Below are 55,509 nucleotides of genomic sequence, written 5' to 3'. Positions count from 1 at the left end.
CATTCCACAACCAATTCTACTATCGGACGTGTATATTCATTCCTAACTGACTGGGCCGATTTAGGAGTGCTGATAGCAAAAATCCTAAAAATTGATGCTGATGATTTGGATGACTTAGTATCTCCGATCAAAGAACTGGTATCCAAAAGTGGTCTGATTTTAGATGAGTTGATTTTCATACGAGGCTTGACAGGGCGTATAAAATTGAATGCCAATATTCCCAAAGAGGGTATGGATGGCGGAGCCATTGTAAAGAAAATCGAATCAATAATAAGTTCATTGCGCTCTATGAATGCGCGAAAGGTAGATCAGTATTATTTGATTTTTCATTTTAATCAGAAAAAAGGTGATATAGGTAAGGCACATCGTAAAACCTCCGTTTTTAGTGCAGTTCAAACTAGGTTCCAAGAGCTCCATGGAATCACGCTAGGGGAGGATAATTTTGATGATTGCATCAAATTTGTTGAGGAGGATTTACGTAATGACCCGCGGCTGATTTTCCTACCAGCCGCTGATAACATGGAAGAAGAAGTACTTTTGGTGGGCGATAGGCTGACTTATATACTTAATAAAAATAAAGAAAGTGTAAGGGATATTGAAGGTAGTTGGTCAGCGGCATTTTGTCACTCGGCGTATTTAGAGCCGCCCAAAAGAATTAATAGTTCAAATCGTTCGTGTAAGTTAAGTGGCAACAAAATTCACTGTATGTCGTCGCCGCAGTTTAAGCAGACTCGCGATAAAATGGAAATGGCGACATGGGAAAATATAATACTAAATCTTAAGGAGGAGGAAGATGGAGACCTCGCAAACCAAAATATAATTGATGGTTTCTCTGCTTATCACCTCACGGAAATTGCGTATGCAAAATCCGAAATTTATCCCATGGAATTGATAGCGTATCAAAAAGATGAGATAGATCTTTCACTTAGTACGGTGACTTTGACAAGTCGCTCAGACTCTGAATCTCAAGAAATATCAAGAGCACTCGGGCTTAAGCCAGCTGCCACTCGGTTGAATGAATTGCTTGCAAATGAATTGAACGATTCTGGTAGTTGGATTCTTGTCGGTAATACAAACTTCTCAGATGAAGAACAGGAAACTGTGCTTGATTTTCAGAAGCTAGAGAAGCAACCAGATGGCGTGATCCATTATCAGTTTACAACTACGTCGTTAGACCCGGATTATGATAACTATTTCATTATCTCCAGTTCTGTACAAGGAACCATTAGTCAGTTAAGTCGGCGTGCCGGGGCGATAGACGCCCTTAGTAATCATATCGAGTTGGTAAATATGTTGGCCAATCCCTATGCCTCGATAACCAATTCACAAGATAAACATTCGGAGCATGCCGCATTCAATGCTCTGGATGCTTCAAAGCAAGAAGTGTTTAAACGTATTACCAGTACTTTACCGCTTTATCTAGTACAAGGCCCGCCAGGCGTCGGGAAAACGTATTTGGTTACAGCTTTGGTGCAGCAGATTTTTACTCATGAACCAGATAGCCGGCTTCTTCTGACAGCGCAAAGCCACTCCACTGTTCAGCATCTATATAAAGAGGTTGTCGATTCATTAAAGCTAAGTATGGACTGTCAAGATGAACCATTGATAGTAAGTTGTATTAAGGCTAACTCTCAAAGTAACGATACTGATTCTTTAAGCGAGCTGGACTCTTTAGCCAAAGAATATCTGATCTCATTGACCAAAAGCATGTTATTTGAGGAGTCGGGCACAGTATCTGCAAAAGAAAAAATAATAGCGATGTGTAACGATAACGCTCGGTCAGGCCGTTACTCCCTGATCAGTCAGTTGTTGAAGGCAGCCAATATGGTTTTTGCTACTACGAACTCGCGTCAGGTAGAAGAACTAATTAAAGCTCGCTCTCAATTTGACTGGTCAATAATGGAGGAGACTGGAAAGGTCACAGGTATTGAGTTGCTCAGTCCATTACTATTGTCATACAGGAGGCTTATGATTGGCGATCATAAGCAGCTCCCTCCTTATGCATCGGAAAAAATGAGACAAATACTGCAGAATAAAGAGAGCCTTCACAGTGCTTTAAAAATAGCAGTGGATGTTTACAATAGCTCAATCAAAGGAGAAGTAATTAAGGCTCGTTTTACTGATGAGTATGTCCAGGATCTGTCGGAAGCAAACCTGAAGAGCCTTGCTCGTGAATCTTTGCGATTACATTTGCTTTTTGAAAGTTTAATACTGGAAGAGGAGGAGGCAAAGAGGAGCTCTATCGAATTTTATGGCTCTGATGTAAAACATCGACCGATAGCGAGCATGTTATCCATTCAGCATCGGATGCATCCTGATATTGCGAAGCTTGTTTCTGAAGTTTTTTATGACGACGCATTGAAGACTGCGCCCAATAGAGAAGCGTATTACCGAGCCATACCTACTACACGACCCTTTGACTTCTGCAATTTGGCTGTACTACAAGACACTCCAGCCATTTTGTGGATTGACATTCCTGATATTCAGGCGAATAGAAATTTTCATGCGGGTGAGGAGCTACCTCGCTGGCATAACTCTCTTGAGCGAGAGGTAATTATAGAGTTACTTGGTAAGCTCAGAGTAGCTTCCCCCGAAAGTAAGGATAAGCCGAAGCTTGCAATACTTTCGCCCTATGCTCAGCAAGTTAAAAAGCTGGCTAAAGATATCGAGCGGAAAATATCTAGCTCGAATTACTTAAGAGATCTCGATCTGTTTGCTAAGCCTGATGATCATATTTCATACTGTAGTACTGTTGATGGATTTCAGGGCGCTGAAGCTGATGCTGTGATAGTTTCAATGGTCAGAAATAATAGCTTTTCATATTCTTTGAGTGCGCTTGGGTTTCTACTGGATAGTCGGCGTATGAACGTTCTGCTTAGTCGTGCAAAGCACCAGCTCATTATTGTTGGTTCTCTAGAGTTTCTTAAGAATTGGTCCGATAAGATCAGAAGAGAAGAGCTTGGTAAAGGATTAGAAAATAACCACTTTGTTGTTAAATTAGTGGAAGTTTTAGAAAGATATCAGGCCGAAGGCGTGATGAAGCGGATTGGCCACCAAGAAATATTACGAGGTGTGGTTAAGCCAGGGAAAAAGAAGCGCAAAAATTATACGAAAGCCTAAAAATTATAAGGAAATAGGACTTACAGCATGAGCGCTCCTAGTATCTATGTGAAGATTCCTTTTGGTTCTGGTACTCACCGTTTCAAAATAGTTAAGGCTAAACGATGGGGTGCTATTGACCAGTTAGTGTTGCAGTCGTTAGCCCAGAGGCCTGCGACATCTCAACAATTGGCGGACATGTCAGGTTTGCCAAGGCAGTTAGTCGTTGAGATTCTAATTTCTCTAATGCAAGTAGGTTGGGTTGAAATAAGTAATAGTCTTGAAGGTTTCATTTTTCAGGCTACGATCAGAGGTATTGCTATATCGACCTTTGAAGATTTGCCGGTCGATAGTGAGCCGTTATTACGGGTTCGTAGCTTTCTAATAGACCCGATAACGGAGCAATGCTATCGCTTCGAACGGAAAAAGAAAAAGCAAACTTATCAGGTCTATAACTATAGGCGTGCTCAAAGCTTACTCGGTGAATACAAGGGGCATACTACAGAAATACAGACGTCTTCTACATTCTCGCCTGAGTTAGTGGATATTTTTAACTGCGTCGCGAATGACGATGAGGATGTCAACGGGTTTGAAGAAGAAGTTGTAAGGCGGAGCTATTCTGACTCATTGAAGTATGCGATCGCTTCGGTTAGTGCTGAGGATGATATCTCAGGAGTTCCCGAAATATCAGAAGAACTAAAGGAAGCCATTCTCGCCGCAGCGAATTTACAACGAGAAAAAATACGCCTCCTCGGAGATCAGTTGGGTAAAACTGAAATAGGACAGGGTTACTACGAGGCGCGTGTATCGCCCCGATCTTTACCTGTACATCATGTCGAACCCAAAAGTGTTACTCTTATTCTAGGGGCAGAGAAGCACGCGCAGCATATTTACCAGTTAATTGAAAGCGCGTATTCACGGATAGTGCTTCACTCTACCTTCATCAATGCGGACTGCGTTGATGAGATGTTACCTTCACTTCTGGATGCTGTTCGTCGCTCGGTACAGGTAGACGTTATGTGGGGGCAGACTGAACCAGATGATCCGCGAAAAGTTCAAGCCTTTAAGTTTGTCGTAGATAAGCTTGAGCAACTTCAAAAAACTATTGACGGAGAAGGGCTTGGTACTCAATTTAGATTTCACCGAACTCCTACTCAGTCCCACGCTAAGTTTGTTATCGTTGATACACCTTCTGGCGAATGGGCTGTTACTATAGGTTCATGCAACTGGCTTTCATCAAGATTTAACCGTTTTGAGGCATCGGTGCAGATTTGTGACCCGCTTGTGGTCGCCGATGCTCTAAGTATCGCTTCACATTTGGCAATGGGCAAACAGGGGCTTTCCAACGAGTTGAGCCGAGAGTTGGCAGTTCAGTCGACAATTCTATCTAAGCGAAAAGTTGTTGATAAACTTAAAGGCGAGGCGGATCTCATGAAGGTTCAATTGATTTCTGCGGCAGAGCATCATTCCTTTTGTAAGAAAGCCAGTGATGAAGCGGTTGACGATATTTTTATATGCAGTCACCGTATTAGTTATGCAGGCGATCGCCCGGTACTGACGCCGTTTAAAGCTGCTTTACGGGATGATCCGAGTCTCTCTATTCGGGTTGCTTATGGAAGATCAAGCGGCAGTATGCGTACTTCAGAGGCTAACGTTTTGAATAAAGAGCTTTCTTCGCTGAGCTTTAAGGTTATAAAGGCAGATGATCCTCAGATACACGCGAAAGTTATGACGTGGGATGAGGATAACGTTGTGATCACCAGCATGAATTGGTTGTCGGCATCTTCAGTGGGTGATATTTATGGAGAGCTTGGGGTGTTTATGAAAGGTGCAGAGTTATCTAGTAAGATTCGAGCGGCATTCGAAAGTAGCTATTGCTAAACTATAGTGAAATGTTGATCGTGCCGATTCAATTTAGTCGGCATGATTAAGATTGCTTCGTTTTTTTGTTGAAGCTTTGATTTCTTGTTGTTTCTTGATTTTCACCATGGATTGACCGATTTTTTTTGTGTTTGGTTTTAAGCGAATATTGATTAGTTTTACAGTTAAAGTGTAATGGTAATAAGTGGAATTCGATTTGTTTTCTTTCTTTTTCTTTAAAAACCAAGCGAGATGTTTTCGCTGCCAAGTCCATGGATTGTCTCGATCCCAGCACTCAGCAATTTCGGCTTGAATTGCCTTGGCCTGGCGTATATGACGTTCGCGAGTGGCATGCGCTCCAGTCAGCACTCCAGATAGGAAAAGCTCCATATCGAATGGCTTGTTCATGCTCGACCACCGATGTAGGCGGATACCACGTCGATTCGACCGTGCCCCAGTTCATAACTGATTTGTAAGTGTGCCTCTCGATCAAGACGCAGATTGAGCTGGCTGCATCTGCCGTCGTTGATGGGGGCTAGGTAATGGGTGATCTGCTCATAGCGTTCGCACGCATAGGCCGCTCGCAGTTCGTGGAAGCCTTTGAGGTTGTGCGTATGAAAGATGTCTCGGGCGGGGCGGACGATTCGCTGTTGAAAATCGAGGAAGGTTTCGTCCGGAGCCAGCAGGTTGCGGCTACCGGCGGGGGAGACCGGCTTGGCTTGGCTGAGCGCTTCGCGGATATGATCATTAACCCAAATCCAGCGAGATGCTGATGCGCCCGAGCGTCCACCTTTGGTGCCATCCTGAATGTTGATCTTGCCATATTGCTCGGCTTCTCGTTGCAGGCGTGGAAGATCGGCCAAGATGGCCTCGCGCAAACGCATACCGGTGGCTCGTGCTAGGTACACAATTGCCGCAGCGCACGGTAGTTGATGTTCGCGGAGTGCATTGATTATCCGCATCACTTGGTCACGATTCTGTCCTTGCGGAGCCGCGGTGCGAACATTGGTGCGCCACATTCCTAACGCCTTGCCCGGACTCGCCACCCTTACGTGCTGACCACCACGAAGCGCGGCCATGGTTCGGTTGACGCTTGAGAGTCGGTTTTGCGCGGTGGCTATGATCAGCTCACCTTGTTCAACTTGGCTTCGAAGATGTCTGGCGTAATCCATTGAGGTCTGCCGATCTATCTGCCGCGCGTCGTTGAGCCCTGGCCCATCGTCTGATCGACACTACCGTGCGAACGCTTGCCACCGATCACTGTGCGCTTTGACCGTGCCGTACTGGCCACCGCCAAAAAGATCTTTGAGCGCTTGCGGCCCGGCATAGCTCAACTGCCGACCATAGTCAAAATTGCGTCCATCTCGCCTGCCCACCAATGCCATGATCAAACTCCTCTCGAAGCCAAACCTTTAAAGCCAATCCCCACGTCATCCCGCAAAGTATGTTGAGTGTTATCAGGGATCAAGGCCCCTGCGACCTGTGAGGGTTGGCTACGGCGTCGACTTTCCGTTCGAGAATTACGAGCGGATGGCCGACTTCATGCGACGGTGCAAAGGCAAGGTGATGGTGAGTATCAATGACCTCCGGACATTCGGCGGGTGTTTGAGGGATTTCATTTTGAGGTGCTGGACATCAGGTACACCACGGGCAACCAGCGGCAGGGGCAGGCTAATGTGAGTGGAGAGCTGGTGAACATGAGTTGGGAGTCTTCCGCATTTGAGGGCTGGCTTTTCTAGGAATCTTTACTGTGTCACGAACAAAAATGCCGGAGCATATGCTCCGGCATCCTTACCACGGGATTACGACAATACGATCTGAAGCAATCGCACAACCTCAATCGCAAAGACCCACGCTAATTCTAAAGGCGTCATTCGCTTTTCTCCTATTCAGAGGAGACGCTTGGGCATTTTTGAAATGCCTCTGGTCACCTGCTATCCCTAGCTTTGTGGCTCCCCTCCCGCCATTTATGCTACTTTTCGATCTGCAAGAATCTGTAGTCAGCAAATTTTCTGGGATGGTAACGCCTCATCGCCAAGCCATTACGGTTGTTTTCTGGTTACAGCTAGCTGAAGGGCTCCACCCCTTCAGCTTTTTTTTGCCATTTTTTTGTCTCTTGTAGCCTCCCACTTTCTTTAGGTCGACGAGATCCGCATTCGAATTCTCTAGGAAAAGTCGACGGTTTACGGCGTGTTGCTTCGTTGGGCCTAAGATTATGGTGTCATTGAATAGTCGTCAATCCTCCCTTGCGATTTTAGTTGGGGCAATCCTATGCGACGACTACCGCCTTAAAGTTGGGGTTTTTAGTATCTGTTAGCCTCTGGAGGCCCCGGTTTTAAAGGGTTTTGTCGATTTTTAAATGTGTGAGTGCTTGTTTGTTAGTTTGTAGCGTAAGTTGGTCTTGATGGCGTGGGGAACTCTGAGTGATCAAGTTGTACCCCTTAGTTGTCCTTTGATTTTTTTTGGTTGTTGAAAATGAGATTTTCAAAAGTTTCTGATAGTTGTTGTTTTTGTATGAAGTGCACTTTCAAATAAGAAGCGGCTGTTAGAGTGTTTGATTTTGCAAGGATGAAAATACCTATTTTTATAATGTAAGAATTCCTGTAGCCCTTGCCCAGCAAGGCGTGCAGGAGTGTTTGTCGTTTTTTTGCGCAAATGCTTAGTAGATAATCATGTCTCTCAGGCATCTTGAAGGGTTGCCAGAGTTCAGAGGTGATGGCACTATGGCGCAGAAGCGTGGACCATCCCAAATCCACCTCCACTCAAGACCTACAGGTTAGGGCTCCCTAGGGAAGCTACGCCCAAAGTAGGTAATGAAAAATCGAATTCCTAGATTCATTCACTTAGCGGCCAACTGGCAGCTAAAAATTCTCAAAAAAATCCTCTCGAAACCCTTTCTGCACGTTCGTGACCATTTTTCGGGTCGACGATGATCAGTTTTTGATCGTTTTTTTCTTGAAGCATGTTGTGTCATAGCCTGGGCGCCGCTCCACTTGGGGGTGTCGTCACCGGAATTTTCAAATTCGCCCCTTGGCTGTTAACGTTTTCAACCCGTTTGTCTACTGCAAACCACTCAAAGTCATCGACGGGACTGCAGCACTCGTTTCCCATCTCCTCAGCCCGCATTGCCGACAATCCAGGCTCAATCCACTCCCGAGCATGCTCCGTCGTCAGCACCAACGGCCAGCGATCATGAATGTCGACCATCCCTGAATCACTCGCAGCCGTGATGATCACAAATCTATCTTCGTCATGCGGTTCCAGCCCATGCCGGTGGCTCGCGCCAATTGAGCGATGGCCGCGGCGCGCGGCATTTGGTGTTCGCAGAGCGCGTCGACGATCCGCTTCACATGTTCGCGGTCTTGGCCTTGCGGTATCGAGCGACGAACACTGGTGCGCTGCATCCCCAGCGCCTTGCTCGGACTCGGCACTTTCACATACTGATCACCACGAAGCGCGGCCATGGTTCTGTTCACACTGGACAACCGATTTTGCGCGGTGGCGATGCCGATAGCGCCTTGTTCAACCTGCTGACGTAGACGTCCTGCGTAATCCAGTAAGGTCTGCCGATCAATCTGCCGCGAATCGTTAAAGCCCGGCCTATCCTCCGAACAACACTAGCGCACGAAAGCCTGCCAGCGATCACTGTGCGCCTTGACCGTGCCGTAGTGTCCGCCGCCGAACATGTCTTTCAATGCCTGCGGCCCGGCATAGCTCAGTTGCCGACCCCATCCAGAATTGCGCCCATTCTGTCTACCGACCAATGTCATGACCAAACTCCTCTCGAAGCCAAACCCTTGAAATTTTCCCCACTTCATCCCGCCAAGAATGCTGAGTGTTATCAGGGATCAAGGCCCCTGCGACCTGTGAGGGTTGTCCACTAACGCGGGACTGGCGGCTCTTTACTACCGGGAGCTTGGGCATCTCATGATCTGGCCTCCTGAGCACCTCCGAGGAAGTGGGCGGGTGGAGGCTGCGCTGGCTGACGAGACCGACGCCGCGAGATCTTGAGGCAGGTGAAGGCAGTGATGCGATGACCGGGGCATGCCTGACTGTCAGTCAGGTGCAATCCATTCCGTGGCCTGCGGCACCATCATCGGCATCGCTGTTGCTGGTGACTTCGGTGTTTGTCACGTCGATTGTCACGAGGGGGAATGCCGCAAAGCCTTGTACGAGTTGGCCTGCAGCAGCCGTAGGAGCGCCCGTCTCTTTCCGGGAGAAAGAGACGGGCGCAGGTTGGCGCAATGAAATGGCCAAGCGGATAGGTTGCTGCAGGGCAGCTATAACGGGGGATGAGTTGCCGCAGTGGCACTCTGGTAGAAGTAGGCATCCATCACATCGCTGTGACCGTGCGAGCCGCCGGACGCTAATCGCACTCTGGGAGAGCCACCACGGTGTGGCATAGCCTTAAAAGGTTCTGGCTACCAAGGGGTGCTCACAACAACAGCGCTTTACTCGATCTTCTCGGCGACTGTGGATGAAATTATCTACCGGTGGGAATCTTTGGTTTTCCACAGCCGGATCGGCACGCCACAAACAAAAAAGGCCCACCTTTCGGTGAGCCTCTTTCGGTGTTGCGTATGGTGCCGGCACCAGGAGTCGAGCCCGGGACCTACTGATTACAAGTAAGATGCTTTTAACATTAAAATCAATAAGTTACAGGTTTTCTATTACGTGGCGTGTTCGTGAAAGCCTCATTCTGCGTTAGGTCTACGGGCGCTATTACGTGGCCTTTGGAGAATTGCGGATCATCCTGATGCCCCATGTCCCACGACAATCGAGTGAAGGGGAATCTCTCCCTGCATCTTCACCCATAGCTCGGCTGAAGCCTTAGTCGCCCCTACCGCACGGATTACCCGCCGAACGTCATAACTGAAAAATGCTTGACTGTCGCAGCCAATAATACATAGTATTATTTCGCTGGTAATACATAGTATTATTCGGCTCAACCCTCATAGCGAACGAGAATTATATGTTTTCAATCCGGCTAAACGAAAATTTACGAGACCAACTGGATTTTCTTGCCCTGCGTACGGGCGAAGCACGAAATTCCATCATTGCTAAAGCACTGAGCGAGTATCTTGGTAGTCGCACCTTGGGCGGCATCCCTTTGGAAGAGGCCGTCCAGGAGAATTCATACGAGATCCATGAACACTACCATGCGCAGTCTGGGGAGATGGTTGATAAGTTTAAAGAGCTTAAACGCTGGATTGAGGGCTCAGTAATCTGGACAAAGAACGGCGCGCACCCTGAAACGAGGACGGGCAAGCCAACCCCGGGCATTTTGGGGCGCAACGTTGTCACGGGCTACTACGTCGAAAGGCGCGAGATTTCTGTGATCAGCAAGCATGTGACCTGGCCTCCAGCAACTGGCCTGGACAGTTTTCACCTCTATGTGACGCCATACGAGGATTGGGTGGAGTACATGCGCGAAGTTCCCCGGAAGGTTTAAGAGTCGACGTGCCCAATGTGCTTTTCCAGCGGTCTGTCCGCTAGGCTTAACAATTTACGACTGCGGTGGCTTTTAGTGCGTGTAGCGGGACATTCGTTAAAACGCCCCCCACAGAAAAGCCCACGTTGGTGGGCTTTCCTGCACCTGCTGTAAACCAGCCTCCCCAAGGCTGGTCTACTATTTCAGATCGATGTCTGCCCCGTTTAAACTTGAGAGGCGTTCACCACAGGCACGCTCAGATCGTAAACGTCCATCATCGCTCCATCACGATGGCTGCTGGCTTCCTGCTTGTCGGCCCGGTTACCTGCCGTATCGGTAATGCCCTGGCGTTTTAAGTCGTGCAGGCCAAACCGTTGTTCTGCCGTGATGGTCCCGTCCTCAATTGCCGACTTGATGAAGCGCTGCCAGGCCGTATCTAAACTCGATTTGCGCAAGGCACCACCATGGCTGGCGACGATGATGTAGCGCCGATCTGGGCGTACGGTTACCGGAGAGGCAATTCCTGGAAGCCCCGGTCTGCCTGGCTGAAAAATTGGAAAACCGGCGAAAGCGGCAGTTTTCAAAATCCTCACCGCTCTCATAGATGCGCACCAAGTCGCTCCTTGCCATCTCCGGGCAAAGTGCTGGAAGCAAAGCGGGGCAAGGCCTGCAGCTCGATCTTCAAAGTTCTGCGCTTTGCACAGCGCCGCAAGTCTTGGACGTCGTTGTTACGGGGGGGCTGGCATCCAGAGCACGATTTTCAGTGACTGGCAGGGTGCCATTTTCAGTTGAGGGCTGGGAAAAAGCTAGTTTTGGTAATCGACAAACGAAGCGGGGCAGGAGGCTTGTGGGGGGGATAGGACCTGGCGCGTGAACAGACGCCGATACGCTCGCTGGTTACGTACAGCGGACAAACAAAAGGCCTGCATCGCTGCAAGCCTTTGTTTTGTATGGTGCCGGCACCAGGAGTCGAACCCGGGACCTACTGATTACAAGTCATATAAATTAAACTTTTATATCAAAGAGTTAGCGCGACTGTTGTTACGTGCGACTACCTCATGACCCGTGTAGATCTGCATCTATTATTGGCTTGTTACGCCCCTAAGCCGGAAGGTAATCCCCCTTCCTCATCATAAGTCATTGCGTAACCGAACTCGGGTGAGCGTCCAGATAATGTGGGTCGCCTAACCCTTTCTGCCGCGAGAAAAAAAAGCATCCAGGATGCAGCTTCCAGAAACTGGCTGCGCAACGATGGGTGCCCTTTTTTTTCTACCCACTTGGGGCTTCTTTCAAAGATCCCGTGTGATTTGCTTAGAGTTTCGATTCTGTTTTTGGGGGAGGGATCTTCGAAACTGAAGCTTTGAGGCTGGTGAGCGACATCATTTCTGATCCGCCGAACAATGTGGAGGTCGCGACATAGTTTGTCGCTGATAATCCCCAAGCGATAAGCCACGTCGATCTTGGAACTGAGAGATCCAAATGGGGAGTTTGGACCGTCAAACAACGTGTCCGTAGAGGATGGATTGGGTACGAGGGTTGCTAGAAGAACCTCGCGGAGTTGCTCCTCAATCATGGCCGTCGCAACGAGCACGACCCCCCGGGCTGACTCGTTTTTAAGCTCATTATTAAGTCTTATAACGGCATCAAAATCTGGTCCAGGCTCCATATACACCCCTTTATTTAACGAAAAGTTGGCTTTGCTGACTTTGTAGTTTTACTCACTCCGCCGACGGCGATACTACATGAGCGCGGGTTACCCCTCCGTTACGCATAACGGGACATTCGTTAAATGCCTCCCCACAGAAAGGCCCACTCCGGTGGGATTTTTTGCGTCCGCTGGAAACCAGACCCCTGCTCTCTGGTATACCATTGCCAATATCTATGGTTAGAACACCACGGATCTCCAGGAGGTCAGCGTGTCGTTACCCATCACCGCCCGGCAACTCAACGCCTTGCGGGCACTGCAACAGACTGATCCAGATCTGGGCGAGCTGGCCACGGCCATTGCGCTGGCGTTTGACCCCACGACCATTGAGAACCCGCAGTTGGCCAGACTGATTCTCGAGAAAACCTGCCGACGCATCGTCGCTGGTCAGCCTGGCAGTCGCGAAGCCATGATCCTGCACCTGGAGACCTTCGGAAACTTGAACTGTCTGTCGCCCGAGCAGGTCAGTGAGTTTACCGACCGGATCAAGAAGTTGGCTTAATCATGCCCCAAGGTATCCAGGAAGAAGCCCTGCGTGTAATGCTCGAGGGCGGTGCTGTACGTGACGTGTTGGTCAGTCGTCATAACGACAAGTGGACGTTGGCCATACGCCTGGGCGGGGCGGGCAGCCGCTGGCTACCGGTGCATTCGCGCCGCGAAGCGCTGCGCACCTGGGCCAGCCTGACGGCTGTGGGGAGGTTTGCCGAATCGGCGGGGATCCGCGCCTTTCAGGTCGAAGTCTGAGGCGGGGGGCTAGGTCTGCGAGGCATTCACCAGCGGAACGCTAAGGTCATAGATGTCCATCATCGCTTCGTCCCGGTGACCGCTGGCCTCTTGCTTGTCCGCCCGGTTACCCACCGTGTCAGTAATACCCCGGCGTTTGAGGTCATGCAGTCCAAAGCGCTGCTCTGCCGTGATAGTGCCATCGGCGATAGCCGATGTGATGAACCGCTGCCAGGCCGTGTCCAGGCTGGATTTTCGCAGTGGCCCGCCGTGGCTGGCCACGATCAGGTAACGCCGCTCCGGCCGCAGCGGAATGACCGTCGACTTGCTGGCCCACACCTTGGTCCGATACGCCTTCGCCCCTTCCCAGGCCGCGCGCAAACGCGGCGTCCAGCGCACGATGTTGTCCCTGCTGCCCTTGCGTCGGTTGGTCAGAATTCCTTCTGCCAATTCGTGGGCATCGGTCAGGGTAATGGTCTCAATGCCGCGTAGACGGCACAGGTAGCCAATCTCCATCACGTAGCTCAGGTACTGCGGACAGCCCCCTTTCTCGTTCCTGGCCAGACGGCCGAACGCCAAGGCGCGGTCCACCAGGTCGTCCATGACCCGGTGCCCCGGCAATCGTCTGCGTTTGCGCTCCACCGGCGCTTCGATACCCAGCGCCGGGTTGACGTCCAGGAACCCCCGGTTGCGGCCCCACTGCAGCACACGGCGCAGGTAGCGCAAGACGTGCGCCGCTTTGGAGGGCGTACCCTCGTCCGCCAGCCGATCGACGATGCGCTGGATCAGGGCTGCGGTGAATTTCTTCACCAGGAGATCGCCCAATGGCTTGCCCAGTTTGGTTGGGATGGCCAACAGCACGTCACGCGAATAACAGTAGTCGTCATGGGTGTTGGGGCTGAGTTTTTTGTAGCGATCGCTCTGGTGATATTGCGCACACACGTAACGCAACGTGCCCCGGTCAACGCCCGAGGTCTGCTCCATGATCTGGTGCAGGTCGGCCAGGGTGACGTCGGCGGGTGCCACGTTGCGCCTGCGCTGTTTACCGTTCTCGTCGTAATGCAGCGTGTACCACACGCCGGCGTTGCGGTGATCAAAGTAGATGGCCGCTGGGAGCGCGGCCTGATCGATGTGAGTGGGAATGTGCGGATTGTGCTTCCGCTTGCGCGCTCGCCTCATAGGATATTGATGTCGTAGTGCTCAGTGGCCACGGACTCGATGCCCGCCGCCTGGTGAATGAGGTCCAGCGTGGTCCAGGGGCCGGTGCGCCCTCTGAACATGCGGATGCCCTGAGTGTTCAGTGAGCGTTCGACGTCGGAGCGGCGCTGATAGCCGGTTATGCGCTGCAGGTCCTCAAACGTGAGGACGGAGCTTGTGGGGGAATTCATGATTGCTCTCTACGGGAAGCAGCAACCAGGGCAGTGTAGCGTTTCGCCCTGGTGCTCAAAGCCAGAAGCTATAGGCTCAATTACTGACATGTGGGCGGGCGAGCACCTGGGCTATGACCAGAACGTCGACAGCGGTCAGGTCGCCCTGGCTGTGGGCGAGGGTGGCGAGATTTTGCAGCCGGTCGCGGGCGTCCGGCGTCTTGTGCACCAGGTAGCCGATTAAGGCAGCACCGATGATGGCGGTGGCCACGGTTCGACGGCTGGGAGTGAAGCGCGCACGGGTACGCGGATCGTGACGTGTGGTAGCCTCGTGGCTATCGCTGATGAGTTGTTGTACTAGCAAGGTGCTGCTCCTTTCAGTGGTCGGTGTCGGGGAGGTACGAACTCCTCGACGCCTTTTTTTCGGCGTTAAACGGCGCTTGGGTCCAGCGGATCCGATCGCACCAGGTGAAGCACCAGGTTCTCCAGATTGGTGACTTCCTCGGTTTCTGATTGCCATTCCAAAACCGCCTGAATCTGGTCACGGCTGCATCCCATCACCAGAATCTCGCGCTCACCTCGAGCGGCTCGGATTTCCAAAATCCCCAGCAGACCTTCAACCGCATATGCATGCGCGTGGACGACCGGAAAGCCATCGCGGGTTTCGGTCAGGCCGGCGTACACGAAGCTAGTCATGTAAGCCTCTTCAACAGGGGTTCCCCTGATCACTTGAATTTGCATGTGCTCGCTCCGGTCAGGCTTTGAAAACCCAGCACTTCACCGTAGGGCAACGGTTCGTCATGGGATTACGGATGGCCTGGGCGCTGCGCACGGCGCTGTCCACGGCCTTGTAGTCAACAAATTTGCGGCTGCGGGAATCCTTGAGCAGATCCTTCAAGCTCGAGACGTCGGCCAGCTTCTGGCGATGCTCGGCAGCACGCTCCGCAAATTCGTTGATGTTGATGGCGATCAGGTCCGGGTTTTTGCTGTGGTTAACCAGGGGATCTTCATAAAGCGACTCGAGGTATTCGTAGACCTGCCAGAATTCGGCCACGGCCGCATGGTCGGCACTGGTGGTGCTCTGACGTTCAAGCGCCATTTCGAGGATCTGGCGACGGGTCTCCTCAACCTGGTTGTCAGTGAGGGTGATCACCAGTCGGATGGCATCCAGCAGACTGAGCAGCTGGGCGTGGTTCTTAATGATTCGCTCGATGCGGATCTGGCCACGGATGTTGTTGCCGCACTTACGGCAGGCGCTGTCTGCAGTGAATTCAGTGCTGCAGAAGAAGCAATTGGTATGCAGCCGGCGCAGCTTGCCTTCGTATTCCGGCATACGGTGGCCGAGTACTTCCATAACTGCCGACTCTTTGCTCACGGATAGCAGCAGGAAGTGGCTGAGCGTTGTACCGTCCAACCCGTTGAGCTGGTCTGCTGCAGCGCGGCTCTCGGCGGTCACAGTTGGGCGAACGAAGTGCAGCTTCCCGATCCGCGTCATGATCGCTTCGTGCGCTACCACCGCGGCGTTCTGTGAGATCGCCACAGCCCCACGGAACGGCGGTTCGTATGTTTCGTTACCAGCGGTTTTAACGCCCTTGGTCGCCAAGGTGCCGCCGCCGTAGAAATCCTTCAGCTCGTCCCACTCGAACGACTTGGCGTGGGCTTTGTTGTCGTCGCTGTGGCGATCGGCTTCCAGGAACACAACTGGCATGCCCGACACCTGGCCCATAAGCCGCGAGCGGCCAGCCTTGGTCGATTTCATCGGGTCGAAGCCTTCGTAGCCTTCGCGGCCCATCAGCTTCCACAACAGATTGAGCAGTGTGGTTTTGCCCGCGCCGGCTTCGCCTGTCATTTCGAGGAACAGATAGGACTGATAACGGGCGCGGATCTGCTCACAGAACAGGGAGCCGAAAAAGAACACCAGGGCGATCAAGCCTTGGGAGCCAAAGCAGATCAACATGAGCCTCAGCCACTCTTCGTTGTAGTCCTTACGCTCGCGCTGCAGCACGATCGGGACGCCTTTCTGTAGCGTCTTGAGGCGCATCCGGCCCAGCTCGTAATAGTCTTCGCTGTTGATCGGGTAGACCACACCGTCCTTGATGGCCACGTCTCCGTACAGATATGCGCCGTGCTCTTTGCTGTAACCGACGAAGTCGATGGTGGACACTGTTTTGAGCCCGTAGAGCTGGTCTTTCATGATCTTGTCCAGTTGTTGGCCACTGCCGGTGTACATGGCACCAGCTGCCATCCCGAGTAGGCGTTTTTTAAATTCGCTGGCGGCAGTGAGCTGGCCACTGGTGAAGGTGTTCTTCACGCTGTCGCCGTCGTGGGGGAAGTCGACGCGCACGTAGTACCAGGACTCGTCCGTCACCTCGTTGCGCTGGTAATAGAGGGCTTGCGGGTAACAGTTGGCGATTTCGATCACGCTGCCGGATTGCTGCAGAGCCTTTTCCCGCATGGCCGATTGGTTCAGCAGTTGCTCGTCCTGGTCCTCGCTGTCTTCCAGGTCCTGCATGGCACGGTTGAATTTCTCCATGTCCAACTTGAACCAGTACAACCGGCTGGCGAAGCCCAGGTGAAATTCACCGCGCTTGTTCCAGTCGTACATGAGCAATGCTTTCTCGGCGGCGTTTTCGGCAATCAGCAGCGCACCCTGGTGGCGAGCCTGCTTGATATCGCTGGCCACCTGGTCCAGTCGCTTGGATTCTTCATCCATGAAGGCCCAGCGCTGGTGCAGGTCGTTCCAGTCGACCTTACGTCCGTCGCGTTGGGGAATCTGCGCGGCTTCACACACGAAGCCCAGCTCCCTGGCCATGCGAACCCAGCGGCGGGTGTAACCATGTGCACCTGGTTCGTTATCGAGCGCCCATACAAGTTTGGGCAACTTAGCTTCGCGCTCGGTGCAGTCGCGTAGCAGGGCCTTCAGCGACTCTTCGGGGAAGGCGTTAGAGGACATAGCAGACACGGCCGAAATGCCGTTGTGCAGAAGCGCTATGGCGTCAAAGATGCCCTCTACGATCCAGACTTCCTTGACCTCGAGCAGGTCAACGGATGGAGGACACCACCACACGCCACGGTAGGTTTCACCTGGCTTGAAGCGGGCCTTCATCTTGCCAAATCGTGACGGGCGATCGATCAGGCGTTCCCAGTAGCCGCCCTTTGTCAGCGGAAAGCGGACAGTCGCGCTGCCGGCGTTCAGTTCCCGGTTGAAGTACGTTTCCTGGGTAAACCATCCACCGATCAGGTCCATGCTGAAACCACGCGCAAACTCTAGGTAGGCGCGGGCAGTCGCTGCAGGGGCGTTCTCGGTTGCCGGTGCGCGCTTGCTCCAGTCCTCGAACAGATCCTCGTAGATTTCTTTTACGTGCATCGTGTGCGCGCACTTCTCAGGGCGACCGCAAATCACCAGCCACGGGGCCGAGTGGCGCGTGAATAAGGTCTTTTGGCGGCACTTGGGGCATGTGCCGCCTCGCATGTAATCGGTGCCCGTTCGATGTTTCAGGCCGTAGTCGTGATCGAGGCGCCGCAGGACGTCTTCACGTAGATCGTCTTTCATGATTGCTTCACTGCTTTAAGACTCTGGGAAAGGGCTGCCATAAGGCGTTTTTGCGCTGCCATTACCGGGACGTGGGCGATGATTGCGCCGTGGCGCAGACCGTCCGCCACCAGGCGGAATTGGTCGGCATACCAGTATTCGTTGAGGCTCGAGCGGTACTGTTTACGCATGGCTGCCAGCAAGGCTTGAGCCTCTGCCGGTGGCAGTTGGGCGGTGACAATTACGGCGTTTCCCATCGTAAAACCTCGAATTCGGGCGCAGCTCACCCAAACCCACAGGGTGTGGGGCAGGCAATTTGTAGGGTTGGTGTTACGAGTTGGCTAAGCGGTAACGCCCGTTGTCCGGTGCGTTGATGATGCGTTCATAGATCAGGCTGACCGGGATTGCCCAGGCATTGCCGGTAGTAGGGTCAACAATCACCGAGTGGGTGGCGGTGCTGTTGCGGATGTCGAGGCGCTGGCGATCGCGGATTGCGTTCATGTCGCTGTAGGCCAGGTGCACCATCTTTTCAGCCATTTGCGTCAGCACGTCGTAATCGGCCACCAGGTGGCGAACGGTCCGAGCGATTAACTGCTGGTCGTTGCCCAAGTGTTCACAATGGTGACGCTCGAGAAAGGCAAGGGCGGCGGCTTTGAGCACGTCCTGATATTCCTGTACTGCAGGCGCATTGTTCATTGGGCTGGCCCTGATTTGGCGCGGTAGAGGTCAATGGCTGCAAGCACTTCGGCGTGGCGTGCCGCCATGTGCAGGTTGTGAGCGTTGAGGATGTGTTCAGCCTCGGCTTCGGTGATGCAGCCATCGGCTAAAGCCTTGGCAATCTCTTGGTCGACACAGCCACGCTTTGCAGCGACCTGGACTGACAGTGAGTACATTTCCACCGTGTCATTCGTTTCGGGATCCGGCACCGGAACGAACAAGCCGCCATACATCGACGCCACGTAGTTGGGGAAATGCTGTGTGCCTGCTTCCTGCTCGAGCTGATACAACTGGGCGTCTGTCAGTGGCCGGCTGTTGTTGTTTTCGTAGGCGTGGTTATCGAATTTCTTCAATGCCAAACCGATGCGTGCTGCAGCGCATTCGCGACCGCCTGGATAGCTGCAGATAATTGCGCTGACGACTTCGCGGCGTGTCTTTAGAACTGGGCTTTTCATGTTCTGCTTTTCCCTGCCAATGCTTGCCATTACTGTGCAATCACGCCGTCTTTAATACCCAGAAGGACAGCGGCTCGATGTGCCTCCCCACATCTGCATCGGCTCTGACCACTCAGCACCGCGTACACGGTGCTGGGATTCAAATTGTGCTGCAGCGCAAACCCTTTGGCCGTCTGGCCGTGACGCTCAAGAGTCTCACGCGCAGCTTTGCGGGCTTGCTCGGTGATGGTGCTGTTCGGCATAGTGCAATTCCATGCATTTTCATGTGGTGTGGAATGCAGGATGATGCACATAAGTGCATTTGTAAAGCCATTGGATGAATAATTTTGCACTCTTCTGAAGAGATTGGATCGCGATTGCGCGAAGAGAGAATGCGATGCGGCCTTACTCAAGACCAAGCAGCTCAAGCTGCAGGCGTCGCAAAGCGCACCCAAGCGAACTACGAAGCGGGGTCGAGTGACGCGCCCGCTTTGTACTTGAGTACGGTATTGAGTGAGTTAGGCTTTGACATTATGTACATACTCAGCGGTGTTCGAACTACCCTCGGATCTGGCGACCTGAGCGAAGTTGAGGATGAGATGATTCACCAGTACCGAATAATCCCGGAATACGACCAGCACGCGATTCGCAGGTTTTTGAAAGCTATGGCCGACGACGTCAAAGCCCCAACCGGATAAACAAAGCATAATTCGCTCTGTCCTTGGCTGAGCGCCTTTGGCAAAAGCCGATACAGCCTTTCCCTTATGCATTTCAAGGAGTTAAAGGCATGTCGGAGATGGCAGTGATGACACGTGATACATGCGAATTTAATGATGCTCAGCAGTCCGTGCTTAGCAATGTCGAAAGACAGGTTATTCAAGGTTTTCGCCTGATACCGGATGATGAAAAGCGCAGAGTTCTGCGCCTTATCGATCTGCTGATTGATCACCCTGACACAACCGTGGACTAACTCACCGATCGCCGGCCCGGCTGGTCGGCGGTTCCTAGTTCACGCCACCGACTGGCGTCCAAGTTGATCGAACAATTCCTTCTGCTTTTCCGGTGCCAAATCTCGCAGCCGATCAAACAACAGCACGTCCAGCTGCTGTGCTGATGGCCTAAGCGTGTGAGAAAAAGTCAGGTTGGCCACCCATGTGTGACCGCACTTTGCATCAAGGCACTGGCAGTACAGTTTCACGTAAGCCCTAGTTACCTCCTCCCTTGAGCTGATCCGTCCTTTGTGAGCGCATGTTGTGCAGTAAATTCGCATGTTCCCTCCCCAGGGCCATCCCATGGCTATTATTTTGCCACACCTGTAGTGGCATTATCTGTGTCTTCAGTCGGATCCGGCCGTTACAGATGTATCTGTCACTGGCTTCCAAGCAAACCGCCTGTCCTCGCGCAGCGTCTGATTAGCCTCGTCAAACAGCTGGCAGATCGGACGAATCTCGTTACTTGTGTACACGCGATCGATCTTTTCGATGTCGCCAAAACCGCCGCTGTTCTCAGGGATGATCCCGGCCAGCGCCGGGTTCATGCGCCAAGCCGCGATGACGTCATTGCGGGTAATGTTCTTGACCTTCTCCAGCTCGTCCTTGGCCTGAAAGTCACCGACCGGAATGATCTGGATAGCCTTTTCGGCACCGCCCGGAATGTTGACGAACATCGAGCGGAAGTTACCTACGCCTTTGCTGGCCGTGATCTGGGCGCGCAGCTCGTCTTCGTCTTCTTCGGTCAGGTTCGGGTCGTTGGTGTAGAAAATGTAGCCGGCGTGCGCACCGTTGCTGTAGTAGCGGCGGCGGAACAGCGTGGCGGCTTCGTTGAGCAGTAGCGCCTGCAGGCCGCCCAGGTACTCGGGCACACCATAGATGTTCTGCTCGACATCGTAGTTGAGGACGTGCTCAATCTCGTGCGCTTCGAACTCGGTTTCTCGCCCGTTCTGCTCCAACTGGATGAATCCACCGTCGACCTTCACGCGCATGTTGATGGCGGGCAGGTGCTGCAGCTCCAGGATCTGGCCGAGCAGATTGGGCACACGGTAAAAATACGCCTCACCAAATACCATGAAGTCCAGTGCAGCCCGGCTCATATCGGCCACAGAAAGGCCCGCTGAAGGGATGAACTCACGCAGCAGCAAGTTGCGTTTGAACCCTGGAATCGCGCCGTGGTGTGCGTTGGCCTTGAGCAACTTGGCCAGGCCCCTGCGCGACACTGGCGGCGTGTAGATTCGACCGTCGTCGCTGGGGAACACGCCCAGGTACTGCGCGATGTTGTCGGTCAGCACTGATTCCGGCGCGCCGAACGTGAACGCCCGCATGGGACGTTGCGCGGGTTTTTGCTGCTGCAGGATTTTGCGGTTGCGTTTTGCCATGGAGAGTTGATCCAGTGAGTGCGTAGCGGCTGCGCCGCTTTTTGTCCGTGTTGAGGGGTTCGTACTGCAGAGCGTGCATGACCGCCCAGGCCACATCCGCGTGACCGGTCGCGTCGGTGCGGGACGCGCTGTAGGTGACCTGGCCGCTGGCGGTCGTGCCGCGCTTGATCGTGAGGAAGGCCTGCGCGATATCGTTCCAGCCGGCGTCCCACTCGATACGGCTGCCCTGAATGGTGTCCTGCGCCTTGAGCACCAACAGGTTCTTGGTCTCCAGGCTGTAGTGGATCGAGGTGGCACGCGGGTAGAAGTCGCGCACCAGGTCGAACACGCCGTAACCGATGCCGGTCGTGTCGATGCCGATGTGCTGGACGTTGAAACGCTCGGTCAGCTTCTTGACCTGCTCGGCCTGGTATTTGAACGACTGGCCGCGCCAGCTGTGTTTCTCCAGGATTCGGAACTTGCCACCGGTCTCAAGCGGCGGCGCGATGACCACGCAGGTGGCGTCGTCTCGGGTCCGGCTCGGGTCGTAACCGATCCACACCGGGCTGTTGCCATACGGGCGCGGGTCGTCCGGGTCGAAGTCTGCCCACAACGACAGGTCCGAGTAGCAACGCTCCAGATCGGCCAGGGAGAAGGCGCTTTGGGTGCTGTCGATGAACTTGCACATGAAGAGCTGCTGAAACTTGTCCTCGTCGTACTCAAGCTGCAGCTGCTCCAGGTCGAATAGATCGCAGCCGCCGGCGATCGCGTCCAGGATGGTGATTACCTTGCGCCACTGGCCGTCCGGGCAAAGTGCGCCGGCAGAGATTTGTTTGTCGCTCGGCCAGGGATCTTTGGCCGCCTTGCGTTTGCTGTTGCGGAATTTCTCGCCCTGCCAAAACGGGTAGGCCTGGTGCGACACGGCGCTGGGCGTGGAGAAATAGGTTTTGCGCCACTTCTTATGGGTCGCCATGGCGCTGGCCACGGTGTTCAGTTTTTCGAAGTCGCGGATCCAGAAGTATTCGTCGACGTACACATGGCCATGGTGACCCTGCGCGGTGCTGCTGTTGGTGCTTAGAAAGCGCAGCTCGGCCCACGGCTTGCCGTCTTTGCTGAGCACGATCGGGTTGCCGGTCAGCTCCAGTCCGAACCAGGACTGGGCGAAGGCAATGATGTAGCTGCGGAAAATCTCGGACTGAGCGCGGCTGGCCGACAGGAACACCTGGTTGTCGCCGGTCAGCACCGCATCCATAAAAGCTTCGCCAGCGAAGTAGTAGGTCAGGCCAACCTGGCGGCTTTTGAGGATGTTGCGGATGCGGGCGGTCAACGGGTTCTGTTTGGCCGCGAACAGCTCTTTCTGGTAGCCGTACATTTTGCTGATGAACTTGTCCAGAAAGTCGACTTCGGTCAGTTCACTGACGTCATTCTTGACCTTCTTTTCCCGCTTCTTTCCGTCGCGCTTTCCACGCTCCCGACGTTCACCGCGTGGCTCGTCACGACGATGGCTATCGTCAGGCTGGTCTTCATGTATAAGCATCGGCGCTGGTTTTGCGCACTGCTTGGCCAGGCGCTCGCGCAGGGTCGTCAGCCGGTCGAGTTCGTCCAGCTCGCCTTTGGTCAGCGTGTCGGTTTTCTCAAGCAACAGGGTGATGCGCCGGCTGCAGGCAGTCAGCGGTTCTTCATCCGTCAGCATGTCTTCCCAGCCACCGACACGGATCCAGTGGTACACGATCCGAATGTTGGGCAGGTTGAGCTGCGCCTGAATTTCCTTGGCCTTGTGGCGGCGCAGGAACAGGCGTTTGGCGGCTTCTTTGACTTCGGTTGAGTAGTACATGGGCCGCAGTCTATGCGGCGAAAAGGCGGAAAACGTGTGGTTAAATTCCGCCTATCTCCTAGAAATCGAATATAGGAGAAGCGCGAAAGTAAACCGTTTGTTGGTGACGTTCCGGCTCCCTATCTTGGGGCCTCAACTCTCCGATGAGCGCAGTTCTTCCCATGCCCCGTTCCCTTGTCAGCTTCTGGAAACGCGTCGCCACCAGCGGTCCTACCGTCGATGGTCGCGTCATCACGCCGCAGGAACTGCGCGACATCGCCGAGACGTACAGCACTGCCACCTACACGGCCACCATCTGGTCCGAGCATGAGCGCTGGCCTGGTGCCTACGGCACCGTCTTCGCCGTGCGCCTGCTCGAGGACGTCGATGGCCTGGCACCCGGCCAAGTCGCGCTGGAAGCCCAGCTGAAGCCCAACGACAAACTGCTGTGGCTCAACGACCAGGGCGAAAAACTCTTCACCAGCATCGAGATCACGCCGGACTTCGCCACCACTGGCAAGGCCTACCTGACCGGACTGGCGGTCACCGATTCGCCAGCGAGCCTGGGCACCCAGGAACTCTATTTCTCCCGCAAGACCGGCAAGCCCGTGCATTACGCGGCGGCCGTCCCGTTCGGGGCCATCAACGAGGAACAGCCCCAAGGCGAGGTGGGCAAGCTGCTCAACCTGTTCTCCGGCCTGTTCAAGCGCTTCGGCATTGAAGAGGTGCCCGCCGAAACCACCCCGCAACCCACTACTGAGAGCAAACCACCAATGGATGAAGCTACAGCCAAAGCGCTGCAGGCCTTGATCGAACAACAACTGATCGTCACCGCCGGCATTCAGGCGCTGATCGACAGTTTCGCAGAAGCTGCGCCCGCGCCTGATCAGGCCCCTATCGACGACGTGCAAGCGGCCGTCGATGGCATCGTGGCCACCGCCGAAGAAGACAAGCAGCTGAGCCGCAAAGGCTCCACCAATGCGGCCGTCCTCGCTGGCATGACCAAGCTGCAGGCGCAGTTCAGCGCGCTGCTGGACAAGCCGGAAGGCCGCCACCTGTCACGCACCACCGGTGCGAATGACCAAAAACCGAAGCGGGTGCTCTGACATGGCGCAGTCTCTGAGCGCCTACGGCGCGAAAATGTTCGCAGCTCTGCAGCTTTCCCTGGCCGAATCCTATGGTGTCGAGCTGGCCAGCAAGATGTTCAGCGTCGAGCCGACGATTGCCCAGGAACTCAACGACGCGATCACGCACAAGTCGGATTTCCTGCAGCGTATCAACGTCATCGGCGTGAGCGAGATCAAAGGTCAGAAAGTGTTTTTGGGCGTTTCTGGTCCAGTGACCGGCCGTACCAATACCAAGACCACCGATCGCGAAGCCAAGGACGCCTCGGCGCTGGATGACAGCACCTACGAGCTGTTTTCCACCGAATCCGACGTCAGCCTGCCTTACGCCAAGATCGATGCCTGGGCCAAGTTCCCGGACTTCCAGCAGCGTTACTCCGCTGCAGTGCAACGGCAGATTGCGCTCGACCGTTTGATGATCGGCTTCCACGGTATCAAAGCGGCACCGCAGACCAACCTCGCCGAATTCCCGATGCTGGAGGACGTGAACAAGGGCTGGCTGCAGATCGCCCGCGAACAGATCCCGCAGCAGGTGCTTAGCCAAGGCCTGGACGCCGGCAAGATCACGCTGGGCGAAGGTGGCGACTATGCCAACCTCGACGCCCTGGTGCATGACACCAAGCAGATGGTCGACGAGCGCGTGCGTGACGGCGGCGACCTGGTTGCAATCATCGGCAGCGATCTGTTGGCAGCCGACAAGGCCAAGCTGTACGCCAAGCAAGGCGACGTGCCAACCGAGAAAGAGCGTATCGAAGAAGCCCAGGTCATCGCGACCTATGGTGGTCTGCCGAGCTTCAGCGCGCCGTTCTTCCCGGTGAACGCAGTGGTCGTCACCAGCTTCGATAACCTGTCGATCTACTTCCAGGACTCCAGCTGGCGCAAGCAGACCGTTGATAACCCGAAACGCTCCCGCGTCGAGGATTACAACAGCCGCAACGAAGGCTATGTGATCGAGCAGCTGGAAAAGTTCGCCATGGCTGAAAACGTCGAAGTGCTGAAAGCCGTCGACCTGGTGAAAGCATGAGCCTGGCACTGGCGCACAAGCGCCGCGTGATCGCCGAAGGTCCAGCGGCCCTGAGCGCTGGTGCTCCGCTGGCTTATTCGGCTGACACCGCGCTTTCCAGCCCCGCCAATGCCCGCAAGCATTTGAAGCTGATGGAAGACGCCTTGGCGGGCGATCTGGAGCGCATCGGCGCAATCAACAGCCGTGAACAACGGCAGATGCTCAAGCGTGACGAGCTGCTGCCCAAGTACCTGGAATACGTGCAGCGCTACCGCGATTCGGGATTGAATTTTCCGAACCCGGTGCTGGTGTATGTACTGATCTGGCTGTTCGACACCGAGCAGTTCACCCAAGGCCTGGAGCTTGCCGACTTTGCAATGTCGCAAGGCCAGGCGCTGCCCGAACGATTCAATCGCGACATTCAAACGTTCGTGGCAGACGAGGTTATCGACTGGGCCGAGGCTGAATTCAAGGCCAGGCGCAGCCCCGAACCCTACGTTTCCAACCTGCTGCCCCGCGTGGATGGTGAATGGCAGCTGTTTGAACGTATCCCGGCTCGCTACCACAAGTTGCTGGGGATCCTTGCGATCCACAACAAGGAATGGCCTACCGCGATCACCCACTTCGAACGTGCTGAAACGCTCTTCGAAGGGATTGGCGTATCCACACGCCTGGCGGACTGCCGCAAGGCGCTGGCGAAAGCCCAAGCCACTGATAACGCCGGCAACGGCACCGACTAATCGACTACCCCCCCCCGGCGAGAAACTGTGGATGTGAGCCAACCATTTGATGGATCTGACCCACTGAAACAGTTTTCCCGCCCCTAATTCAAAAAGCCCCGCATAGAGCGAGGCTTTAAGAGGCAATGATGCTTAAACAGTCACTGCGAGAACTTATCGATAGTTACTTTTCCCTCAGGAAAGGTTGCGGTGGTCTGCAGATTATTGCCTCCAACCATCCCGATACAACTTTTCAGGGTGGCGATGTATCTGTCAGTAATTTTCAACGCTTCCGCAACTTTTTCAGGATGAATATCCTGCGACTCCAGGCACATAAGTGCCAACGCATGGGCCTGATTAAGCCTTCTCTCGTTGAGCATTTTTCTACGTTTTCCCGCGGCTTCACGGTCTCTGAGCAGTGCCCTGAGGCACAGTATTTTTCCATTCACATCGTCCGTCATGTTCAGCACTCCTCCGTTGTGTGCAGGGGGAGTGTATGAGCTTCTCGGGAAAACCCACGGTATTGATGGACGAACGGGTGCAGAACGACGGATTTTGGCCCGATTTGTCCGTATCCGAGTTCCAGAAAGGCTATCGCCTGCCTGCCGAGTACCTGGTTGAGCTGCTGACGGCGGAACTGACCATGGCCATGGTCGAGGTGAACACCGACCTGGCCAAGAAAAAAGCGCAATGGCAGGACGCTGGAGTGTCACGCGTTGAGTCTGCAGACACCACCGTCCTGCCGGAGCGCACCTATCAAGCTGCGCTGTACAAGCGCGCCGTCTATACCCGCGCCAAAGCCACGCTGCTGACCCAGTTCGCCACGGTGAACCGCCGTGAAAGCGCTGAGAACGTCGGCAAGGAACTGCCCGAGCGGTCCGAAACGTTCCTGGCATTCAGCCAGGCCGCTGTCCGCGCTCTGCAGGGCCGTGGCCGCATAACGGCGGCGCTGCTGTGATCAAGCTCAAGGCGCTGACCGCCTACCTGCTTGAACGCCAACTGGTTGCGGCCGAACAGCTCGACAGCTGGACCGACCAGGTGCAAGTCGAGCTGTTCTGGAAGCCCGACGTGAAAGGCATGCATATGGGCGACATGAACTACGGCGCGACGATCACCATCGAGCGCTTTGCCGACCATCCGGCGCGCTTGTTCGCCCTGGTGGGCAGTTGGCTGGAAAACAACGACGAAGACCGCGACGGGCTACCTAACGTCATTTTTGACGTCGTCATGCTCGACAACGACCTGGCCGACGTCGACATCAAGCTGCAGTTCACCGAGCCCCAGTTTCTGGCCGAGGATCCGGCCGGCGAGATCGAGGCCTACGGCAAGACCTGGTCGTTCATTCCGTTCGAACTGTGGGTAGCCGAAAAAGGCGAGGTGGTCAGCCATGACGCCTAACCCGCTTGCACTCGACGTGCGCGGCATGCTCGATGCCGAAAGCCTGCTCGCCCTGATGGATCTGCCGGTGCCAAAGCGCAAGCGTCTGTTGAGCAACGTCAGCAAGCGCGTGCGCAGCCTGAGCCGTCAGCGGATCCGCAACCAGCAGAACCTGGACGGCACTCCGTTTGAGGCTCGCAAGGACACCAGCAAGGGCAAGAAAAAGATGGAAGCCGGGTTGGGCAAGTTGCTCGATATCACCCGGCTGAGCGGCACCGAGGCGGAACTCGGCTGGCGCAATACCCTGACCCGTTGGGTTGCTTCGCAGCAGCACAACGGAGTGTCCGAACGGCGCACCGCCGCGCAGATGCGCCAGTGGAACGAGGTTCCCCCGGGCACTGCCGCGACCGTCAAGCAGGCCAAGCGCCTGCGTCAGCTGGGATTCAAAACCCGTCAGGCCGGCAAGAAGACCGCGACACGCCCGCCAGTGGCGTGGATCCAGCAACACCTGAACTACGCCCGGGCCGGATTGCTGATCCGCATCCTGGACACCGAACAAGCCTCGTCCACCGGTGCGCAGAGCTGGGATATCAAGCTGCCTGCGCGTCAGTTCTTGGGGGCAAGCCATGGGGAAACCAGCCAACTGGTGAACCTGGTGCTGCAACAAATCCTTAATTCACCCCGTTAACGAGGCACTGCTTTTATGGCACTCGGTACAGTCAAAGTTCGCAACCTCAATCTCGGCCAGGGTGCCGTGAGCGGGGTCGAACGTTACTTTCTCTTCATAGGTCCAGCGGCCAAGAGCGCCGGCGGGCTGCTCCCGCTCAACACCGACAGTGACCTGGACGTCGAGCTGGGCGCAGCAGTCAGCGACCTGAAAACCCAGATCCTGGCGGCGCGCACCAATGGCGGCGACAGCTGGGCATGCCTGGCCGCGCCACTGGCGTCCGACAGCACCTGGCAACTGGCACTGACCCAGGCCCTGCAGGCGGGCTATGAATTCGAAGCGGTCGTCGTCACCACACCGGTGACGGCTGCCGCCGAGCTGTCGGCCATGAACGACGCCGCCGTTCAGATCCTGAACACCTACGCCAGTCGTACGTTCTTCATCGCGGCCAGCGTTGGCATCAACAAGGCCACTCAGACCTGGGCGAAGTACGCCCTGGACCAGAAAGCACTGGTGAAAGATTTGTCTGCACCCCGCGTCCTGGTCGTGCCGCAGTTGCACGGCAATGACATGGGCGTTCTGGCCGGCCGACTGGCGGACGCGTCCGTCAGCGTGGCCGACAGCCCAATGCGTGTGGCCACCGGCGCGGTGCTTGGGCTGGGCGCGGTGCCTACCGACTCCGAGGGCGTGCTGCTGCAGTCGTCGACGCGCGCAACGCTGGACGCCTCGCGTTTCACCGTGACCCAGACCTACACCGGCTACCCCGGCGTGTTCTTCGGTGACGGCAACATGCTCGACAGCCCCGACAGCGACTTCAAGGTCATCGAGTACCTGCGCATCACCGACAAGGCTGCCCGCGCCGTGCGCCCGCTGCTGATCCGTCGCGTGGCCGATCGCCGCCTGAACAACTCGGCCAACAGCATGGCGGTGAACATCAGCGCCCTGATGGAGCCCCTGCGCCGGATGGCCAAGTCCACGACGTTCGCCGGCCAGGTGTTTCCAGGCGAGATCGAGCAGCCCAAGGACGGCGACATCGTGCTGACCTGGACGAGCAAAACCGCCGTGGAGGCCTTCATCAAGCTCAAGCCCCTCAACTGCCCGAAAGACCTCACCGCGAACATCGCGCTGGACCTTTCGACGACTGAAACGGAGTAACCCCGCATGGCTGCAAAGATTGGCGGCAAGAACTTCGACGTGAACCTGGGCGACCTGCTGGTTCATGTCGAGGCCGCAACCCTGGACATCACCGATAACACCACCGTGGCCCAGACCAAGGGCGTGCCCAACGGCCACGTCGACGGCGATGTGGCGGCTGCAGGCGAACTGGAGCTGGACACCACCAACTTCAATCTGCTGATCGAGCAGGCCAAGACCGCCGGCAGCTTTCGGGAGCTGGAGCCGTTCGACATCGTGTTCTTTGCCAAGGCTGGCGAAGAGGAACTGCGCATCGAGGCGTTCGGCTGCAAGGTCCGCGTTTCCAGCCTGTTGAGCCTGGACCCCAAGGGCGGCGCGAAGAACACCCACAAAGTGCCGTTTGACGTCACAAGTCCTGACTTCATCAAGGTCAACGGCGTGCCGTACCTGGCTGCAGCTGAAATTGAGGGCCTGACCTGATGGTGTGCCCGTTCGATCGCGCCCAGGCACTGGAGCAGCGTCAACGCGACCAGGCCATTGCGGCCCAGCTCGCCCGGACGCGCCCGACCGGGCCAAGCCTCACCCATTGCGAGGACTGCAACAAGGAGATCCCACCGGCGCGCCAGGCGCTGGGCGGCATGACCCGTTGCGTGCCTTGCCAAACCCTGACCGAAAAAGGACTGCGCTGATGAGCACAAATCAGGCTGCTCAAGACACCGCCATCGCCCTGGTAAAGGCCTCGCCTGCGATCGGCGTGGCCGCGACAGGTGCCACCGGCGCAGTCGACTGGTCATCCGTGGCCTACATGCTGACCGCTGTGTACATGGTGCTGCAGATCCTGCTGCTGATCCCCAAGTACCGGCAGATGCTGCGCGACTGGAAGGCCAAGTTATGAGCCTGCGCACGAAGATTGTCGCCGGTGCGCTGCTGCTCTGCAGCGGCACGTTGACTGCGTTCCTGGGCACGTGGGAAGGCGAAGGCCAGAACGTCGTGTACGCCGACCAGTTGGCCCGGGGCCTGCCCACGGTCTGCAAGGGCATCACAAAACACACCAGCGCCGATCCGGTGATTGTCGGTGACTACTGGTCCGATGCGCGCTGCGCCGAGGTCGAGCACCTGGTGATCGCCAAGGGTCAGTTGAGCCTGGCCGACTGCCTGACCAACCAGGCGATTGGACAAAACACGTTCGACGCCCTGAGCAGCCACGGCCACAACTTCGGCGTGCCGACCACGTGCGCCAGTCGTGCAGTGGCCCTGATCAACGCCGGCAAGATTGCCGAAGGCTGCAGGGCGCTGGCCTTCGGCTTGGATGGTCGGCCGGTCTGGGCGTCGGTGACCCGCGCTGATGGCCGCAAGACCTTTGTGCCTGGCCTTCACAAACGCCGGATGGCCGAAATGAGGCTGTGCCTGAAATGACCATCAGCCCGCTGCGCCTCGCCCTGTTTCTGTTGTTGACCGGTCTGCTGGCCTGGGTGGCTTACGACCGCCAGCGCGACCAACTGGTGACCGCACGCCGCGACCTCTCAGATACACAGAGTCAACTGGAACGCGAGCTGGAGAAGGCCCGACTGACCGGCCAGCAGCTTGCTAACCGCAACCAGATCGACACCGAACGCACTAAGGCCCTGAACCATGTACGTGCTGAAAACCTGCGTCTGCAGCGTGCTGTTGCTGATCGCACTAAGCGGCTGCTCATCCGTGCCAGCTGCAGCGCCGCTGTGCCCGGTACCGCCGGATCCACCGGCCTGGATGATGCAAACACCGCCGAACTCGCTGCAGACGCTCGATCGGATTATTTCACCCTCCGAGACGAACTCGCCCTTGCCCGGGAAATGATTCTCGGCCTGCAGGACTACATCCGCCGCGTCGTGCAAGGCACGCCGGCACAACCCTGAACCACACCCACTGGAAAACACCATGAGCGACGTAAACCGCAACATCACCCTGGAATTCAAAGACCAGGAATTCACTTTTTCCCTGACGCCGCAGGACATCACCAAGTACTTCAACGCCACCACCCAGGCGAACAAGGTGGCCCCGGCTCACAACCTGCTGATGAGCACCGTTGCCCAGGACCAGAAAGCCTCGTTCAAGCCGTTCCTGGAAAACCCGGTGCACACCATGAGCCTGGCCGGCGCGCTGCTTGAGGAATACGCGCCTGACCTGGGCGTGTTGGTAAAAAAGTCCTCGGGTTCGCTGAAGGCCTGAGCGACGACGGGCTGGGCTACCTCACGGCCCTGACCCGTCGCTGGCTACCTGACGCAGAGCCCACGATTGAAAACCTGGGCACTGCCAAGTTTCTGGAAGACGAACACTGGCGACGGATGGAAATTGCCGTCGCCAATGGCATTGCCCAAGCACTGAACGGATAACCCTTAATGGCTGATCAATCCGCCCGACTGGCTTTCATCCTGAGCCTGACCGACAAGGTCAGCGCGCCCCTGGGCAAGGTGAAAACCAGTTTCTCCGACCTGGCCACCCAAGGGGAAGCGAACATCAAACAGATGGCCGCCGGATGGATTGGTCTGAACGAATCACTGGAAAGCATCACAGCTTCTCTGGAACCAGCGCTGGAAGTGAACCGGGCGCTGGGCGACGTGCGCGCCCTGGGCGTGGCCGAGGATGCGCTGTCGTCTCTCAACAGCAAGGCGCTGGAGTTTTCCGTGAACTACGGGGCCAGCGCTGCCGAATTCGTGGCTTCGTCGCGGGCGATCGAGGGGGCAATCAAGGGCCTGGTCGGGGATCAACTGGCCTTGATCACCAACGCCAGCGGTCTGCTGGCCAAGGTGACCAAGGCAGACGGCGAAACGACCGGCAACTACCTGGGCACCATGTACAACCTGTTCAAGACCCAAGCCGACAAGATGGGCAAGGTCCAGTGGATTAACCAACTGACCGGCCAGACGGCCGAAGCCGTGAAACTGTTCCGCACAGACGGTGCCCAGCTCAAGGACGCGTTCAAGGAAGTCGGTGCGATCGCGACCACGGCGGGCATCAGCGTGGCCGAACAGATGGCGGTCATCGGTTCGCTGTCCAGCACCATGGAAGGCGGCGATGCCGGCGGGCGTTACAAGGCGTTCTTTGAAAACCTGGGCGCTGCTGCCGAGAAAACCGGCCTCAAGTTCACCGACGCCACCGGCAACGCACTGCCCATGGTGCAGATCCTGGACAAGCTGCAGGCCAAGTACGGCGACCTGACCAGTGCCGCTGCCGGCACCAAACTGACCGAAGCGTTTGGCGGTGAAGGTGCGCAGGTGATCGGCGCGCTGGCCAAGGACACCGACCGGCTACGTCACGGCATCAGCGAGCTGGGTAAGGTCCGGGGTCTTGAGAACGCCGAGAGGATGGCCAAGGCCATGGTAGACCCATGGCAGCAGTTCGGCGCAGCCGTCCAGGCCCTGCGCATTGCGTTCGGTCAGTCGCTGATCCCGATGCTTACCCCGCTGATGGACAGGCTGGTGGGCATCGCATCGACGCTGACGCGCTGGACCCAGCTGTTTCCGAACATTACCCGCGTTATCGGCATCACGTCGCTGGTGATCCTGGGGATCATCGCCGCCATGTCGTTGCTCACTCTGGTGGTGGGCATGAGCAAAATGGTCTGGCTGGGCATGCTGACCGTATGGAAGCTGCTCACCTGGCAGGGTTACAAGTCAATCGCCATGTTTGTGTACCACACCGTGATGGTCGCGGGCTTTGTGGCGGGCCTGGTCATCATGTACACCTGGATGGGCCTGGTCCGCACCGGGATGTTGCTGTGGCAGGGGGCGGTGTGGCTGCTCAACGCCGCCATGCTGGCCAACCCGGTGCTGCTGATCGTTGCCGGCATCGTCGCCTTGGGCGTGGTTGTGGCGGCTGCGATCGTCTACTGGGACCTGTGGACCGGTGCGCTGATGAACACGGCCGCGTTCCAATGGATCGCCGGCCAGCTGCACGCGCTCTCGGATTGGTTCGGCACGATCGGCGGCTGGACCGGCATGGCGAGCGCGGCGTGGGACGGCATCGTGCGGATCTTCAAGGACGCGATCAGCAGCCTGGTCGAGATGCTGAACAAGATCCCGGGCGTGCAGATCGATGCGGTGTTTGGCGACATGCCCAAGGCACCGGAGATTCCAGGCCTTGAAGTGCCGGTGCCGAGTACGCCTGCCGTCGACCGCGCCCTGCAGGTGGCCAAGGCACCGCTGACCATGCCGGCGTCCGTGCCCCAGGCCGCGCCGCCGCTGGTCATGGCGCAGGTCGCCGCCATTGCCCCCAAGGTCATGACCGACTCCCTGAATGAACAGCCTGAGCAGGCCCGTCAGCGCATGAGCGCCGGCGTCGGCAGCCTGTCGCCCCAGCGTCCGGTGTCCGTGCCCCAGGGCGGGCTGCTGCGCACCATTCAGAACACCACCAACCAAACCCAGAACAAGGGCACCCACGTGGAGACGATCAACATCAACACGGCCAAGCCGATGACCCCGCTGGAAGTGGAAAACATGATGGCCATGGCGGTGAGCGGATGAGCTACATCGACCTGCTGATCACCGACAACGACCTGGCTCTGGACCTGTCCCGTCAGCCGGTGCCGGTAGAGGACCGCGCCTGTATCGCCCAGGACATCGGCCACATGATCCGTGAAAGCGGTCTGCTGGTGACGCTGGTTGCCGAGCGCAACCGCCTCAAACAGCGCGACTGTATCCAGCAGCTGGAGCTGCTGGTGGAAGACGACGTGCGCCTGGTGCCAGGTTCGGCCTCGATCCGCATGCTGGAGCCGGGCCAGTACCTGGTCACCGCCAAAACGCTGCAGTTTGGCGATGTCGAGGTGACCCTGTGAGCGACGTCGACTTCAAGCAGGCGCTCGTCGACGCGGGTATTCCGACCACCGAGGCAGCGCTTAAAGCCGCCTGGGAAAAGGAAGTCACCGCCCAGGGCAGCAAGCTGGCCAACTCCAGCGCCTATTCGCCGTTCTGGCGTGTGGTCACCGCGCTGGTCACCAAACCGGTGCTGTGGCTGCTGACCTTCGTCAGTGACACCGTGCTGCCTAACTTCTTCGTCAAGACCGCGACCGGTGCCTGGCTGGACACACTGGCCTGGGCGGTCAACGTCGAGCGCAAGGCCCCGACCAAGGCGGTCGGTACTTTGCTGTTCAGCCGCGCCACGACCGTGGGCAGCTTCGAAGTGCCCATCGGCACCCGCGTGCAGTCGGCCTCAATCAACGGCAACGTGTACGAGCTGGTGACCACGGCTGCGGCAAGCTTTGCCGAAGGCGAGTCACAACTACAAATTCCGGCTACGGCGATCGAGGCCGGAGTGGGTTACAACCTGGCCCCGGGTTACTACGCGATTCTGCCCGTGCCGGTTCCGGGCGTCGTGCAGGTGGTGAACCTGGACAGCTGGCTGGCCAGCCCGGGTTCGGACTCCGAGCCTGACGATGAACTGCGTCTGCGCGTGCGTAACCAGTTCAGTGCAGTCAACCAGTGGCACACCGACGCGGTCTATCGCGCGCTGATCGCATCCTTTCCGGGTGTGGCGTCCAATGGCGTGTTCTTCGAACACGGCGCGCCCCGGGGGCCAGGCAGTGCCAACGCCTATGTGCTGTTCGAAGCGGGTGTGCCGGCCGACACCTACCTGCAGCAGATCAACGCCCGAATCATGGACGAGGGCAACCACGGCCACGGCGATTCAATGCTGGTCATGGCCATGCCGGAGACCCAACACAGCGTTGGCCTGCAGGTGTGGCCGAAAGCGAACCAGACCCCGGCCGGACTGGACACGCTCAAAGCCAACATCACGCTGTTCATCCGCGCGGCGTTCCGCGAAAGCACCGGCGGCGACTACAACCCGACACTGACCTGGCCGCAGTCGCGCTTTTCATTCAGCCGGCTGACCGAGGAACTGCATGAGCAATTCCCCGGTATCGAGTCGATGAAGTTCCTGAACGACGACATCCTGTCGAACCTGGACATTCCCCGGCTGCAGACGCTTGAAGTGGTGTACGCATGATCAAGCTTGAACTGCCGTTCTGGCTGGACGGCGACCAGATCACGCGGCTGAAGGCGAGCGCCCAGGCCTGGTGGGAATCTGCAGAAAGCTGGCTGCGCTGGCCGCTGCTGCAGCTGGACGCCGAGACCTGCCACGTCGCCGTGCTTGATCTGCTGGCCTGGCAGCGCGACATCACCCGTTACGACGGTGAGACGGAAAGCCTGTTCCGCTTGCGGGTCAAGTACGCGTTTATCAACGCGGTCGACGCGGGATCGGTCGCAGGTTTTCGCCGCATCCTGCAGCGCCTGGGCGTGGGAGACGTGCGGATCCTTGAGCGTCAGCCGGACAGGGACTGGGACATCGTCCAGCTGTACCTGAGCGACGCCCAACTGTCGGAAAACCCCACGCTGCTCAACATCATCGTTCACCAGTACGGGCGCACCTGTCGCCGTTACGAGCTGGTGGCCACCACTGAACTGAGCTTGGCGGTGACCGCCTTTGAAGTCAGTAACGACCAGGTCACGTTGGTCGCCCGCTTCGACGATTTCCACTCCATTGGCCTGGCCCTGACCAGCTTCGAGTTTAACCACGACCACATGACGCTGGTCACACGCTAAAGGAATTCCCCATGGGGGCAAGCATCACCCTGGCAGGCGAGAGCCTGATTGCACTGAAACAAAGCAAACGCGAGGCCTTGAAGGTGTCGCGCTTCGTGCTAGCCAACATTCCCGGGCTGGACACTTCGCTGCCGATCGACCGTAGCGCAGGCCTGCCGCCGGTCGACCAGATCATGCACAGCGTCCAGGTCACCCGCGAAGGCTACCTGTCGCCTAACCGCGTGGTGTACAGCCTGATGCTGGACAGCTCCACCGGTGACTTCGATTTCAACTGGATCGGTCTGGAAACCGCCGAGCAGGTGCTACTCATCGCAGCCTACGTGCCGCTGCAGCAGAAACGCCGGGAGATCCCGCCCAAGCAGTTCGGCAACAACCTGACCCGCAATATCATCCTGGACTACAACGGCGCGCAGAGCCTGACCGGTATCCAGGTGCCGGCCAGCACCTGGCAGTTCGACTTTTCCGAGAAATTCACCCAGATCGCCGATCAGTTGGCCCAGTTGCGCCTGGACGTCGACAAGAAGGTGAACACCGCCGACCTCAAGTCGCCTGTATCGATTTGCGTTGACGGTCCGGTCCTGATTTACCCGGGATCGACCAACACCTACAAGATCACGGACTTTCACCGGTTCAGCGTCTACAAGGCCGCCACCAACGTGGGCACCGTGACGGTGTCTGCAGACACGGTCACCCTGGTTATTCCATCCGGCGCGGCGGCGGGCCTTGTCACGCTCGATGTTCAGCGCGACGACGCCAAGCTCTCGATCAAGGTCCCGCTGGGATCTGCCACCATCCAGCAACCCACCATCGTATCGCCGGCACCGGGTGCCAGCGGTGTCACGTTCGAACCGACCCTGACGATTTCTGCGTTCACCGTGTTTCCTGCAGGGTTTGATACCCACGTCCAAACCCGCTGGCAGCTCTCGCGTAATGCGGCGTTCACCGACCTGGTGTTCGACATCACCAGCACCACGCAGCTGACGTCGTTCAGCATCAGCGAAGCCGGTTATCGTCTGGACCCGTCCAGGCAGTATTTCTCCCGCGCCATGCAGATGGGGTCCTCGCTCTCGTCCGCGTGGGGCTCGGCCTCGTTCAACACGGCAGCGGTCTACATCCGACGTCCGCTGATCGTGTCGCCCAGCGATGGCCAGCAGAAGGTTATGCCGCGCCTGACCGTCACCACCGATGCATTCAGCGTCAGCGGCGGCACGGACGACCACACGCAAAGCCGTTGGCAGTTCTCGATGCTGGCTGACTTCTCGTCCGGCATCATCGACAGCGGCTGGACCACCACACAGCTCAACGCTTTCACCCCGACCACGGCGCTGGCCAACGGCGCGCAGTATTACGTGCGGATGAAAAAGAAAGGCCGCACGCTGGGGGAAACCGAGTGGTCGCCGGCCGTGCGTTTCACCACCAGTGAACAGCTCAAAGGCATTTATACCCAGCTCAATGGCGGCGCAACGCTGCGTTTTGAGCACAGCGCCGTGCCGATCAACAACAAAATGTATGTCTACGGCGGCTACCACACACAAGGAGCTTCCGCGTACTACCTGACCGATCTGTGGGTTTACGACGTGGCCGGCAACGCCTGGGCACAGTTGACCAGTGGCTTTGGCGGTCGCTACGCCCACTGCGCCGCAGCCCTGGGCGGCAAGATGTACGTATTCGGCGGCCACGGCTGGGGCAATGGCACCGGTAGCAATTACTTGCTGGACCTATCCGTGTACGACCCTGCCACCGACACCTGGAAAGCGCTCGCCACCGGGCCAGCTCCGCGTCGATCCGCAACGATGGTCGCGATCGGCAGCAAGCTTTACGTCTACGGCGGCTACAACACTGCGTATCTAGCCGACTTGTGGGAGTACGACACGGCCACCAACAAGTGGAAACAACTCACCGCATCGCCCAACCTGCGCAGCGACCATACCGCCGTGGTGATCAACGACTGCATGTACGTGTTCGGCGGTACGCGCGGTGCGGGCTACTTCAACGACGTCAGCTTCTACAACCCGGCCACCAACACCTGGACGCAGCTGGGGATCGGCAGCACGCAGCGCACCGAACACGTGGCTGTGGCCATCGGCACCAAGATGTACGTCTTTGGCGGCATGCAAGCGTCGTCGTCCAACGACACCCGGTTCCTCAATGACCTGTGGGTCTATGACGTGCCGGCCAACACCTGGACCCAGCTTGAAGCGGGGGCCACGCGCCGGCAACACGCCACTGCCGTGGCAATGAGCGAGGAAATGTATCTGTTCAGCGGCACCGTCTCGCTGGGCGGTACCGAACTGAACGACCTGTGGCGTATTTCCTGAGGACTGCCGAATGTACATGATTGAAACGTTTGAAAACGGCAGTGCCCTGGTCGTCAACACCGACCCGAACACGCCTTACCGTGCAGTGCATAACGCTGCCGATGAAGCCGAGGCCGAGCGCCTGGTGATCAAGATGAATCAACCCGGCATGCTGAGGCGCCTGGCTGAATATCGCCTGAGCTTTGAGGTAGGAGGCCTGCAGCTGGCTGATGGTCTGCGCGTCCTGACTGATCGAGAAAGCCAAGGGCAGTTGAGCAGCACTTACACAGACCTGAAATACGGGTTGATTCCGAACACTGACTGGAAGGCTGCGAATGGCTGGCAGGTCGTAGACCTCGAAACCATGGAGCCAATCGCCCTAGCTGTGGCGGCGCATCGTCGGGCGTGTTTCCGGGGTGAACGCTTGGTGATGGAGGCCATCGAAGCGGCGGATACGCTCGCCATGCAAGAAGCGATCGACATCAACGCCGATTTCGCAGTGGCTTACCAGAGCGCCTATGCCGAAGTGATGGGCGCAGCGCAATGAACTGGGCACCCGTGACCATGCAGTGGCCCGCCCAGGCCACTCAGTGGATGGACCAAATGGGCGGGCTCAATGACATGGCGGCCGCCCAGCTCGACAGCGCATCTGAACGACTGGGCAGCCTGGCCGGCCAGGTCACCACGGACCTGAGTCTGATCGGCGAGGCGGTCAAAGGCGTGATTGCAACCGGACGCGCCGCCCTGGACGGCCAACTGGGCGAGATTCCCAAGTGTGTGGTGGTCACGCCGTTCCAGAGCGGTGTGGGGCAGGGCACTGGCTACCAGCGCTTCCTGTCGGCTCCCAACCTGGTGCAGCGCCTGGCTGAAAAGCTCGAGGACAACACCGACACCGCCAGACCCACCGGCGAGCAGTACGCCCTGGTGATCCTGTTCCTGGGCACACGCTTTGACCAGATGGCCGGCGTGCTCTCCAAATTCAACGCGCTGCTGCCGATCGCAGAACTGCAGAAGGCCGAGCGCCGTGCACAACACCTGTTCGACCTGGACACGTCGAAGTTGGAAATGCCGAGCGCCGGCACGTTGCCACGCTGGGCCGATCTGCCGCTTGAGCGCTGCACGGTGCTCAAGGAAGCCAGCGCCTCGATCAACGGCCAACTGGCCCGCCTGGAAAGCTACGCGGCCGACAGCTCGCCGCTCGATGACCTGACCGCGCTGGTTCAGCGCAAAGCCGAACAGGCCCTGGCTCAGGACAGCAAGCTTAACGACCTGAAAGAACTGCTCGCCGGCGGCACGCCAGATACCAGCATGCAGGCCCGCCTGCTGGGGCCAGGTGATGCCAGCGAGCTGCGTGCCCAGCTGCTGGACGGCGATGATGGCCCGGGGCATGAATGGGTCCTGTCGTCCGGCGTGATGCTGGTTGGCTCGCTGCAGGGCCTGAGCTTCGTTCGTGAGCTGGTGGGCCTATGACACTCTTGATCAACGGTGAACAAGTCATCGGCAACCGGATGAAGGTCACGGCCAACCTCAAGATCGAGAGCGACGACATGTCCGGGCAAACCAGCGGCACCGAGAAGTCCCACAAAGGCTTCAAGCCCAAGACGCTGACGGTCGCGATGACGATTCCCTTCAAGGACAAGGCCAACCTTCGCACCCTGATGCGACTGGCCGAAGGCACCGAAAGCGGTGGCCAGCTCACCACGTACCGGATCGTCAACGACACGGCCGAGGCCTTCGGGATCCGGCAGGTGGCGTTTTCCGATGGGGTCAGCGCCCGGGAAGACGACAGCCTGTCGCAATGGATCGTCCAGTTCACGCTGTCGGAAAAGCTCTCCAACCCTGAGAAGGTCGAAAACCGGCGCGCCGGCAACGCGGTGACCTCGCAGTCGGCACCTGGTGAAGGTGTCGATGGAGGCGCAGCAGGCGCTGCAGGCGGCACGATGCCGCAAGAACTGACCGGGTTTGAGGCCGTGCTCAAGAAGGTGGACACCTACTTGGGCGGCACGCCATGAGCATGAAGCTGCATAAAGTGCTGACGATCGGCGGCGTGGTGGTGCCCCTGGTGACCGACGATGTTCGCCTCGATTTGAAAAGCCCCGGGCGTGCCACGTTCACCGTCCAGGCCGGCGCGCAGGTCCACGGCCTGGTGACGCTCGATATCGGCTACAACGAAGCCGCGCTGCAGCGTCACTTTATCGGCTACGTCGAGCGCTGCACCGCGGCGAACGGCATCGAGCAGGTGGTGTTCTGCCGTGAGATGGCCGCAGTCCTGGGCAAGTCCCTGCCGCTGAACCTGCGCCACGTGGATTTGCGCGCCGTGCTGACCGAGATCAGCAGCAAGACCGGCCTGCGCTTTCGCGTGCCGGATCAGCCTTACACGAAAGTGAAAGCCCCGTTTTTTTACAGCCTGGCTGCCGGCTATCAGGCGATGGACAGCATGGGTCTCGTGTTCGGTATTCCCGACTTTATGTGGCAGCAGCAGGGCGACGGTGAAGTGTTCGTGGGTTCCTGGGCGGACAGTTTCTTTGGCGTCCGACCGCCGCTGCAGCTCCCTGTCAGCCTGTTTGACGGCTACCAGGGCAATCAAAGCGCGATGGTCTCGGCCCTTCCCGGGTTGCGACCAGGCGTAACTATCAACCAAGGCGAGCGGATCACCAGTGTCACGCTTGCCGGCACACAGATGGCCATCCGATGGACGACGCAATCAAGCGCAGCGTAGAACGCCTTTTTCCCGAACTCACCGGCGGTTATCACCTGCCGCGCTTTGCCCGCGTGGTCGGAGTGGCTGACGCTCCTGCAGGCGCATCGATGTGCGACGACTTCCGGCCACGGTACGCGGTCGACATTGAAGTACTGGGTCAGGACGGTGAAGCCGATCCTGCAGTGCCGTTGCTGGCCGGCGTGCCCTTGCCATTGCCTTCGGGCGGTGAAGAAATGGGCATGTTCGCTTTTCCCCAGGAAGGCACCCAGGTGGTGGTGTGCTTCGCGTATGGCTCGCCCAGCAAGCCCTACATCCAAACGATCCTGCCGCACGGCCTGAGCCTGCCCAAGGTGCCGAAGGGTGACCAGGTGTGGCAGCACAGCGATGCAGTGCAGCAACGCGTCGACGCGGACGGCAACTGGCTGCGCCTGACTGACGGCAAGATCCGCGACCACGCGATCGAGCGCGAAGTGGAAGCCCTGGGTAACAGCGAGAAGTACCAGAGCCACGTCCAGGACGTGGAGAACCATTCCACCGAGGAAGTGGGGGGCATCAAGAAGATCAACGCCCTGGGCGCGCTAAAGCTCAATTCAGCCGGTACCGCCACACTCGCTGCAGTCGATGACATGCACCAGGCGACTGGGCGCGACCTCAACGTCGTGGTGGGCAACAAGCATAACGCGTCGATAGGCGGCGATATGTCGGAGAGGATCCAAGGACTGCGCGAAAGCATAAGCAAAGAGAGCCAACGCTTGCAGGCGCCAAAGAACTGGGTTGGGTCGAGTAACGTAAACATTTTTAGGGCACTCTGTGACACCCTGGATCTGCTGCAAGAGATGAACGCGCAAATCGCTGCGCATGTCCACCCGCAAGTGGGGCAGCCACCGGTAAATGCATCTGCATTCACTAGTAACGCATTGAGAGTTGTCGAGGTGTCCGGCCCACTCAAACTAATTACGATTTAGCTGCCAGTTGCGAGATGTAAAATTGTCACATACGAGATTTTAATTAGTAAGTCCAGCTCTTATCTGTCTAAGCTTATAAAGACTGTATAGCAGTGGCGCTTGGGTGTACATATCGGCTTTATTTAGCGTGCCATATAAAAGATCATTAAGGTTTTTATTGTCAAAAAACTCACTGTACATACTGTCGACCCAGCTCCATCTAGATGTATCGAGCTTGCTAGAAATTTCCGGATCTAAAACTACCATTTTAACCCTGAAGCTAAAGTTAAGTATGTCAGAAAGCTTTTCAGGGATTGTGGGGTTGAGTCGCGTGTCACATGCGTGGACTAGGTCTTTTTTAATGCCAGCATTCGGCAAAAATACAAAGTGTGATAAAAATCTTATCCGAGGTCTGAATTCATTAAAGTACATGTCTTGCCAGTGCATACGGGCGATTCCCTTAACTATGTCCTCTCGCATCGCCGAGAAAATCTCTCTATAATCAGCCGCTTGATTGCATAGCTTTGTGAAGTCTCTGTCGTAATTGTCTGGCGAAGCGTCACCCTCGGTAACCTTAACTATTAGTAAAGACATGCTTTGGACCAATGCACGACATTCTACTGATAGCACTGCTTGTCGATCCTTTTGTTTATTTTCATTGTATTGCCTAAAGCCTATGTAAAAAGCTCCGGCAGTTGCCATTTGAGCTATGAGAGTAAAAAAATCAAACAGCCTGAACTCCCAAAATTTTGAAGGGAAATCCATGATTAATACTGCAAGCGCTATTTGAATAGAGAAGATTGTCGTTATTATAACTAACGGTTGAGCAAATATGCTTTTCTTGGCTTTGACGCTTTTCTCATACAGCATTCGCTTTCCTTATCGACTTACTTGTTGATGATGGCTGTCATGCTAGTGGCAATTTTTTTTGCTATACGGAAGTTTTTGCGATCGAACAAAATGTTAGCCGAAAATCTTTTCTTACAAAATCAAATTTATGTATGCATGACGTAATTAAAATCATAACAATTGCTTTCGCGAGACAGCCCCTCATTGCCCAGTTGGGGGGGCGATGATATAAGCCAGTACCACGCACGCCAATTAAAGCATATGGCTCAAATCGTCACCATTGAACACCTGCGAAAAGCACATTGAATTGGATTAATAAAAGGCACTTTATAATTGGCTCCAAATTTTTGCGACAGCGAAGCTTTGTCACTGACAAGCACCGTCCGCCCTACTATTGCAACTGAGTTACAATTCCATGCCTGATTATCATCGAAAGTTAATCAGTACAACCTACATCTGTCAGAAAATATTAGAAATTCGGCGTACGGGGGCAGCCACTACCGTGTTCGTTCTGAGAAAGAAGCATTCTGTCCCATCACTAAATTTTACGTTTAGCTTACTTCGTAATCGCGATTAACTACGGTCGAACAAGGCAACCAAAAAGTCTTTGAATAACAAGGCAATAGGTTGAGTCGGATCTAGAGCTCTTGCTTTAACCGCTAATCCTAGTGGCATCCCTGGCTCATCCTGCCATGCTAAGAACGTATGAATTGCTGCTTTTGCAGCATGGGTAGAAGTAAAGCTTGTATGGCCATCTGCTGCAGCCTCACGCACGCATTTTTGAGCAAAGTCAATAGAGCTTTGAGGGGCAAGGCGCATACAAAAGTCTTCCAACATTCCATCAATTTCGTTATCTGGCATGAGCCAGATTCCTATGACCGGCCGATCAACTGCTGTTAATATCGTTCCGTTTTTCTCAGGCCGCTGTGGAACAATGTACCCGGAGTTAGAAAGTAAGCTGCTGACGCTTTGCCACTTCGAGCTCAGGCTCGGAGCGTCTGCATCTAAAATCACACCCACTTTATGCAAGGGTTCGGATCCTGCTAGCAATGCGTTCAAACGTTGCATTACTTTTAAGTCAGACTCACAGTCGTATATCCCGAAAAAATCCGGGAGTTTAAAATATTCACATAATGCAAATACCAAGTGGGCATCATTTTTCCCTTCTACCAATAAAACATTTGGTCCTTTGTGTTTTATGGTGCTCACCTCATCGCACCTCTACATCTGTTTCGATAGAGTCTTTAAGTAGGTCAAAATTATACTCTCTGACCGTAGCCTCTCCATTTTTCTTCTGTACTCGCGCAAAATATCCTACATTGCGGTCGGAGCTCCATATCTTCTCAAAACTCTCGATGCAATCCCGGCTGTGCGTGGTGGCAAAGACCTGTACATTCAATCTCTCTGAAAGTTTGAATACCAGCGACCAGACTGCGGCCTGCACACTCCAATGCAATCCATTTTCAAACTCGTCAATTATTAATACATTATTTTTTGCGTTTACTAACGATAGAATGATTTGAAGTATTCTGCTCATCCCATCTCCTAAACTTTTTAATGATACAGGTTCTGGACTTCCTGCAACTTTAACTAGGGCTACTCTTGTTCTAGAGTCAGAGCCAACAAAAGCCAATCCTTCTACGTCCGGCTCGATTAACTTTAGTCCAGAGATAACATCTTTTTCAGCATCTGTAAGGCTGATCGAATCCCATAGCATTGCGAGATCACGATCGCTTATCCCTTTAGTTGGGATGAAGTAAACGGAGGGCGACGCTCTTAAAGCAGTAGGGTGAAAATTAGCCCTTCGCAAGCTATTGTAACGACTTAATCTAGTAACTCGTCTCGTTGTTAGTTTATTAGATATAACGAGGCACGGCTCTAGAAACTCCGGCTCTACATCTACGCCATCAGGGATCGGACTTAAAGTGGTGGCTGGTCCATCTATTTCTATGTGGTAGTTTTTAATTCTAATTTCGAGGGATCTGTCATCCCCCGTAGATGCCAAGCTGAAGCCCAGCTTACCTACCTCAGGGAGTGTATGACCAAAGAATAGGTGCCGTAACGGATTATCTTCAGAAAGGTCTTCGTCAGCATTCCAGTTTTCTTGCCGAGAAGAATGTATCTCAGGTAGATATTTTGGAGACATCTGGCTGAAAAATAGCACGAATGCTTCAAGAAGCGCACTCTTGCCAGCACTATTCTTACCCACAAATAAGTTCACACGCCTTAGCTGCGTGAGCTCAATATTTTTGAAGTGTCTGAACCCAGACACCTTAAAGTCTTGGATCATAACCATGCTCCACGTCTTGCAAAAATGGTATCAAATTCTACGAGTATAGAGGATTTGGGGAGGAGACGTGGGATCTCGTTTCCGCCTTGAGTCACACATTCTACGTGTCGAAAGCCGCTGCCATCCGACTATTCGCAACAAAAAATCTTTCAAAAAAGCACTTATCCCCCTCCCGCCGACGGGCTTCGCGTGATTTTTTTGTGCAATCCGCCGCGTGGTGCAAACGAGGCTGCAGCCCGCGCCGCCCTTGGGCCTGTGCAGGTGATCGGCATTTTCATTTTGTGAAAGGTTTTGCAAAGGAATGAAGCGCGATTGCACAGCGGCCCGCTGACGAGGTGAAAGCGGCAAGAAGCTGGCACCCCCGAATTCATTGGGCGAAAAATTCGAAAACGGGAGTTTGGGTGCGTTTTCGAAATTGCGATCAATCAGTTCAAGCTCGGACAGCCCTATCGCTGTCGACCAAATTAAAAGCCTGTAGGTCAGGCGGGCTGGGGGCTGTAGCTGTTTCTCCCCATTTCACAAGCCTGCGCATCTCAAGCGGTCGCATCGTCCTTCCTTCGTGATATCAAAAAACGGGCAGGCGAACCGATCTCATGTGTTTTTGAGTGATGGCAAAGTGGAATTTCAGGAGGGCGTCGGGGATAGGGTAATTTGGTAATTTTGAGATTCGGTCGCCCTATAAGCCTTATGAGACGTGGCTTACAGCGATTACTGAGGGGGGTAATAAGGGGTAATCTGGAAGGTAATTTATTTATAAGTTATTGATTTATAACGATATTTTTTAAAATGGAAATTACCCCGCCTAAAAGTAATCATCTTACTAATCAATTACCATAAAATTACCATTAACAATGTCTCTCAAGCCCTTGATTTTAAAGGCTTTCAGAGTATTTCAAAAAAACGATTACCAAAATTACCATTTCCCGAGGGGTCAACCTGAAAACGGCGAGGTGTAGCGGAGGGAGGTGCCAAGTCTGACGCTTCAGTGGCTGCGAGCACAAGCGTTCACTGTGCTGCTCACGCTCGCTTGTTACGTGGCTTGTTACGTGTAGCGGACAAACAAAAGGCCTGCATCGCTGCAAGCCTTTGTTTTGTATGGTGCCGGCACCAGGAGTCGAACCCGGGACCTACTGATTACAAGTCAGTTGCTCTACCAACTGAGCTATACCGGCGTGATGGGCTGCGAGTATATAGAGTCTGATGCGCTTGTAAAGCCTAGCTGTCTGATTCAGTTGAAAAATTTTTGCCATCGGGGCGGCGAGGGGGTGGTTTGCAGGACGGGGGTTATTGTGGGTGCGGGACGTTTCCTTGGGTTTTGGCGGATTAGGCGGCTTGGTGGCGGTAATAAGGGTTTTTTGCGGTATCGGTTCAGGCGTCTGTCGAGGCGGGTGATGGCGATGGAGGGGCGGGGATTTTTAACTCGGGCAGGCGAATAAGGGGGTTGGGCGCTGGTGGCGTTGTGGTGTGTTTGGGTGGTCGGGAAGGCTTGGGGGCTTTTGGGCGGGTTGCAGGGTGTGGGGGCTTTGCATAGGCTTGTTCTCAACGGCCCAAGCCACTGAGTCAGCGGCGAGGGGCGTTCACTTTTCAGTTCTGGATAAAGGATTATCCGATGAATGATACGAAGGATCGTTGCAGGGTTTCGGGGATGCAGTACACCGGAAGCCAGCCATTCACTGAGAAGCGGTTGCAGGATATTGGTAACGACGTTTTGCCCGGTCGGGCATGCGTCAGGTGATAGAGAGGCTATGCATTGCCGTCTGAATCGCATGAATGTGCGTCTGGACGCTGATGAAGTCATCACCGGGTCGGGATCGTCAAGGTCGCTTCGGCGGGTGTGAAGGTCTCGATGCTTTAAAACGATGCCCGGGTCTCAGGACCCGGGCATTTTTTTTTGGTTTGTATCGGGTGTGTAGCATTGCGATTGGAGTTCGGGCGTTTTTGGCCGATATAGCTGTATCAAAATGGCAGTCGGCGATGGACAGCTAGTGCAATGCAGAGAACGCCCACGCATTACGAGCTGCTGAATGTCGCTCGCGATGCCTCTCCTGATCAGATCAAGAAGGCTTATCGCAAGATCGCTCAGAAGCTGCACCCGGACAGGAATTCCGACCCTTATGCCTCGGACATGATGGGCATCGTCAACGCGTCTCACGATGTGTTGGCCGATGCGGGCAGGCGCGCGGCGTATGACGCGCAGCTTGTGGCCGATGAGCAGAAGGCACGTGAAGAAGCTGCGCGCCGCCAGCAGGTGCAGGCGGCGCGTGGGCGTGCTGCTCATGGTTACGCCGCTGCCGCTGCGTCTATGTCTTCTGCCGGGCACAGCCCTGCCTACCATGGCCCCGAACGACGACGGGCCAGTGCCTCCTCAAGTGCTTCCAGCTCTTCAAGCCCACCCAACCGTCAGCGGCGCAACAGTGCGTGGCGATGGGCAACGGTGTTCGTGATGTGTTGCGCGGCCGGTGCCTGGATGGGCTACGACCCTAATGCACGTAAGTCGTTTGTGCCGACTGAATCCGTGCCGGTCGTGCAAACCTGGGTCAAGCCTGCGCCGGTCGTGGTGGATGCGCCTGCAGCGGTCGCCGAGCAGCCGGTGGAGGCTGTGGTGCCTGAGTGTGAGGTGCCGACGGTCGATCCGATGGGCGCGCCCTGGCCGCAGAAGGCCGGTTATGTGAAGGACATGCCCACGCTCAAGGACAACGGCTGGTCGCAGATCACGGTGGATAACACGGCGGGCGGTTCGGCGGTGTACGCCAAGGTGACGGATGCGGTGGGGCGTAAGGCGTTTCGTCATGCGTTCGTGCCGGTGGGTGCGACGTTCACGTTCAGCAAGATGGACGCGGGGCTGTACCTGCTCAAGTACAAGATGCTGGACACGGGCTGTGCGTTTGCGTCGGGGCGGATTTTGCTGGAGGAAACGCCGATGGGCAGCCAGATCAAGTCCAGTGCGTACAAGTTGACGCTGCGCAAGTTGCAGGGGCGCAGCGTGCCGTTCACGCGGTTGAGGGACGATCAGTTTTAAGACCGGTTTGCGGATCATCCGCCGTTCTTGAAATATTAGTCGGCAAGCTGCCTTACGCTGTTGCGTGTCTGCCTGGAGCCAGTGCGATGTCAAAAGCGCGCAGAGCGCTTCCCTCAAATCGGCCGCCCGCTCACGCTTTGCAACGCTTTCAGGCGGTTTTTTGCAGGTTTTGTCTCTTTCCTTTGACGGACATTTCCGAGAGAATCCCGGCCCGCTTGTGCCTTTGGGTCTGTGCTCTTACCCTCCCTCCGTCGCTGCCTATCAGCGATCGGGTTTAGTAGCCCGCACCGAGTTAAGGCATCACAACCGTGTCTCCATCTGGCGTTTGCCGATGTTATGGCGGCTGTGCGCTTGGCGCCTTCGGGTGCGCCGGTTACTTAGCTCGCCGGTCTACTAACTCGCGTACAGTCGCCGCCTTTCGTTTAGTAGCGATCAGGCAGCGACTTCATGGAAGGAGCTAAAAGATGGTCAAAGTAACCCCCGATCCACCCCCGCAATCGTCCACCGCCCCGATCTTCGACCAGGCCGTCGTCAATCGCGCCATGGCGTGTTACTTGCCGACCGGTCGATCCCGCAAGGATCCTCAAGACAAGACCAGCGATTACATCAGCCTGGAATCAACGCTGCTGCACGCCCTCGACTTTCTGCGCTGCGCGTCGGCAACGGCTTACGAGTTGGGCGATGAATTGAACGGCTCAAGACGCGATCTGGCCTTCGCCGCCATGCACATGGTGGAGATGGCCAAAGTGATGGTCGAACGGTCGCTGGACTGCGTGGAAGAAGTCTGAAAAACGGCGTCAAATCGGGTCGTGCGCCGGTGTTTGCCAGCGCACGATTTTGCCCCCTGACAGGCCTGTTTCAGAGCCTTTACTAAATCTTTATGCACAATTCCCGCATAAACGTTTGCACACATGGCCGCAAGTGTGTACTTGTCCGATGTCTCTCGCAAACCACTGTTTTTGCGGGTTCCTGACAGCACGGCCAGGAATAATCAGGGGCTTGAGTAACTGGCGCGCCAAGCTTTATTGCACTCGTCGGAATTTTCATCAACAGACTTATCCACAGGATGTTCTGTTGATTTCCTTCACAGCCTGTGGGCCAGAATCAGCAGGTTACGCGGGGTGACCTGAGCGTCACAAAACGTCCCGACCCTGACCTTGTAACCCTGCTCCTGAACATAAAGCGCCCGGTCCAGTACCAGCCACATTTCCAGAGGTCGCCTGAACAGATTGCGGACCTGCTCAAGGTTGCGCACTTGGGCCAGTCGTTGCCAGCCCGCCGCTTCCAGTTTCGCCCAGTCTTGTACGCCTGGCTCGGGCAAGTTTTTCAATCGCGACAGATGGCAGCAATAGTCTGAAAAGGGCACATCCAGCCAGGCAACGGGCAGTGAGGGCGTGGGCAGATAGTCGTCGCTGCCGCGCAGCGTGCGTTGCAACAGGTCAAAACCCAAACGTCGCGCCATGGACGTGTCCCGCTGGCGGCGGACCCGAGCGCCTGCGGTCACGGTTTCGCTCAGCGGCAGGCCCAGCTCATCACGCGACAGCTTGAGCCCCGAAGCCAGGCCTTCGATGGACAGTGGCTGATAGTCGGCGTGACGCGTGCGGTTGTAACAGCAGGGCGCAATGGCCAGCTGTTGGCAGCCGGTCTGGCTGGCCAGTTGCATCAATTGCACATGCAGATCGCCACAGGCGTGCAGCGCCACCGGGCTGTGGTGCGGTTGCAGGCTGCGCCAGGCATCGTCAGCCATGACGTCCTGCTGCACATGCCTGGCCTCGATGCCCTGACGTGCGCTGAGGTTCAGGCCTGCTTCGACCAGTGCCGCGTCGCGTTCCAGGCAGGTCAGTTGCTGGCTGCGGCCGGTCAGGCGGCGACCCAGATGGCCTTTGCCTGCGCACCAGTCCAGCCAGTGGGTGTTGGGCTGCCGGGTGTCGAGGTGACGGGCGAAGGCTTCGATCTGTTGCCATTTACGCCCCGGTACGTCCACGCTCATGCGCGGCTCGGCGGGCGCGAGCGGGAAGGCGGGCAGTTCGCCCACTTGGCTCAAGGCTGCGGCTTCGGCGGCCAGTTGCGTGAATGGGAAGGGCGCGTCGAGCTGTTCAGGGGCCGCGTCTGCCTGGTCGAGGGTGCGTTGGCGCAGCCAGTCGGCCAGTTCGGGGTGTTGAGCTTCCCAGGGCAGACGCAGGTGGGTGAACGGCTTGGGTCGCCACAGCCCCTGATGCGCGAACAGGAAGCTGTCCAGCGCACCAAAGTGGCTGCGAAGCTGATCGTTCTGCAGGCTGGTTTCAGAGGTCATGGTCGGTGGCTTCGCGTGTGAGGGCTGGCTGAATGAAAGCCAGCCCTCTTCATATCAGCGACCTTGGCTCGCGTCTACGCGTAACAGCTTTTCCAGCAGCCGGAAGCCCTGCACCAGCACGAAGGCCATGACGAGGTAGAACAGGCCGGCGGCGAAAAAGATCTCAACAGGCATGTAGGTGCGCGCAATGATCGTGCGCGCCATGCCGGTCAGTTCCAGCAGCGTGACGGTGCTGGCCAGTGCGCTGGCCTTGAGCATCAGAATCACTTCGTTGCTATAGGCGGGCAGGCCGATGCGGGCGGCACGTGGCAGGACGATGTAGAACAGCGCCTTCCACTTCGACATGCCCAGCGCCCGCGCTGCCTCGACCTCTCCGGCTGGCACGGCCTGGATGGCACCGCGCAGGATTTCCGCGATGTAGGCGGCCGTGTGCAGGGTCATGGTGATGACGGCACACCAGAACGGGTCGCGCAGGTAAGGCCACAACGCGCTTTGGCGCACGGCGTCGAACTGCGCCAGGCCGTAGTAGACCAAAAACAGCTGAACCAGCAGCGGCGTGCCCCGGAAGAAGAAAATGTAGGCATACGGCAGCGCACGCACCGGCCAGTGTCGTGAGGCGCGGGCGATGCCCATCGGAATCGCGAGGATCAAGCCTGCGATGACCGCAATCGCCACCAGTTCCAGCGTCAGGGTCGCGCCCTGGGCCAGGCGTGGCAGCCATTTTATGATGACTTCCCAGTTCATGACGCGCTCCTCGCAAAGCCGCGAGCGGCGCGTTTTTCCAGGAAGTACATGCCGATCATCGCCAGCACGGTCAGGCCCAGGTACATGATGGCCGCGACCATATAGAAGGTGAACGCCTGCTTGGTGAAGCCCACGGCGATCTGCGCGTGACGCATGATTTCTTCAAGGCCGATCACCGAGACCAGCGCGGTGTCTTTCATCAGGATCATGAACAGGTTGCCCAGGCCGGGCAGGGCGATGCGCCACATCTGCGGCAGGATCAGCTTGTAGAGAATGCGCGTGCGCGACATGCCCAGCGCAAGACCCGCTTCGCGATGGCCTTTGGGAATGGCGAGGATTGCGCCGCGAAACACCTCGGTGGCGTAGGCACCAAAGCACAAACCCAGCGCGATGACGCCAGCGGCGAAGGCGCTCAGGGCCAGGTCCGGCTTGCCGAACAGCTCGCCCAGCGCGCGCATGCCGTTGACGGTGCCGAAGTAAATCAGCAACACCCAGAGCAGTTCGGGAACGCCGCGCACGAGGGTTGAGTAGGTACCGCCCAGCCATTGCAGGGGCTTGTAAGGCGAAGTCTTGGCCAGTGCGCCGAGCAGTCCGAGCACCAGCCCAAGGCACAGGGCCGAGAGTGCCAGTTGGACCGTCATCAGCGCGCCAGCCGCAAGGGCCGGGCCGAATCCGTGGAGATCAATGTTCATGGGCAGGCTTTTTCAGGACATGTCGCCGCGCTTCGGGGTGAAGCCGCGGCGACGCTGTCAGGTGAATCAGAGAATGCTGAAAGGGAAGTACTTGTCGTTGATCTTCTTGTAGGTGCCGTCAGCGATGATTTCTTTCAGTGCCTCGTTCAGGCGCTCACGCAGTGGATCGCCCTTGCGCACGGCAATGCCGATCTTGTCATTCTGCTCGACAGGCTCACCCTTGAACTCGAAGTTCTTGCCGGCATCGCTTTTCAGCCATTCGTAGCTGACGTACTTGTCGGCAAGCATGGCGTCAACGCGACCGGAGGTCAGGTCGAGGAAGGCGTTTTCCTGAGTGTCGTAGAGCTTGGCGTCGAGAATGCCCAGCTTGTCTTCCAGCCAGGTGCTGGCCAGCGTCGAGCGCTGTGCGCCGACCGCCTTGCCGGCAAGGCTTTCTTTGGCCTTGTCGATGGACGAAACGTCGAGGCTGGAGGTTTTCGGTGCGATGAACTGCAGCTTGTTCGAGTAGTACGGGTCGGTGAAGTCCACCACCTGCTTGCGTTCGTCGGTGATCGACAGCGAGGAGATCAGGAAGTCGAACTTCTGTGCATTAAGGGCCGGGATGATGCCGTCCCAGTCAGAAGTCACCACCTGGCATTCGACCTTGAGCTTGGCGCACAGGGCCTGGCCGATCTCATAGTCGAAACCGACGACCTGACCGCTTGCATCCTTGTTGTTGAACGGCGGGTAGGCCGCTTCGATACCCATTTTCAGGGTTTCGGCAAAAGCACTGGTCGTGAAAGCCAGGGTGGCCGCTGCGACCAGCAGGATTTTCTTGTACGTCTGCATGGGTGTTGCTCCGTTAGCGGTGACTCGACATGAATTGTTTACACCTTACCGACAGCGGGTTCTCGAACACTTGCTGCGGTGTGCCCTGTTCTTCGACCATTCCTTGATGCAAAAAGACGATTTCACTTGAAACCTGGCGTGCAAAGTTCATTTCGTGGGTCACCAGCAGCATGGTGCGGCCTTCTTCGGCCAGGGCGCGGATGACGTTGAGCACTTCCTGAACCATTTCCGGGTCGAGTGCCGAGGTCGGCTCGTCGAACAGAATGACTTTAGGCTGCATGGCCAGCGTTCGGGCGATGGCCGCGCGTTGCTGCTGGCCTCCCGAAAGCTGGGCCGGATACGCATGGCGCTTGTCGCCGATACCGACCTTGGCCAGCAGTGCTTCGGCGACTTCGATGGCTTCAGCCTTGCTCTGGCCCAGCACGCGACGCGGCGCTTCGATAATGTTGTCGAGCACGCTCATGTGCGGCCACAGATTGAAGTTCTGGAACACGAAGCCGATTTCGCTGCGCAGGCGATTGATCTGTTTGTTGTCGGCGGCAACCAGTTCGCCATTGCGGGCGGTCTTGAGCTTGAGTTCTTCGCCTGCGACCAGAATCTGGCCTTGATGCGGGTTTTCCAGCAGGTTGATGCAGCGCAGCAAGGTGGACTTGCCGGAACCGGATGAGCCCAGAATCGAGATGACGTCACCTTCACGCGCCGTCAGCGAGATGCCCTTGAGCACCTCAAGCTGGTCATAGCGTTTGTGCAGGTTGCGGATTTCCAGGGCGGGCGTGGCCTCAGCCATGTGGGGTCCTCATAGGGGTGTGCGCTCTTTTCTGCGAGGCGAGCGCCAAGCTAGCACAGCGTTCAAAAGACAACCAACTGCGTGCAAGGGTGAATGTGACAGCGTTTTACAGGTTGCCGCATCGTCGCAGCAGACCGTCGCCGAAGGGCACGCCGTCGCGTGGATCGAGTACCCGTTGCCGGTGGGCGTGCGCGAAAAAGGCGCGATGTTGCCAGCTTTGACCCTCTGTTGGAAGCAGCTTTTGCCAAGTGGTATGGGGTGGTGCGCACCATTGATGCGCTTTTTTGTTGCGCGTGTATCTTTTCGGTGCGCTCGCGTGGATGACTTTTGGGGCGTTCGGTAACAAATCCTACGCCGTAGACCAAAATTTCATTCTGTCCACTCCCGGCCTGTTCGGCTCCAGCCCTTGTGTTTCAGGAGCGACGTCGTTTTTGAAATATTTTGGCGCATTTCTTGCGTCAAGAATAAAGAACGGCACCGTTGCTTTATTTTTACGAGGCGCATCGGTGTGCTTCGCTCGTCTTGCACAGGTGGTTTTATGAGCAATACCGCTAACTCTTCCGAGCTCGAACAAGGGCTGAAACCTCGACACATCACGATGCTGTCGATCGCAGGCGTCATCGGCGCGGGTCTGTTCGTCGGCTCCGGCCATGCGATTGCCGAAGCCGGACCTGCCGTGCTGCTGGCGTATGCCGCAGCGGGTACGCTGGTGGTACTGGTCATGCGCATGCTGGCCGAAATGGCCGTTGCCTCGCCTGACACCGGGTCGTTTTCGACCTACGCCGACCGCGCCATCGGGCACTGGGCCGGTTTCACCATCGGCTGGTTGTACTGGTGGTTCTGGGTGCTGGTGATTCCGCTGGAGGCCAATGCGGCTGCGACCATTCTGCATGCCTGGTTCCCGGACATCGCGATCTGGATGTTCACGCTGGTCATCACACTGCTGCTGACAGCGACCAACCTCTTTAGCGTGAAGAACTACGGCGAGTTCGAGTTCTGGTTCGCGCTGATCAAGGTGGTGGCGATCATTGCCTTTGTGGTGCTGGGTGTTGCAGCCATCTTTGGCCTGCTGCCGACCAGCAACGTCAGCGGCGTCAGCCATCTGTTCGACACCGGCGGCTTTTTGCCGAACGGCATGGGCGCGGTGCTGGCGGCGATGCTGACCACCATGTTCTCGTTCATGGGCACCGAGATCGTGACCATTGCGGCGGCGGAATCCAAGAACCCGGGCAAGCAGATCACCAAGGCCACCAATTCGGTGATCTGGCGGATCTTCCTGTTTTATCTGGTTTCGATTTTCATCGTTGTGTCGCTGGTGCCGTGGAACGATCCGCGTCTGGCTGAAGTGGGCTCGTACCAGACAGTGCTGGATGCCATGGGCATTCCGAACGCCAAGCTGATCGTCGATCTGGTGGTGTTGGTGGCGGTGACCAGTTGCCTGAACTCGGCGCTGTATACGGCTTCGCGCATGCTGTTCTCGCTGGGCAAGCGCGGTGATGCACCGGCAATGTCCAAGCGCACCAGCAAGGGCGGCACGCCTTACTGCGCAGTGCTGCTGTCGACTGCAGCGGCGTTCCTGACCGTGTTTGCCAACTATGTTGCACCGGCGGCAGTGTTCGACTTCCTGCTGGCCAGCTCCGGCGCCATTGCGTTGCTGGTGTACCTGGTGATCGCCGTTTCGCAATTGCGCATGCGTCAGAAGCGTATTGCGGCAGGCGAACCCATCGACTTCAAGATGTGGCTGTTCCCGTGGCTGACCTGGCTGGTGATCTTTTTCATCGTCGCGGTGCTGACGATCATGCTGATCCAGGAAGACCATCGCATCGAGATCATCGCGACCGGCGTGCTCAGCTTGCTGGTAGTCGGCGCGGGCCTGACCGTCTCCCGTCGCCGCAAGGCTGCACGTGTCGGGGCTGCTGCGCTGGGGTGATGTGACCTGGATCTGATGATGTCCAGGACGTTCCGCTGTCTCGGGTCGTGGGAGTGGACTTGTCCACGAAAAGGCCTGTGCATTCGGTAGAGATGTCGCGCCGGACACACTGACTTCGCGGACAAGTCCGCTCCCACTTCGCTCCGCGTTGGCACTCTGTCCAGGATGCTCCGCTGTCTCGCTGCACACACACACAGGACCGTGGGAGTGGACTTGTCCACGAAAAGGCCAGTGCATTCGGTAGAGATGTCGCGTCTGACACACTGCCTTCGCGGACAAGTCCGCTCCCACTTCGCTCCGCGTTGGCACTCTGTCCAGGATGCTCCGCTGTCTCGCTGCACACACAGGACCGTGGGAGTGGACTTGTCCACGAAAAGGCCAGTGCATTCGGTAGAGATGTCGCGTCTGACACACTGCCTTCCCGGACAAGTCCGCTCCCACTTCTCTCCGCGTTGGCACTCTGTCCAGAGCGCTCCGCTGTCTCGCTGCACACACACAGGAT

At 56.5% G+C, this 55,509-nt stretch carries 56 protein-coding genes, 1 tRNA gene and 5 pseudogenes (1 of these 62 only partly in view); 35 read left to right on the top strand and 27 right to left on the bottom strand.

The genetic code is table 11. The features are described 5' to 3' along the window. Both H8S56_RS22205 and H8S56_RS22200 read left to right on the top strand, forming a co-directional pair. Window positions 1–3,120, top strand: the 3' portion of a protein-coding gene (locus tag H8S56_RS22205) for an AAA domain-containing protein (protein WP_187519809.1). 585 nt of this gene lie to the left of the window's left edge; the window shows 3,120 of its 3,705 coding nt (coding positions 586–3,705); the start codon falls outside the window, past its left edge; its stop codon occupies window positions 3,118–3,120. A 27-nt stretch (window positions 3,121–3,147) separates the two neighbouring features. Continuing rightward, on the top strand, window positions 3,148–4,980 hold the full coding sequence (locus H8S56_RS22200) for a phospholipase D-like domain-containing protein (RefSeq protein WP_187519808.1): 1,833 nt from the start codon (window positions 3,148–3,150) through the stop codon (window positions 4,978–4,980). 33 nt (window positions 4,981–5,013) lie between these two features. On the opposite strand, the gene H8S56_RS22195 is transcribed toward H8S56_RS22200, so the two are convergent. Next, window positions 5,014–5,367 (bottom strand): hypothetical protein, encoded by a 354-nt coding sequence (locus H8S56_RS22195; RefSeq protein WP_187519807.1) that lies wholly within the window; start codon window positions 5,365–5,367, stop codon window positions 5,014–5,016. Beyond that, window positions 5,364–6,344 (bottom strand): annotated as a pseudogene (locus H8S56_RS22190) (integrase domain-containing protein). The gene H8S56_RS22195 and the pseudogene H8S56_RS22190 overlap by 4 nt, the downstream one beginning before the upstream one ends. Before the next feature lie 106 nt (window positions 6,345–6,450). Between H8S56_RS22190 and H8S56_RS22185 the strand changes: the two are divergent. Then, a pseudogene (locus H8S56_RS22185) lies at window positions 6,451–6,698 on the top strand (DNA adenine methylase); the annotation flags it as partial. A gap of 1,231 nt (window positions 6,699–7,929) precedes the next feature. Here the strand turns inward: H8S56_RS22185 and H8S56_RS22180 are convergent. Beyond that, window positions 7,930–8,226, bottom strand: a pseudogene (locus tag H8S56_RS22180) (SOS response-associated peptidase family protein); the annotation flags it as partial. Then, a pseudogene (locus tag H8S56_RS24590) lies at window positions 8,196–8,729 on the bottom strand (integrase domain-containing protein); the annotation flags it as partial. The pseudogenes H8S56_RS22180 and H8S56_RS24590, both read right to left, overlap by 31 nt. A gap of 1,202 nt (window positions 8,730–9,931) precedes the next feature. Here H8S56_RS24590 and H8S56_RS22165 point away from each other — a divergent pair. Beyond that, window positions 9,932–10,411: a ribbon-helix-helix domain-containing protein gene (locus tag H8S56_RS22165; protein WP_187519804.1), complete on the top strand. Its 480-nt coding sequence runs from the start codon at window positions 9,932–9,934 to the stop codon at window positions 10,409–10,411. Window positions 10,412–10,614: 203 nt separating this feature from the next. Here H8S56_RS22165 and H8S56_RS22160 read toward each other — a convergent pair. Beyond that, a pseudogene (locus tag H8S56_RS22160) lies at window positions 10,615–10,893 on the bottom strand (integrase); the annotation flags it as partial. Between the two features lie 1,413 nt (window positions 10,894–12,306). On the opposite strand from H8S56_RS22160, the gene H8S56_RS22150 reads away from it, so the two are divergent. Both H8S56_RS22150 and H8S56_RS22145 read left to right on the top strand, forming a co-directional pair. Next, window positions 12,307–12,597, top strand: a complete 291-nt coding sequence (locus tag H8S56_RS22150; protein WP_187519802.1) for a hypothetical protein — start codon at window positions 12,307–12,309, stop codon at window positions 12,595–12,597. Between the two features lie 2 nt (window positions 12,598–12,599). After that, complete coding sequence (locus H8S56_RS22145) at window positions 12,600–12,839, top strand: hypothetical protein (protein WP_187519801.1); 240 nt, start codon at window positions 12,600–12,602, stop codon at window positions 12,837–12,839. Between the two features lie 9 nt (window positions 12,840–12,848). Here H8S56_RS22145 and H8S56_RS22140 read toward each other — a convergent pair whose 3' ends face one another. The 9 genes from H8S56_RS22140 to H8S56_RS22100 form a co-directional block, all read right to left on the bottom strand. Beyond that, window positions 12,849–13,997, bottom strand: coding sequence for a site-specific integrase (locus H8S56_RS22140; RefSeq protein WP_187519800.1), 1,149 nt, complete (start codon window positions 13,995–13,997; stop codon window positions 12,849–12,851). After that, on the bottom strand, window positions 13,994–14,206 hold the full coding sequence (locus tag H8S56_RS22135) for a DUF4224 domain-containing protein (protein WP_187519799.1): 213 nt from the start codon (window positions 14,204–14,206) through the stop codon (window positions 13,994–13,996). The genes H8S56_RS22140 and H8S56_RS22135 overlap by 4 nt, the downstream gene beginning before the upstream one ends. 76 nt (window positions 14,207–14,282) lie before the next feature. Further along, entirely contained in the window at window positions 14,283–14,549 is a 267-nt protein-coding gene (locus tag H8S56_RS22130; protein ID WP_214654193.1) for a hypothetical protein, read from the bottom strand. Window positions 14,550–14,614: 65 nt separating this feature from the next. Further along, the gene (locus tag H8S56_RS22125) at window positions 14,615–14,926 is read right to left on the bottom strand and encodes a hypothetical protein (RefSeq protein WP_187519798.1); all 312 of its coding nucleotides are present in this window, start codon (window positions 14,924–14,926) and stop codon (window positions 14,615–14,617) included. 13 nt (window positions 14,927–14,939) lie between these two features. Then, a complete protein-coding gene (locus H8S56_RS22120; protein WP_187519797.1) occupies window positions 14,940–17,738 on the bottom strand; it encodes a toprim domain-containing protein in 2,799 nt (932 codons plus the stop codon). Then, window positions 17,735–17,974, bottom strand: a complete 240-nt coding sequence (locus tag H8S56_RS22115; RefSeq protein WP_187519796.1) for a hypothetical protein — start codon at window positions 17,972–17,974, stop codon at window positions 17,735–17,737. Before H8S56_RS22115 ends, H8S56_RS22120 begins: the two co-directional genes overlap by 4 nt. A gap of 73 nt (window positions 17,975–18,047) precedes the next feature. After that, window positions 18,048–18,413 (bottom strand): hypothetical protein, encoded by a 366-nt coding sequence (locus tag H8S56_RS22110; protein ID WP_187519795.1) that lies wholly within the window; start codon window positions 18,411–18,413, stop codon window positions 18,048–18,050. Next, complete coding sequence (locus H8S56_RS22105; protein WP_328803448.1) at window positions 18,410–18,889, bottom strand: YmfL family putative regulatory protein; 480 nt, start codon at window positions 18,887–18,889, stop codon at window positions 18,410–18,412. Before H8S56_RS22105 ends, H8S56_RS22110 begins: the two co-directional genes overlap by 4 nt. Window positions 18,890–18,918: 29 nt before the next feature. Then, entirely contained in the window at window positions 18,919–19,131 is a 213-nt protein-coding gene (locus H8S56_RS22100) for a helix-turn-helix domain-containing protein (protein WP_187519793.1), read from the bottom strand. A gap of 84 nt (window positions 19,132–19,215) precedes the next feature. On the opposite strand from H8S56_RS22100, the gene H8S56_RS22095 reads away from it, so the two are divergent. Further along, window positions 19,216–19,566, top strand: a complete 351-nt coding sequence (locus H8S56_RS22095) for a helix-turn-helix domain-containing protein (protein WP_187519792.1) — start codon at window positions 19,216–19,218, stop codon at window positions 19,564–19,566. An 89-nt stretch (window positions 19,567–19,655) separates the two neighbouring features. Further along, a complete protein-coding gene (locus H8S56_RS22090) occupies window positions 19,656–19,838 on the top strand; it encodes a hypothetical protein (RefSeq protein WP_187519791.1) in 183 nt (60 codons plus the stop codon). A 39-nt stretch (window positions 19,839–19,877) separates the two neighbouring features. On the opposite strand, the gene H8S56_RS22085 is transcribed toward H8S56_RS22090, so the two are convergent. The 3 genes from H8S56_RS22085 to H8S56_RS22075 all read right to left on the bottom strand — a co-directional run bounded on the left by H8S56_RS22085 (window position 19,878) and on the right by H8S56_RS22075 (window position 23,052). Beyond that, window positions 19,878–20,138, bottom strand: a complete 261-nt coding sequence (locus H8S56_RS22085; RefSeq protein ID WP_187519790.1) for an ogr/Delta-like zinc finger family protein — start codon at window positions 20,136–20,138, stop codon at window positions 19,878–19,880. A gap of 66 nt (window positions 20,139–20,204) precedes the next feature. Continuing rightward, window positions 20,205–21,065, bottom strand: a complete 861-nt coding sequence (locus tag H8S56_RS22080) for a phage portal protein (RefSeq protein ID WP_214654195.1) — start codon at window positions 21,063–21,065, stop codon at window positions 20,205–20,207. Beyond that, window positions 20,992–23,052: a terminase large subunit domain-containing protein gene (locus H8S56_RS22075; protein ID WP_187519788.1), complete on the bottom strand. Its 2,061-nt coding sequence runs from the start codon at window positions 23,050–23,052 to the stop codon at window positions 20,992–20,994. The genes H8S56_RS22080 and H8S56_RS22075 overlap by 74 nt, the downstream gene beginning before the upstream one ends. A gap of 161 nt (window positions 23,053–23,213) precedes the next feature. On the opposite strand from H8S56_RS22075, the gene H8S56_RS22070 reads away from it, so the two are divergent. Genes H8S56_RS22070 through gpM form a run of 3 tightly spaced genes read left to right on the top strand, consistent with a single transcriptional unit; the run spans window position 23,214 to window position 25,898 of the window. After that, window positions 23,214–24,137 (top strand): GPO family capsid scaffolding protein, encoded by a 924-nt coding sequence (locus H8S56_RS22070; protein WP_187519787.1) that lies wholly within the window; start codon window positions 23,214–23,216, stop codon window positions 24,135–24,137. A gap of 1 nt (window position 24,138) precedes the next feature. After that, complete coding sequence (locus H8S56_RS22065; RefSeq protein ID WP_187519786.1) at window positions 24,139–25,179, top strand: phage major capsid protein, P2 family; 1,041 nt, start codon at window positions 24,139–24,141, stop codon at window positions 25,177–25,179. Further along, window positions 25,176–25,898, top strand: a complete 723-nt coding sequence (gpM, locus tag H8S56_RS22060) for a phage terminase small subunit (protein ID WP_187519785.1) — start codon at window positions 25,176–25,178, stop codon at window positions 25,896–25,898. Before H8S56_RS22065 ends, gpM begins: the two co-directional genes overlap by 4 nt. A 140-nt stretch (window positions 25,899–26,038) precedes the next feature. Here the strand turns inward: gpM and H8S56_RS22055 are convergent, their stop codons facing one another. After that, on the bottom strand, window positions 26,039–26,338 hold the full coding sequence (locus tag H8S56_RS22055) for a hypothetical protein (RefSeq protein WP_187519784.1): 300 nt from the start codon (window positions 26,336–26,338) through the stop codon (window positions 26,039–26,041). A 35-nt stretch (window positions 26,339–26,373) separates the two neighbouring features. On the opposite strand from H8S56_RS22055, the gene H8S56_RS22050 reads away from it, so the two are divergent. The 21 genes from H8S56_RS22050 to H8S56_RS21955 are packed head-to-tail and all read left to right on the top strand — an operon-like array spanning window position 26,374 to window position 41,596. After that, window positions 26,374–26,835, top strand: coding sequence for a head completion/stabilization protein (locus H8S56_RS22050; RefSeq protein ID WP_187519783.1), 462 nt, complete (start codon window positions 26,374–26,376; stop codon window positions 26,833–26,835). Next, the gene (locus tag H8S56_RS22045; protein ID WP_187519782.1) at window positions 26,832–27,275 is read left to right on the top strand and encodes a phage tail protein; all 444 of its coding nucleotides are present in this window, start codon (window positions 26,832–26,834) and stop codon (window positions 27,273–27,275) included. The genes H8S56_RS22050 and H8S56_RS22045 overlap by 4 nt, the downstream gene beginning before the upstream one ends. Beyond that, window positions 27,265–27,942, top strand: a complete 678-nt coding sequence (locus tag H8S56_RS22040; RefSeq protein ID WP_187519781.1) for a phage virion morphogenesis protein — start codon at window positions 27,265–27,267, stop codon at window positions 27,940–27,942. Before H8S56_RS22045 ends, H8S56_RS22040 begins: the two co-directional genes overlap by 11 nt. 15 nt (window positions 27,943–27,957) lie before the next feature. After that, window positions 27,958–29,076 carry a DUF2586 domain-containing protein gene (locus H8S56_RS22035; protein WP_187519780.1) on the top strand — a complete coding sequence of 373 codons (1,119 nt, stop codon included), beginning with the start codon at window positions 27,958–27,960 and terminating at the stop codon, window positions 29,074–29,076. A 6-nt stretch (window positions 29,077–29,082) separates the two neighbouring features. Then, window positions 29,083–29,535: a phage protein gene (locus H8S56_RS22030; protein WP_187519779.1), complete on the top strand. Its 453-nt coding sequence runs from the start codon at window positions 29,083–29,085 to the stop codon at window positions 29,533–29,535. Then, entirely contained in the window at window positions 29,535–29,744 is a 210-nt protein-coding gene (locus H8S56_RS22025) for a TraR/DksA family transcriptional regulator (RefSeq protein WP_187519778.1), read from the top strand. Before H8S56_RS22030 ends, H8S56_RS22025 begins: the two co-directional genes overlap by 1 nt. After that, window positions 29,744–29,950, top strand: coding sequence for a hypothetical protein (locus H8S56_RS22020; protein WP_024687763.1), 207 nt, complete (start codon window positions 29,744–29,746; stop codon window positions 29,948–29,950). The genes H8S56_RS22025 and H8S56_RS22020 overlap by 1 nt, the downstream gene beginning before the upstream one ends. Beyond that, window positions 29,947–30,471 carry a lysozyme gene (locus tag H8S56_RS22015; RefSeq protein ID WP_187519777.1) on the top strand — a complete coding sequence of 175 codons (525 nt, stop codon included), beginning with the start codon at window positions 29,947–29,949 and terminating at the stop codon, window positions 30,469–30,471. The genes H8S56_RS22020 and H8S56_RS22015 overlap by 4 nt, the downstream gene beginning before the upstream one ends. Then, a complete protein-coding gene (locus tag H8S56_RS22010; protein ID WP_187519776.1) occupies window positions 30,468–30,950 on the top strand; it encodes a lysis system i-spanin subunit Rz in 483 nt (160 codons plus the stop codon). The genes H8S56_RS22015 and H8S56_RS22010 overlap by 4 nt, the downstream gene beginning before the upstream one ends. Window positions 30,951–30,972: 22 nt before the next feature. Further along, window positions 30,973–31,263: a putative phage tail assembly chaperone gene (locus tag H8S56_RS22005; protein WP_024687760.1), complete on the top strand. Its 291-nt coding sequence runs from the start codon at window positions 30,973–30,975 to the stop codon at window positions 31,261–31,263. Further along, window positions 31,260–31,427: a DUF6890 family protein gene (locus H8S56_RS25055; protein WP_408003840.1), complete on the top strand. Its 168-nt coding sequence runs from the start codon at window positions 31,260–31,262 to the stop codon at window positions 31,425–31,427. The genes H8S56_RS22005 and H8S56_RS25055 overlap by 4 nt, the downstream gene beginning before the upstream one ends. Window positions 31,428–31,433: 6 nt before the next feature. After that, the gene (locus tag H8S56_RS22000; RefSeq protein ID WP_187519775.1) at window positions 31,434–33,557 is read left to right on the top strand and encodes a phage tail tape measure protein; all 2,124 of its coding nucleotides are present in this window, start codon (window positions 31,434–31,436) and stop codon (window positions 33,555–33,557) included. Continuing rightward, the gene (locus H8S56_RS21995; protein WP_187519774.1) at window positions 33,554–33,868 is read left to right on the top strand and encodes a DUF2590 family protein; all 315 of its coding nucleotides are present in this window, start codon (window positions 33,554–33,556) and stop codon (window positions 33,866–33,868) included. Before H8S56_RS22000 ends, H8S56_RS21995 begins: the two co-directional genes overlap by 4 nt. After that, window positions 33,865–35,037, top strand: coding sequence for a baseplate J/gp47 family protein (locus tag H8S56_RS21990; RefSeq protein WP_187519773.1), 1,173 nt, complete (start codon window positions 33,865–33,867; stop codon window positions 35,035–35,037). Before H8S56_RS21995 ends, H8S56_RS21990 begins: the two co-directional genes overlap by 4 nt. Further along, window positions 35,034–35,633 carry a phage tail protein gene (locus H8S56_RS21985; RefSeq protein WP_187519772.1) on the top strand — a complete coding sequence of 200 codons (600 nt, stop codon included), beginning with the start codon at window positions 35,034–35,036 and terminating at the stop codon, window positions 35,631–35,633. Before H8S56_RS21990 ends, H8S56_RS21985 begins: the two co-directional genes overlap by 4 nt. Window positions 35,634–35,644: 11 nt before the next feature. Beyond that, entirely contained in the window at window positions 35,645–37,951 is a 2,307-nt protein-coding gene (locus tag H8S56_RS21980; protein WP_187519771.1) for a Kelch repeat-containing protein, read from the top strand. 10 nt (window positions 37,952–37,961) lie between these two features. Then, entirely contained in the window at window positions 37,962–38,477 is a 516-nt protein-coding gene (locus tag H8S56_RS21975) for a DUF4376 domain-containing protein (protein ID WP_187519770.1), read from the top strand. Further along, entirely contained in the window at window positions 38,474–39,400 is a 927-nt protein-coding gene (locus H8S56_RS21970) for a hypothetical protein (protein ID WP_187519769.1), read from the top strand. The genes H8S56_RS21975 and H8S56_RS21970 overlap by 4 nt, the downstream gene beginning before the upstream one ends. Beyond that, window positions 39,397–39,942, top strand: a complete 546-nt coding sequence (locus tag H8S56_RS21965) for a baseplate complex protein (RefSeq protein WP_187519768.1) — start codon at window positions 39,397–39,399, stop codon at window positions 39,940–39,942. Before H8S56_RS21970 ends, H8S56_RS21965 begins: the two co-directional genes overlap by 4 nt. Next, window positions 39,939–40,649, top strand: a complete 711-nt coding sequence (locus H8S56_RS21960; protein WP_187519767.1) for a hypothetical protein — start codon at window positions 39,939–39,941, stop codon at window positions 40,647–40,649. The genes H8S56_RS21965 and H8S56_RS21960 overlap by 4 nt, the downstream gene beginning before the upstream one ends. Beyond that, on the top strand, window positions 40,622–41,596 hold the full coding sequence (locus H8S56_RS21955) for a phage baseplate assembly protein V (RefSeq protein ID WP_187519766.1): 975 nt from the start codon (window positions 40,622–40,624) through the stop codon (window positions 41,594–41,596). Before H8S56_RS21960 ends, H8S56_RS21955 begins: the two co-directional genes overlap by 28 nt. A gap of 39 nt (window positions 41,597–41,635) precedes the next feature. On the opposite strand, the gene H8S56_RS21950 is transcribed toward H8S56_RS21955, so the two are convergent. The 4 genes from H8S56_RS21950 to H8S56_RS21935 all read right to left on the bottom strand — a co-directional run bounded on the left by H8S56_RS21950 (window position 41,636) and on the right by H8S56_RS21935 (window position 45,886). Then, complete coding sequence (locus H8S56_RS21950) at window positions 41,636–42,445, bottom strand: hypothetical protein (RefSeq protein ID WP_187519765.1); 810 nt, start codon at window positions 42,443–42,445, stop codon at window positions 41,636–41,638. A 552-nt stretch (window positions 42,446–42,997) separates the two neighbouring features. After that, window positions 42,998–43,633, bottom strand: a complete 636-nt coding sequence (locus tag H8S56_RS21945; RefSeq protein WP_187519764.1) for a DUF3226 domain-containing protein — start codon at window positions 43,631–43,633, stop codon at window positions 42,998–43,000. A 1-nt stretch (window position 43,634) separates the two neighbouring features. Continuing rightward, window positions 43,635–44,714 (bottom strand): AAA family ATPase, encoded by a 1,080-nt coding sequence (locus H8S56_RS21940; protein ID WP_187519763.1) that lies wholly within the window; start codon window positions 44,712–44,714, stop codon window positions 43,635–43,637. 1,096 nt (window positions 44,715–45,810) lie between these two features. Then, window positions 45,811–45,886: transfer RNA gene (locus tag H8S56_RS21935), tRNA-Thr, on the bottom strand. An 818-nt stretch (window positions 45,887–46,704) separates the two neighbouring features. On the opposite strand from H8S56_RS21935, the gene H8S56_RS21930 reads away from it, so the two are divergent. Together H8S56_RS21930 and H8S56_RS21925 are read left to right on the top strand one after the other, a co-directional pair. After that, the gene (locus H8S56_RS21930) at window positions 46,705–47,733 is read left to right on the top strand and encodes a J domain-containing protein (RefSeq protein WP_187519762.1); all 1,029 of its coding nucleotides are present in this window, start codon (window positions 46,705–46,707) and stop codon (window positions 47,731–47,733) included. Between the two features lie 464 nt (window positions 47,734–48,197). Further along, entirely contained in the window at window positions 48,198–48,521 is a 324-nt protein-coding gene (locus tag H8S56_RS21925; RefSeq protein WP_187519761.1) for a DUF6124 family protein, read from the top strand. 296 nt (window positions 48,522–48,817) lie between these two features. Here H8S56_RS21925 and H8S56_RS21920 read toward each other — a convergent pair whose 3' ends face one another. The 5 genes from H8S56_RS21920 to H8S56_RS21900 form a co-directional block, all read right to left on the bottom strand. Beyond that, a complete protein-coding gene (locus H8S56_RS21920) occupies window positions 48,818–50,026 on the bottom strand; it encodes a methyltransferase (RefSeq protein ID WP_187519760.1) in 1,209 nt (402 codons plus the stop codon). A 54-nt stretch (window positions 50,027–50,080) separates the two neighbouring features. Then, window positions 50,081–50,770 (bottom strand): ABC transporter permease, encoded by a 690-nt coding sequence (locus tag H8S56_RS21915; protein WP_024685596.1) that lies wholly within the window; start codon window positions 50,768–50,770, stop codon window positions 50,081–50,083. Then, window positions 50,767–51,462: an ABC transporter permease gene (locus tag H8S56_RS21910; RefSeq protein WP_024694348.1), complete on the bottom strand. Its 696-nt coding sequence runs from the start codon at window positions 51,460–51,462 to the stop codon at window positions 50,767–50,769. Before H8S56_RS21910 ends, H8S56_RS21915 begins: the two co-directional genes overlap by 4 nt. 66 nt (window positions 51,463–51,528) lie before the next feature. Then, entirely contained in the window at window positions 51,529–52,290 is a 762-nt protein-coding gene (locus tag H8S56_RS21905) for an ABC transporter substrate-binding protein (RefSeq protein ID WP_024685594.1), read from the bottom strand. A 13-nt stretch (window positions 52,291–52,303) separates the two neighbouring features. Then, window positions 52,304–53,077 (bottom strand): ABC transporter ATP-binding protein, encoded by a 774-nt coding sequence (locus H8S56_RS21900; RefSeq protein WP_187519759.1) that lies wholly within the window; start codon window positions 53,075–53,077, stop codon window positions 52,304–52,306. A gap of 538 nt (window positions 53,078–53,615) precedes the next feature. Between H8S56_RS21900 and gabP the strand changes: the two genes are divergently transcribed. Next, a complete protein-coding gene (gabP, locus tag H8S56_RS21895; protein WP_187519758.1) occupies window positions 53,616–55,007 on the top strand; it encodes a GABA permease in 1,392 nt (463 codons plus the stop codon). Window positions 55,008–55,509 lie beyond the last annotated feature (502 nt).

The sequence above is a fragment of the Pseudomonas triticifolii genome (assembly GCF_014358015.1).
Classification (GTDB): domain Bacteria; phylum Pseudomonadota; class Gammaproteobacteria; order Pseudomonadales; family Pseudomonadaceae; genus Aquipseudomonas; species Aquipseudomonas triticifolii.
Note: the sequence above shows the minus strand (reverse complement) of the source record. Positions and strands in the feature narration are given on the sequence as shown.

Excerpts from the sequence above, each read along its gene's own strand:
- H8S56_RS22030 (WP_187519779.1), top strand. The coding sequence starts at position 29,083 with ATGGCTGCAAAGATTGGCGGCAAGAACTTCGACGTGAACCTGGGCGAC.
- H8S56_RS21910 (WP_024694348.1), bottom strand. The coding sequence starts at position 51,462 with ATGAACATTGATCTCCACGGATTCGGCCCGGCCCTTGCGGCTGGCGCG.
- H8S56_RS22125 (WP_187519798.1), bottom strand. The coding sequence starts at position 14,926 with ATGCAAATTCAAGTGATCAGGGGAACCCCTGTTGAAGAGGCTTACATG.
- H8S56_RS21955 (WP_187519766.1), top strand. The coding sequence starts at position 40,622 with ATGGACGACGCAATCAAGCGCAGCGTAGAACGCCTTTTTCCCGAACTC.
- H8S56_RS22195 (WP_187519807.1), bottom strand. The coding sequence starts at position 5,367 with ATGAACAAGCCATTCGATATGGAGCTTTTCCTATCTGGAGTGCTGACT.
- H8S56_RS21930 (WP_187519762.1), top strand. The coding sequence starts at position 46,705 with ATGCAGAGAACGCCCACGCATTACGAGCTGCTGAATGTCGCTCGCGAT.
- H8S56_RS22200 (WP_187519808.1), top strand. The coding sequence starts at position 3,148 with ATGAGCGCTCCTAGTATCTATGTGAAGATTCCTTTTGGTTCTGGTACT.
- H8S56_RS22085 (WP_187519790.1), bottom strand. The coding sequence starts at position 20,138 with ATGCGAATTTACTGCACAACATGCGCTCACAAAGGACGGATCAGCTCA.
- H8S56_RS21995 (WP_187519774.1), top strand. The coding sequence starts at position 33,554 with ATGAGCTACATCGACCTGCTGATCACCGACAACGACCTGGCTCTGGAC.
- H8S56_RS22000 (WP_187519775.1), top strand. The coding sequence starts at position 31,434 with ATGGCTGATCAATCCGCCCGACTGGCTTTCATCCTGAGCCTGACCGAC.
- H8S56_RS22140 (WP_187519800.1), bottom strand. The coding sequence starts at position 13,997 with ATGAGGCGAGCGCGCAAGCGGAAGCACAATCCGCACATTCCCACTCAC.
- H8S56_RS21940 (WP_187519763.1), bottom strand. The coding sequence starts at position 44,714 with ATGATCCAAGACTTTAAGGTGTCTGGGTTCAGACACTTCAAAAATATT.
- H8S56_RS21975 (WP_187519770.1), top strand. The coding sequence starts at position 37,962 with ATGTACATGATTGAAACGTTTGAAAACGGCAGTGCCCTGGTCGTCAAC.
- H8S56_RS22010 (WP_187519776.1), top strand. The coding sequence starts at position 30,468 with ATGACCATCAGCCCGCTGCGCCTCGCCCTGTTTCTGTTGTTGACCGGT.
- H8S56_RS22100 (WP_187519793.1), bottom strand. The coding sequence starts at position 19,131 with ATGCCGAACAGCACCATCACCGAGCAAGCCCGCAAAGCTGCGCGTGAG.
- H8S56_RS22115 (WP_187519796.1), bottom strand. The coding sequence starts at position 17,974 with ATGGGAAACGCCGTAATTGTCACCGCCCAACTGCCACCGGCAGAGGCT.
- H8S56_RS21925 (WP_187519761.1), top strand. The coding sequence starts at position 48,198 with ATGGTCAAAGTAACCCCCGATCCACCCCCGCAATCGTCCACCGCCCCG.
- H8S56_RS21915 (WP_024685596.1), bottom strand. The coding sequence starts at position 50,770 with ATGAACTGGGAAGTCATCATAAAATGGCTGCCACGCCTGGCCCAGGGC.
- H8S56_RS21900 (WP_187519759.1), bottom strand. The coding sequence starts at position 53,077 with ATGGCTGAGGCCACGCCCGCCCTGGAAATCCGCAACCTGCACAAACGC.
- H8S56_RS22050 (WP_187519783.1), top strand. The coding sequence starts at position 26,374 with ATGAGCTTCTCGGGAAAACCCACGGTATTGATGGACGAACGGGTGCAG.
- H8S56_RS21985 (WP_187519772.1), top strand. The coding sequence starts at position 35,034 with ATGATCAAGCTTGAACTGCCGTTCTGGCTGGACGGCGACCAGATCACG.
- H8S56_RS22120 (WP_187519797.1), bottom strand. The coding sequence starts at position 17,738 with ATGAAAGACGATCTACGTGAAGACGTCCTGCGGCGCCTCGATCACGAC.
- H8S56_RS21980 (WP_187519771.1), top strand. The coding sequence starts at position 35,645 with ATGGGGGCAAGCATCACCCTGGCAGGCGAGAGCCTGATTGCACTGAAA.
- H8S56_RS22015 (WP_187519777.1), top strand. The coding sequence starts at position 29,947 with ATGAGCCTGCGCACGAAGATTGTCGCCGGTGCGCTGCTGCTCTGCAGC.
- H8S56_RS22020 (WP_024687763.1), top strand. The coding sequence starts at position 29,744 with ATGAGCACAAATCAGGCTGCTCAAGACACCGCCATCGCCCTGGTAAAG.
- gpM (WP_187519785.1), top strand. The coding sequence starts at position 25,176 with ATGAGCCTGGCACTGGCGCACAAGCGCCGCGTGATCGCCGAAGGTCCA.
- H8S56_RS22025 (WP_187519778.1), top strand. The coding sequence starts at position 29,535 with ATGGTGTGCCCGTTCGATCGCGCCCAGGCACTGGAGCAGCGTCAACGC.
- H8S56_RS21920 (WP_187519760.1), bottom strand. The coding sequence starts at position 50,026 with ATGACCTCTGAAACCAGCCTGCAGAACGATCAGCTTCGCAGCCACTTT.
- H8S56_RS22165 (WP_187519804.1), top strand. The coding sequence starts at position 9,932 with ATGTTTTCAATCCGGCTAAACGAAAATTTACGAGACCAACTGGATTTT.
- H8S56_RS22090 (WP_187519791.1), top strand. The coding sequence starts at position 19,656 with ATGTCGGAGATGGCAGTGATGACACGTGATACATGCGAATTTAATGAT.
- H8S56_RS21905 (WP_024685594.1), bottom strand. The coding sequence starts at position 52,290 with ATGCAGACGTACAAGAAAATCCTGCTGGTCGCAGCGGCCACCCTGGCT.
- gabP (WP_187519758.1), top strand. The coding sequence starts at position 53,616 with ATGAGCAATACCGCTAACTCTTCCGAGCTCGAACAAGGGCTGAAACCT.
- H8S56_RS22055 (WP_187519784.1), bottom strand. The coding sequence starts at position 26,338 with ATGACGGACGATGTGAATGGAAAAATACTGTGCCTCAGGGCACTGCTC.
- H8S56_RS21960 (WP_187519767.1), top strand. The coding sequence starts at position 39,939 with ATGAGCATGAAGCTGCATAAAGTGCTGACGATCGGCGGCGTGGTGGTG.
- H8S56_RS22110 (WP_187519795.1), bottom strand. The coding sequence starts at position 18,413 with ATGAACAATGCGCCTGCAGTACAGGAATATCAGGACGTGCTCAAAGCC.
- H8S56_RS22040 (WP_187519781.1), top strand. The coding sequence starts at position 27,265 with ATGACGCCTAACCCGCTTGCACTCGACGTGCGCGGCATGCTCGATGCC.
- H8S56_RS21970 (WP_187519769.1), top strand. The coding sequence starts at position 38,474 with ATGAACTGGGCACCCGTGACCATGCAGTGGCCCGCCCAGGCCACTCAG.
- H8S56_RS22075 (WP_187519788.1), bottom strand. The coding sequence starts at position 23,052 with ATGTACTACTCAACCGAAGTCAAAGAAGCCGCCAAACGCCTGTTCCTG.
- H8S56_RS22135 (WP_187519799.1), bottom strand. The coding sequence starts at position 14,206 with ATGAATTCCCCCACAAGCTCCGTCCTCACGTTTGAGGACCTGCAGCGC.
- H8S56_RS21965 (WP_187519768.1), top strand. The coding sequence starts at position 39,397 with ATGACACTCTTGATCAACGGTGAACAAGTCATCGGCAACCGGATGAAG.
- H8S56_RS22105 (WP_328803448.1), bottom strand. The coding sequence starts at position 18,889 with ATGAAAAGCCCAGTTCTAAAGACACGCCGCGAAGTCGTCAGCGCAATT.
- H8S56_RS22065 (WP_187519786.1), top strand. The coding sequence starts at position 24,139 with ATGGCGCAGTCTCTGAGCGCCTACGGCGCGAAAATGTTCGCAGCTCTG.
- H8S56_RS21950 (WP_187519765.1), bottom strand. The coding sequence starts at position 42,445 with ATGCTGTATGAGAAAAGCGTCAAAGCCAAGAAAAGCATATTTGCTCAA.
- H8S56_RS22035 (WP_187519780.1), top strand. The coding sequence starts at position 27,958 with ATGGCACTCGGTACAGTCAAAGTTCGCAACCTCAATCTCGGCCAGGGT.
- H8S56_RS22070 (WP_187519787.1), top strand. The coding sequence starts at position 23,214 with ATGCCCCGTTCCCTTGTCAGCTTCTGGAAACGCGTCGCCACCAGCGGT.
- H8S56_RS22005 (WP_024687760.1), top strand. The coding sequence starts at position 30,973 with ATGAGCGACGTAAACCGCAACATCACCCTGGAATTCAAAGACCAGGAA.
- H8S56_RS22145 (WP_187519801.1), top strand. The coding sequence starts at position 12,600 with ATGCCCCAAGGTATCCAGGAAGAAGCCCTGCGTGTAATGCTCGAGGGC.